Annotated in this window: 38 protein-coding genes and 1 riboswitch; of the genes, 26 read left to right on the top strand and 12 right to left on the bottom strand. The window is 60.1% G+C overall.

Going from position 1 to position 50245, the window contains the following annotated elements; translation table 11 throughout:
* Positions 1 to 97: 97 nt before the first annotated feature.
* From QMX93_RS12240 to aceE, 4 genes are all read right to left on the bottom strand, one after another.
* A complete protein-coding gene (locus QMX93_RS12240; RefSeq protein ID WP_282356147.1) occupies positions 98 to 2794 on the bottom strand; it encodes a GGDEF and EAL domain-containing protein in 2697 nt (898 codons plus the stop codon).
* A gap of 253 nt (positions 2795 to 3047) precedes the next feature.
* Positions 3048 to 4445 (bottom strand): alkaline phosphatase D family protein, encoded by a 1398-nt coding sequence (locus QMX93_RS12235; RefSeq protein WP_282356145.1) that lies wholly within the window; start codon positions 4443 to 4445, stop codon positions 3048 to 3050.
* Between the two features lie 266 nt (positions 4446 to 4711).
* On the bottom strand, positions 4712 to 6676 hold the full coding sequence (gene aceF, locus QMX93_RS12230; protein WP_282356142.1) for a dihydrolipoyllysine-residue acetyltransferase: 1965 nt from the start codon (positions 6674 to 6676) through the stop codon (positions 4712 to 4714).
* Positions 6677 to 6687: 11 nt separating this feature from the next.
* Positions 6688 to 9333: a pyruvate dehydrogenase (acetyl-transferring), homodimeric type gene (gene aceE / locus QMX93_RS12225; RefSeq protein WP_008081364.1), complete on the bottom strand. Its 2646-nt coding sequence runs from the start codon at positions 9331 to 9333 to the stop codon at positions 6688 to 6690.
* Positions 9334 to 9595: 262 nt separating this feature from the next.
* Here aceE and QMX93_RS12220 point away from each other — a divergent pair, with 262 nt between their 5' ends.
* The 15 genes from QMX93_RS12220 to QMX93_RS12150 all read left to right on the top strand — a co-directional run bounded on the left by QMX93_RS12220 (position 9596) and on the right by QMX93_RS12150 (position 27826).
* Positions 9596 to 9721, top strand: coding sequence for a hypothetical protein (locus QMX93_RS12220; RefSeq protein WP_276514720.1), 126 nt, complete (start codon positions 9596 to 9598; stop codon positions 9719 to 9721).
* Positions 9718 to 12657 (top strand): bifunctional [glutamate--ammonia ligase]-adenylyl-L-tyrosine phosphorylase/[glutamate--ammonia-ligase] adenylyltransferase, encoded by a 2940-nt coding sequence (gene glnE, locus QMX93_RS12215; protein ID WP_282356127.1) that lies wholly within the window; start codon positions 9718 to 9720, stop codon positions 12655 to 12657. The genes QMX93_RS12220 and glnE overlap by 4 nt, the downstream gene beginning before the upstream one ends.
* A gap of 733 nt (positions 12658 to 13390) precedes the next feature.
* Positions 13391 to 14425, top strand: coding sequence for a lipopolysaccharide heptosyltransferase II (gene waaF / locus QMX93_RS12210; protein WP_282356125.1), 1035 nt, complete (start codon positions 13391 to 13393; stop codon positions 14423 to 14425).
* Between the two features lies 1 nt (position 14426).
* A complete protein-coding gene (waaC, locus tag QMX93_RS12205; RefSeq protein WP_282356123.1) occupies positions 14427 to 15488 on the top strand; it encodes a lipopolysaccharide heptosyltransferase I in 1062 nt (353 codons plus the stop codon).
* Positions 15488 to 16609, top strand: coding sequence for a glycosyltransferase family 4 protein (locus tag QMX93_RS12200; protein WP_159811680.1), 1122 nt, complete (start codon positions 15488 to 15490; stop codon positions 16607 to 16609). The genes waaC and QMX93_RS12200 overlap by 1 nt, the downstream gene beginning before the upstream one ends.
* On the top strand, positions 16609 to 17415 hold the full coding sequence (rfaP, locus tag QMX93_RS12195; protein WP_282356120.1) for a lipopolysaccharide core heptose(I) kinase RfaP: 807 nt from the start codon (positions 16609 to 16611) through the stop codon (positions 17413 to 17415). The genes QMX93_RS12200 and rfaP overlap by 1 nt, the downstream gene beginning before the upstream one ends.
* Positions 17415 to 18149, top strand: a complete 735-nt coding sequence (locus QMX93_RS12190) for a lipopolysaccharide kinase InaA family protein (protein WP_282356118.1) — start codon at positions 17415 to 17417, stop codon at positions 18147 to 18149. The genes rfaP and QMX93_RS12190 overlap by 1 nt, the downstream gene beginning before the upstream one ends.
* Positions 18146 to 18898 carry a lipopolysaccharide kinase InaA family protein gene (locus QMX93_RS12185; protein WP_282356116.1) on the top strand — a complete coding sequence of 251 codons (753 nt, stop codon included), beginning with the start codon at positions 18146 to 18148 and terminating at the stop codon, positions 18896 to 18898. Before QMX93_RS12190 ends, QMX93_RS12185 begins: the two co-directional genes overlap by 4 nt.
* Positions 18898 to 20346: a lipopolysaccharide kinase InaA family protein gene (locus tag QMX93_RS12180; RefSeq protein ID WP_282356114.1), complete on the top strand. Its 1449-nt coding sequence runs from the start codon at positions 18898 to 18900 to the stop codon at positions 20344 to 20346. Before QMX93_RS12185 ends, QMX93_RS12180 begins: the two co-directional genes overlap by 1 nt.
* Positions 20347 to 20581: 235 nt before the next feature.
* Complete coding sequence (locus tag QMX93_RS12175) at positions 20582 to 22339, top strand: carbamoyltransferase (protein ID WP_008079282.1); 1758 nt, start codon at positions 20582 to 20584, stop codon at positions 22337 to 22339.
* Entirely contained in the window at positions 22323 to 23453 is a 1131-nt protein-coding gene (locus tag QMX93_RS12170; RefSeq protein WP_282356106.1) for a glycosyltransferase, read from the top strand. Before QMX93_RS12175 ends, QMX93_RS12170 begins: the two co-directional genes overlap by 17 nt.
* The gene (locus tag QMX93_RS12165; RefSeq protein ID WP_282356104.1) at positions 23453 to 24349 is read left to right on the top strand and encodes an antimicrobial resistance protein Mig-14; all 897 of its coding nucleotides are present in this window, start codon (positions 23453 to 23455) and stop codon (positions 24347 to 24349) included. Before QMX93_RS12170 ends, QMX93_RS12165 begins: the two co-directional genes overlap by 1 nt.
* Before the next feature lie 8 nt (positions 24350 to 24357).
* Positions 24358 to 25794 (top strand): PIG-L family deacetylase, encoded by a 1437-nt coding sequence (locus QMX93_RS12160; RefSeq protein ID WP_282356102.1) that lies wholly within the window; start codon positions 24358 to 24360, stop codon positions 25792 to 25794.
* Complete coding sequence (locus QMX93_RS12155; RefSeq protein ID WP_212549874.1) at positions 25791 to 26945, top strand: glycosyltransferase family 4 protein; 1155 nt, start codon at positions 25791 to 25793, stop codon at positions 26943 to 26945. Before QMX93_RS12160 ends, QMX93_RS12155 begins: the two co-directional genes overlap by 4 nt.
* Positions 26942 to 27826, top strand: a complete 885-nt coding sequence (locus QMX93_RS12150; protein ID WP_282356096.1) for a glycosyltransferase — start codon at positions 26942 to 26944, stop codon at positions 27824 to 27826. The genes QMX93_RS12155 and QMX93_RS12150 overlap by 4 nt, the downstream gene beginning before the upstream one ends.
* 18 nt (positions 27827 to 27844) lie before the next feature.
* Here QMX93_RS12150 and QMX93_RS12145 read toward each other — a convergent pair whose 3' ends face one another.
* Together QMX93_RS12145 and QMX93_RS12140 are read right to left on the bottom strand one after the other, a co-directional pair.
* The gene (locus QMX93_RS12145; protein ID WP_282356094.1) at positions 27845 to 29062 is read right to left on the bottom strand and encodes an acyltransferase; all 1218 of its coding nucleotides are present in this window, start codon (positions 29060 to 29062) and stop codon (positions 27845 to 27847) included.
* On the bottom strand, positions 29062 to 30924 hold the full coding sequence (locus tag QMX93_RS12140) for an O-antigen ligase family protein (RefSeq protein WP_282356092.1): 1863 nt from the start codon (positions 30922 to 30924) through the stop codon (positions 29062 to 29064). Before QMX93_RS12140 ends, QMX93_RS12145 begins: the two co-directional genes overlap by 1 nt.
* Positions 30925 to 31082: 158 nt before the next feature.
* On the opposite strand from QMX93_RS12140, the gene msbA reads away from it, so the two are divergent.
* The 4 genes from msbA (at position 31083) to hldE (ending at position 35974) form a co-directional block, all read left to right on the top strand.
* Positions 31083 to 32885, top strand: a complete 1803-nt coding sequence (gene msbA, locus QMX93_RS12135) for a lipid A export permease/ATP-binding protein MsbA (RefSeq protein ID WP_159811690.1) — start codon at positions 31083 to 31085, stop codon at positions 32883 to 32885.
* Between the two features lie 256 nt (positions 32886 to 33141).
* Positions 33142 to 33846: a sulfotransferase family 2 domain-containing protein gene (locus QMX93_RS12130; RefSeq protein ID WP_282356089.1), complete on the top strand. Its 705-nt coding sequence runs from the start codon at positions 33142 to 33144 to the stop codon at positions 33844 to 33846.
* A complete protein-coding gene (gene cysC / locus QMX93_RS12125; protein WP_212549870.1) occupies positions 33839 to 34450 on the top strand; it encodes an adenylyl-sulfate kinase in 612 nt (203 codons plus the stop codon). Before QMX93_RS12130 ends, cysC begins: the two co-directional genes overlap by 8 nt.
* 102 nt (positions 34451 to 34552) lie before the next feature.
* Positions 34553 to 35974: a bifunctional D-glycero-beta-D-manno-heptose-7-phosphate kinase/D-glycero-beta-D-manno-heptose 1-phosphate adenylyltransferase HldE gene (gene hldE / locus QMX93_RS12120; protein ID WP_282356079.1), complete on the top strand. Its 1422-nt coding sequence runs from the start codon at positions 34553 to 34555 to the stop codon at positions 35972 to 35974.
* A gap of 161 nt (positions 35975 to 36135) precedes the next feature.
* Here the strand turns inward: hldE and QMX93_RS12115 are convergent, their stop codons facing one another.
* The 4 genes from QMX93_RS12115 to QMX93_RS12100 all read right to left on the bottom strand — a co-directional run bounded on the left by QMX93_RS12115 (position 36136) and on the right by QMX93_RS12100 (position 39648).
* Positions 36136 to 37098, bottom strand: a complete 963-nt coding sequence (locus QMX93_RS12115; protein ID WP_282356077.1) for a metal ABC transporter ATPase — start codon at positions 37096 to 37098, stop codon at positions 36136 to 36138.
* Positions 37099 to 37129: 31 nt separating this feature from the next.
* Entirely contained in the window at positions 37130 to 37942 is an 813-nt protein-coding gene (locus QMX93_RS12110; RefSeq protein WP_212544885.1) for an aldo/keto reductase, read from the bottom strand.
* Entirely contained in the window at positions 37939 to 39114 is a 1176-nt protein-coding gene (locus QMX93_RS12105) for an FAD-dependent oxidoreductase (RefSeq protein ID WP_282356069.1), read from the bottom strand. Before QMX93_RS12105 ends, QMX93_RS12110 begins: the two co-directional genes overlap by 4 nt.
* 201 nt (positions 39115 to 39315) lie before the next feature.
* Positions 39316 to 39648, bottom strand: coding sequence for a multidrug efflux SMR transporter (locus tag QMX93_RS12100; RefSeq protein WP_053116736.1), 333 nt, complete (start codon positions 39646 to 39648; stop codon positions 39316 to 39318).
* Between the two features lie 111 nt (positions 39649 to 39759).
* Here QMX93_RS12100 and QMX93_RS12095 point away from each other — a divergent pair, with 111 nt between their 5' ends.
* Positions 39760 to 40656, top strand: a complete 897-nt coding sequence (locus QMX93_RS12095; RefSeq protein ID WP_053116737.1) for a LysR family transcriptional regulator — start codon at positions 39760 to 39762, stop codon at positions 40654 to 40656.
* A gap of 11 nt (positions 40657 to 40667) precedes the next feature.
* Positions 40668 to 41942 (top strand): lipid IV(A) 3-deoxy-D-manno-octulosonic acid transferase, encoded by a 1275-nt coding sequence (gene waaA / locus QMX93_RS12090; protein WP_282356064.1) that lies wholly within the window; start codon positions 40668 to 40670, stop codon positions 41940 to 41942.
* 98 nt (positions 41943 to 42040) lie between these two features.
* Here the strand turns inward: waaA and QMX93_RS12085 are convergent, their stop codons facing one another.
* Positions 42041 to 43474, bottom strand: coding sequence for a TolC family outer membrane protein (locus QMX93_RS12085; RefSeq protein ID WP_053116739.1), 1434 nt, complete (start codon positions 43472 to 43474; stop codon positions 42041 to 42043).
* A gap of 206 nt (positions 43475 to 43680) precedes the next feature.
* Positions 43681 to 43786: riboswitch (TPP riboswitch) on the top strand.
* Positions 43787 to 43932: 146 nt separating this feature from the next.
* Here QMX93_RS12085 and thiC point away from each other — a divergent pair.
* Together thiC and cytX are read left to right on the top strand one after the other, a co-directional pair.
* A complete protein-coding gene (gene thiC, locus QMX93_RS12080; protein WP_053116740.1) occupies positions 43933 to 45822 on the top strand; it encodes a phosphomethylpyrimidine synthase ThiC in 1890 nt (629 codons plus the stop codon).
* 147 nt (positions 45823 to 45969) lie between these two features.
* The gene (gene cytX / locus QMX93_RS12075) at positions 45970 to 47262 is read left to right on the top strand and encodes a putative hydroxymethylpyrimidine transporter CytX (protein WP_282356060.1); all 1293 of its coding nucleotides are present in this window, start codon (positions 45970 to 45972) and stop codon (positions 47260 to 47262) included.
* Here cytX and QMX93_RS12070 read toward each other — a convergent pair.
* Entirely contained in the window at positions 47231 to 47977 is a 747-nt protein-coding gene (locus tag QMX93_RS12070; protein WP_053116742.1) for an RsiV family protein, read from the bottom strand. The two genes, cytX and QMX93_RS12070, sit on opposite strands and share 32 nt — an antisense overlap.
* Before the next feature lie 227 nt (positions 47978 to 48204).
* Here QMX93_RS12070 and QMX93_RS12065 point away from each other — a divergent pair, with 227 nt between their 5' ends.
* The 3 genes from QMX93_RS12065 to cpdA all read left to right on the top strand — a co-directional run bounded on the left by QMX93_RS12065 (position 48205) and on the right by cpdA (position 50180).
* Complete coding sequence (locus QMX93_RS12065) at positions 48205 to 48822, top strand: NUDIX domain-containing protein (RefSeq protein ID WP_282356058.1); 618 nt, start codon at positions 48205 to 48207, stop codon at positions 48820 to 48822.
* Entirely contained in the window at positions 48813 to 49265 is a 453-nt protein-coding gene (locus tag QMX93_RS12060) for a DUF1249 domain-containing protein (protein ID WP_053116744.1), read from the top strand. The genes QMX93_RS12065 and QMX93_RS12060 overlap by 10 nt, the downstream gene beginning before the upstream one ends.
* A gap of 99 nt (positions 49266 to 49364) precedes the next feature.
* Complete coding sequence (gene cpdA, locus QMX93_RS12055) at positions 49365 to 50180, top strand: 3',5'-cyclic-AMP phosphodiesterase (protein ID WP_282356053.1); 816 nt, start codon at positions 49365 to 49367, stop codon at positions 50178 to 50180.
* Positions 50181 to 50245: the final 65 nt, after the last annotated feature.

The following is a 50245-nucleotide window of genomic DNA, read 5'->3' as shown; positions in this document are numbered from 1 at the left end:
GAGCCTGCTCGCGATGGTGGTGGGTCAGTCAGAAGGTTTGTTGCTGACACACCGCTATCGCGAGCAGGCTCACTCCTACAAGGGATTTGGGGTGTTTTTAGAGGCAAAGCGGGCCGCGCGGGTAGCGCTTGAGCGCCTGAATCAGCTCGCCGCCGGGGATTGGCCGGTCGAACAGGTAACCCTGGCCGACGTCGCAGCGATGGCGACGGAGGAATGCCAGTTGTTCGGCGGTCTCGATGCCTTCCGCCACGACCTTGAGTTTCAGGTTGTGCGCCATGGCGATCACCGCTGAGGTGATTTCCATGTCGTCCTGGTTGTCGGGGATTTCGTGGATAAAGCTGCGATCAATCTTGATGATGTCGATCGGGAATTTCTTCAAATAGCTCAGCGACGAATAACCGGTACCGAAGTCATCCATGGCCAAGGTCAGGCCCAGACGCTTGAGCTGATCGAGCTGCAAGTGCGTGTCTTCAGTGGCTTCCAGCAGCAAACCTTCGGTCAGTTCCAGTTCGAGTAGATGGGCCGGCAGCGCTTCTTCCTTGAGGATGTTGGCGATGGAGGCGACCAGATCCGGGTCGGAAAACTGTTTCGGCGAGAGGTTGATCGCCACTTGCAGATTGCCCATGCCGGCAGCGGTCAGCGCTTTGCTCATGCGGCAGGCCTGGCGCGCAATCCACTTGCCGATCGGAATGATCAGCCCGGTTTCTTCGGCAACGCTGATGAACTGGTCCGGGCGGATCATGCCGCGTTCCGGGTGGTTCCAGCGCAACAGTGCTTCCATGCCCAGCAAGCGACCGCTGCGCAGGCACAGCTTGGGCTGGTAGAACACGTCCAGCTCGTTCTGGGTGAGGGCGCGGCGCAGGTTGTTCTCGACGAACAGTTTGTAACTGGCCTCGGCATTCAACGCTTCGGTGAAGACTTGCACCTGGTGTTTGCCGTTGGCCTTGGCTTTATGCAGTGCCAGACCGGCGTTACGCATCAGCGTTTGCGGGTCGCGGCCGTGCAACGGCGCGCAGGCCAGACCGACCGAGCCGGTGACGCTGATCAACTGGTTGTCGACGAACATCGGTTTATCCAGCGTCGCCAACAATTGGTTGGCGATCTGCTGACCGGTCGCCAGATCGGTGTCGTCGAGCAGTACGGCAAATTCGTTACTGGCGAATCGCGCGAGGCTGCCACTCGGGCTGAGGCTGTTGCGCAGACGCCGGGCCAGACTGATCAGCAGTTTGTCGCCGGTCTGGTGGCCGAGGCTGTCGTTGATGCGCTTGAAGTTGTCGATGTCGACCAGCAACAGGCTGATCGGGGTATCGCTATCCCGGGCGAAGCGTTCGTCCAGATTGCGGATAAACGCCGGGCGGTTACCGAGGTTGGTCAGGTTGTCGGTGTAGGCCAGTCGCTCGATACGCTGTTGCGCGAGCTTGGTCTGGGTGATGTCTTCGTAAATGCCGATGTAGTGGGTCAGCTCACGGTTGTCGCCGTAGACCTTGGAGATCGACAACTGGCCCCAGTACGGTTCTAGGTTTTTCCGGCGGCTTTTGAATTTGCCCTGCCAACTGTTGCTCTTGGCTAGCGCCGAGGGCGCGTCGAACAACAGTTCGCTGAGGTTCTCCAGCGCCGGCAGCTCGGACAGTCGCTGGCCGTGGACTTCCTCGGTGGTGTACTGGGTGATCGCGGTGAAGCTCGGGTTGACGTACTCGACCACGCCGTCGCAATTGACCAGCAAAAACGCGTTGGCGCTTTGCTCGACCGCACGCTGGAACAGGTGCAGGGCGCTGGTGGCGGTGCGGCGGTTGTGGTTGTTGATGACTTGCGCGAACTGGTCGGCCAACTCGCCGGCGAAAGCGATTTCATCGGACTGCCAGGCGCGAGTGACGCCGGTCTGCTCCAGGCACAACACGCCGACGACCTGGCCATCGACACGAATGCTGGCGTCGAGCATCGCGTTGACGTCGCGCGGGCGCAGGGCTTCGGCCATTTCGCGGGTACGCGGGTCACGCATCGCGTTGTGCGCATCGATGGCGCGGCTGCTCTGCAACGCTTCCATGTAATCGGGGAAGGTGCTGACGTCGATCACGTCCGGCAGGATGTATTCCTGCGTCGTGCGGTGGTACGCCGAGATCGGCACCAGTTGCTGGCCTTCGAGGTTCCACAGGCTGGCGCAGTCGATTTCATAGATATCACAGGCGCAGCGGGTGATCAGTTCGGCGGCTTCCTGCAAGGAATTGTGCGTGCTGTAGCGCTGACGGGCGAGCAGCAAAATCAAATCCTGCTGGGCGCGGACACGCTCCAGATGCAGCAGTTGTTCCTGCTGCGCGCGCTGGTTCAGTTCGAGGGCGATTTGCAGGCGCGAGTTCTGGGTTTCGAGATCGACCGAGGGTTGCAGCGGCGCATCGTCGAAGACGTCATCGACCGCCAGCAGATAGCCGCGCAGCAGGTGACGGTTGTGTTGTTTGTAGGCTTCGCCCAGTTCAAGAATATTCAGCGCGCCGGCCGGGGTGTGCAGGGTGTAACGCACCAGATAATGCGGGCTGGCGGCGAGTTGTTGCTGGATCGCGTCGTGCAGTTGATAGCGCGCTTCCGGCTCCATCAGGCTGGCGTAAGGCGAGCCGACCAGAGCGCACAGCTCGACAGCAGGCTGGCCGAACTGGCGTTCGCAATTCGGATCGAGAAAGAGCATCGCCCAACTGGCTTCATTCAAGCGCTCGAAACGCAGCATGCCGAGCCGCGAGGGCACAGGCAACTGCGTCACTACCTCGGCCACCATACGGCTGGCGGCATCGGGTTGGCTCTTCATGAAGGGAACTCGCTTGGAAATATGCTGAACGCGCCGGGCTCTCGCCCTCTTAAACGTTGCCTGCGGCAAGGTTGCATCATTGCAGCACTGACTGACAAGAGTGATGAAGGCCAAGTGCTATAAGAATATGTCGGCTGGAGTGAACATTTCTCCAGCGTCTATTTGAAAACAGCAAAAGATCGCAGCCAGCGTACGCATTTGCAGGGAAATACGATCCCTGTAGGAGCTGCCGAAGGCTGCGATCTTTTAAGGTTTAGCGCAGATCTATCGCAATCGACTGCAATGGCTCCCCATCGCGATCATGGTAATTCACCACAATCCGCTCCGCCTCGACCACCATGTGCGCGAAGTTATCCTGACTGATCACCTCGCTGGTCAACTCATGCACATAATCCCCCGCCGCCGTGCGCACCAACGGCTGATCCAGAATGAACGTGGACGCCTTGGCATACGGCAGCAGTTTGCTGTTGCACAGCGGCGATGACACCACGGTGTGCACTTCGAAATCAGGATCTTCACTGTGCGTGAGGCGCGCAGTCATCGACCCGTGCACGTCGCCGGAAATAAAGATGACATTGCTGATCCGCCGGGTACGAATGGTTTCCAGCAAGCGCAGACGCTGCTCCGGAAAAGCTTTCCACGCATCTTCGCCAAGGCCTTTGCCGTCCGGGTAGAACATCACGCTGGTGACCACGAATTTGACCCGCGCCGTGCTGTTGATCAGCCAGTCCAGCAGCGCTTGCTCCTGTTCGACGTCGAGGATGCGTCGATCATCGGCCGACAAGTTGCGTCGGGTGCGGCTATCGGTGACAAACCATTCGAGATCGCCGTCGCTGAATTGATACCAATAATGCTGGACAGATGAATGATCAACTTGGCCGTTAGTTGCCAAAGAACAGGCCGGGCTATGGCTGGCTTGATACAGTTCATAGGCTTTTGTTGCGTTGTTATATAGCGCGTCGTCACCTGCTCCGGCATTCGCCGGCCAGTTGTCCTCGATTTCATGGTCATCGAGAATCATATACGTCGAAGTCTCCGACATTAAGCGCTTTATGTTGGGTTGCGAAAAAGCTGCGCGGTACTTTGCGAGAATATCTTTGTATTCGTGATCAGGCGCAATCAAGTTGAGGTCGTCGACATAGATCTGATCGCCGGTCATCAACATTGCACTGATGGGTGGTTGTATCCCCTCAATCAATTGACGGATTGAAGCAAAGATTCGGTCACCCAACTGCGGCAGCACCGCAACCCCTGCCGTCATGCGCAGGTAACGGCACGAACCAACGATGTAGGCGCGCGGCTGCAATGGTTTGCTGGAGCGGGTGCGAAAACGGTGAGTCTCGCGCGGCCATTGCAGCGGTAGCTCGGCGACGCTGTCGACGGTGTGTACCGGACTCATCGGGCTGAACCAGCCGGTTTGATATTCGTATTCGGTGTTTTCAAGTAAGTTGTGAAGTGCGATCACATTGGACATGTCGCGAGATTCGTCGAGTTTGGCAAAAATGCCTTTAGTCCATTGTTGCGTGTCGCTGGCCCGATAACGAATGCCGGCGAACACCTGAAGATCTTTTTGAAACTCGCCGCGAATAAATATCCGCGCCTGGTTTGTTGTAACGTGGCCAATGATCGGGCCGATAGTCGGTTTTAACATGTTCGAATCCATTCGAATGAGTGTCAGATAAAACTAAAAGGTATTTTGACTGTGCTGTGCCAAGACTAGTTGGCGTTTGGATAAAAAGATCGGCACTAAGTTGACTCGGGCTGTAGCCGATGTCAGCGCAATGTGTGGGAAAAGTATAAGAGACGAATTTCAGGCAAAAAAAAGCCCCGTCAAACTGACGGGGTTGAGGTACGAGCGTGTGGCGCTCGAAAACGTGAAACACAAGCGGCCCTCCATTGCTGGAGGGCCACTTGGGATTACAGCAGGATGGTGCGGATGTCCGCCAGCAGGCTGCCCAGACGCTGGGTGAAGCGTGCGGCAGCGGCGCCGTTGATCACACGGTGATCGTAGGACAACGACAGCGGCAGCATCAGTTTCGGCTGGAAGGCTTTGCCGTCCCAGACTGGCTGGATGGTTGCCTTGGAAACACCGAGGATCGCCACTTCCGGCGCGTTGACGATCGGCGTGAAGCCGGTGCCGCCAATGTGGCCGAGGCTGGAAATGGTGAAGCAGGCGCCTTGCATGTCGTCAGCGGTGAGCTTCTTGTCGCGGGCCTTGGCGGCCAGCGCAGCGGCTTCGGCTGCCAGTTGCAACAGGCTCTTCTGGTCGACGTTCTTGATGACCGGTACCAGCAGGCCATCCGGGGTGTCGACGGCGAAGCCGATGTTGATGTACTTCTTGCGGATGATCGCCTTGCCGCTTGGCGCCAGCGAACTGTTGAAGTCCGGCAGCTCCTTGAGCATGTGCGCGCACGACTTGAGCAGCAGCGGCAGGATGGTCAGCTTGACGCCGGCCTTCTCTGCAACGGCTTTCTGCGCCACGCGGAAGGCTTCCAGCTCGGTGATATCAGCCGAATCGAACTGAGTCACGTGCGGGATGTTCAGCCAGCTGCGGTGCAGGCTCGACGCGCCGATCTGCATCAGGCGAGTCATCGGCACTTCTTCGATTTCGCCGAAACGGCTGAAATCGACGACCGGAATCGGCGGGATGCCCGCGCCACCGGTTGCGCCAGCAGCAGCGGCCGGGGCTTCCTTGGCCTTCTGCATCATCGCTTTGACGTAAACCTGCACGTCTTCTTTCAAGATACGACCGTGCGGGCCGCTGGCGCCGACAGCGTTCAGCTCGACGCCGAACTCGCGAGCCAGTTGACGCACGGCTGGGCCGGCGTGAACTTTGGCGCCCGGCTTGGCCGGAGCGGCGGCTGGAGCGGCAGCAGGTGCAGGCGCAGCGGCAGCCGGAGCAGCAGGTGCCGGAGCGCTCGGAGCAGCAGCGGCGGCAGCTGGCGCCGGAGCAGCAGCCGGGGCCGCGCCTTTGACTTTCAGCTTCAGAATCAGGTCGCCGGTACCGACTTCGTCATCCAGCTTGATGGAAACGCTTTCCACCACGCCAGTGGCAGGCGATGGAATTTCCATGCTCGCCTTGTCGGATTCCAGGGTGATCAGCGACTGGTCGGCTTCAACGGTATCGCCAGCCTTGACCAACACTTCGATGATCTTGGCTTTGCCCGACGAACCGATGTCCGGAACGTGGATGTCCTGAACGCTGTCAGCAACCGGAGCTGCTGGCGCGGCTGCCGGAGCAGGCGCAGCGGCGGCGGCCGGTGCAGCAGCCTGAGCCGGAGCGGCCGCAGCAGGGGCCGCAGCACCCGCCACTTCCAGATCCAGAATCAGGTCACCAGTGCCGACTTCGTCGTTGAGCTTGACGCTGATGGCCTTGACCACGCCAGCGGCAGGCGACGGGATTTCCATGCTCGCCTTGTCGGATTCCAGCGTGATCAGCGATTGATCAGCTTCGACGGTGTCGCCGACCTTGACCTGAATCTCGATGATCTGTGCCTTGCCCGACGAACCGATGTCCGGCACGTGCACTTGCTGAACCGAAGCGGCAGCAGGGGCAGCGGCTGGCGCGGCAGCAGCAGGAGCGGCGGCCGGTTTTTCTTCAGCCTTTTTAGCCGGTGCAGCAGCCGGAGCAGGGGCCGCTTCAGCGGCGCCCTCGACTTCCAGCTCAAGCAGTTCGTCGCCTTCTTTCAGACGGTCGCGCAGCTTCACTTTCAGGCTTTTGATGACGCCGGCTTTCGGGGCCGGCACTTCCATGCTGGCCTTGTCCGATTCCAGGGTCAGGATGCTCTGGTCGGCTTCGATACGGTCGCCGACCTTCACAAACAGTTCAATTACTTCACCTTCACCGCTGCCGATGTCAGGTACGCGAATGAGTTCGCTCACAAAATGTCTCCTCAGCAGTCCAGTGGGTTGCGTTTTTCCGGGTCGATGCCGAACTTGGTGATGGCTTCAGCCACAACCTTAGGTTCGATATCACCACGGTCAGCCAGTGCTTCCAGGGCTGCCAACACCACGAAATGACGGTCAACTTCGAAGAAATGACGCAGTTTCTTGCGGCTGTCGCTGCGGCCGAAACCGTCGGTGCCGAGGACTTTGAATTCCTTCGACGGTACCCACTGACGGATCTGCTCGGCGAACAGTTTCATGTAGTCGGTAGAGGCGATTACCGGACCTTTACGGCCGTTCAGGCACTCTTCGACGTAGCTCAGCTTAGGCTTCTGGCCCGGCTTCAGACGGTTGCTGCGCTCGACAGCGAGGCCGTCGCGACGCAGTTCGTTGAAGCTGGTAACGCTCCAGACGTCAGCGCCAACGTTGAACTCTTCACGCAGAATCTTCGCCGCTTCACGGACTTCACGCAGGATGGTGCCGGAGCCCATCAGCTGGACGTGGTGCGCCGCATCGCGGGTGTCTTCTTCGAGCAGGTACATGCCTTTCTTGATGCCTTCTTCGGCACCGGCCGGCATGGCTGGCTGCTGGTACGACTCGTTCATCACGGTGATGTAATAGAAGATGTCCTGTTGCTCTTCGGTCATCTTCTTCATGCCGTCCTGAATGATCACCGCCAGCTCGTAGCCGTAGGTTGGATCGTAGGTGCGGCAGTTCGGGATGGTCGCGGCCAGCAGGTGGCTGTGACCGTCTTCGTGTTGCAGACCTTCACCGTTCAGGGTGGTACGGCCGGCGGTGCCGCCGATCAGGAAGCCACGGGTACGGCTGTCGCCAGCGGCCCAGGCCAGGTCACCAATACGCTGGAAGCCGAACATCGAGTAGAAGATGTAGAACGGCAGCATCGGCTGGTTGTGACTGGAGTACGAAGTACCGGCGGCGATGAACGAGCTCATGGCGCCTGCTTCGTTGATGCCTTCTTCAAGGATCTGACCTTTCTGGTCTTCCTTGTAGAACATCACCTGGTCTTTATCGACTGGCTCGTAGAGCTGGCCGACGGACGAGTAGATACCGAGCTGACGGAACATGCCTTCCATACCGAAAGTACGGGCTTCGTCCGGGATGATCGGAACGATGCGCGGGCCGATTTCCTTGTCCTTGACCAGTTGCGCGAGGATCCGCACGAAGGCCATGGTGGTGGAAATTTCACGGTCGCCGGAACCGTCAAGGATGGCCTTGAGGGTGTCCAGATCCGGCGTCGGCACGCTGAAGCTTTGTGCGCGGCGCTGTGGCACGAAACCGCCCAGTGCAGTGCGACGCTCGCTGAGGTAGCGGGCTTCGGCGCTGTTTGGCTCTGGCTTGAAGAACGGCAGGTTCTCCAACTCTTCGTCCTTGACCGGGATGTCGAAACGATCGCGGAACAACTTCAGGCTGTCGACGTCGACTTTCTTGGTGTTGTGCGCAGTGTTTTTCGCTTCGCCGGCACCGGTGCCATAACCTTTGATGGTCTTGGCGAGGATGACGGTTGGTTGTTCTTTGTGGTTGACCGCTTCGTGGTACGCCGCATAGACCTTGTACGGGTCGTGGCCGCCACGGTTGAGTTTCCAGATCTCGTCGTCGGACAGATCAGCAACCATCGCCTTGAGTTCTGGCGTGTTGAAGAAGTGCTCGCGAACGAACGCGCCGTCTTTGGCTTTGTAGTTCTGGTACTCGCCGTCGATGACTTCGTCCATGCGACGTTGCAGGATGCCGTCGACGTCTTTGGCCAGCAGTGGGTCCCAGAAACGGCCCCAGATGACTTTGGTCACGTTCCACTGAGCACCGCGGAACACGCCTTCGAGTTCCTGGATGATCTTGCCGTTGCCGCGAACCGGGCCGTCGAGGCGCTGCAGGTTGCAGTTGATGACGAAGATCAGGTTGTCCAGCTTCTCGCGGCCGGCCAGGGAGATGGCGCCCAGGGATTCCGGCTCGTCGCACTCGCCGTCGCCCAGGAAGCACCAGACTTTCTGTTTGCCCGGCTGGATGAAACCGCGGTGTTCCAGGTACTTCATGAAACGTGCCTGGTAGATCGCTTGAATCGGACCCAGACCCATCGATACGGTCGGGAACTGCCAGAAGTCAGGCATCAGCCAAGGGTGCGGGTAGGACGACAGGCCCTGACCGTCGACTTCCTGGCGGAAGTTGTTCATCTGGTCTTCGGTGATGCGGCCTTCCATGAACGCACGGGCGTAAACGCCTGGCGAGGTGTGGCCCTGGAAGTAGATCAGGTCGCCGCCGTGTTCGTCGGTCGGGGCCTGGAAGAAGTAGTTGAAGCCGATGTCATACAGGGTCGCACTGGAAGCGAAGCTGGAGATGTGACCACCGAGGTCGGAATCTTTCAGGTTCGTACGCATTACCATGGCCATCGCGTTCCAGCGTACCAACGAGCGAATGCGGCGTTCCATGAACAGGTCGCCAGGCATGCGTGCTTCGTGGGTTACCGGGATGGTGTTGCGGTAAGGCGTGGTGATGGCGTAAGGGAGCTGCGAACCGCTGCGGGTTGCCAGTTCACCCATACGGGTCATCAGATAGTGAGCACGGTCTTCGCCTTCTTTGTCGAGAACCGATTCCAGGGCGTCCAGCCATTCCTGGGTTTCGACGGGATCGAGGTCTTGCATGGCTTGCTCCAGGGCGGAAAGGCTTCCAGAATCGGTTGCCTGAGTTTGCGACTGGCCTTGTGGGCAGACGATTTAAAATTCTTGGATTGCCGACAGGTTGTTCCGGCGGCGTGTAGTTTTACTACAAATCTTTGAGCATTTCAGCCTTTCGGATGTATAGACGAGTAGTAAAACTACAGATGAAAGGCTTGTGGCCTCTGACTGCGTTGTGAGAATAATCGTTAAGGTTGGTCGATTACCATCCGTAAAAGGTGAAACTTTGATGCTGGATGCTAAAGAAGAAGAAATTTCAGCTATTTCTAACTTTTGTTCGACAGTCCTTCAGGTAGCGGGTTTTCACCATTCACTACAAGCGGCTGATTACACGCCGATCAAGGATAGACCATGACCCTGCCCGTGCTTGCCGAACTGCCTGCCATCCTCCTGCCGTTGGTCACTCGATCCGAACAGTCGTTCCGTACGGCCGTCGCCGAACTGGAAGACGATCACGGCTTCTCGACCTGGACGCCAGAACGCTGGGCGCAATTCGCCCGCGTCACCGCTGCCAGCGAGTTCGTCATTGAACAGAGCGTTCGTGACCCTTTGATGTTGCTCGCGCTGGTGCAGTCTGGCGAACTCGACCGGCCGTTCGCACCGGGTGAATTGTGTGCGCAGATTTCCGCTGCGGTGAACGCGGCACAGACCGAAGACGAACTCGGTCGCGCCCTGCGTCGTCAACGGGCGCGCCATCAAGTACGGATCATCTGGCGTGACCTTACCCGTCAGGCTGATCTGGTGCAGACCTGCCGCGATCTCTCGGACATGGCCGACGCCACCATCGATCAAGCCTATCAATGGTTGTACAGCCGCCATTGCGAACAATTCGGCACGCCGACCGGCCGCCGCAGCGGTGAGCCGCAGCCCATGGTCATCCTTGGCATGGGCAAGCTCGGCGCGGTCGAGCTGAACCTGTCTTCCGACATCGATTTGATTTTTGCCTACCCCGAGGGCGGCGAAACGGTGGGCGTGAAACGCTCGCTGGATAATCAGGAGTTTTTCATTCGTCTCGGCCAGCGCCTGATCAAGGCGCTGGATCCGATGACCGTCGACGGCTTTGTGTTTCGCGTCGACATGCGCCTGCGCCCGTACGGTTCGTCCGGCGCGCTGGTGCTGAGCTTCAATGCGCTGGAGCAGTATTACCAGGATCAGGGCCGCGACTGGGAACGCTACGCGATGATCAAGGCGCGGGTGGTGGCCGGCGATCAGGTCGCGGGCGCGCAGTTGCTCGACATGCTGCGGCCATTTGTCTATCGGCGTTACCTGGACTTCTCGGCGATCGAAGCGCTGCGCACCATGAAGCAGCTCATCCAGCAGGAAGTGCGGCGCAAGGGCATGGCCGACAATATCAAGCTCGGCTCCGGCGGGATTCGTGAGGTCGAGTTTATTGCTCAGGCCTTTCAGTTGATCCACGGTGGCCGCGACCTGAGTCTGCAACAGCGTCCTCTATTAAAGGTGTTGAGCACGCTGGAAGGGCAGGGTTATCTGCCGCCGGCGGTGATCAGCGAGTTGCGTGAAGGTTACGAATTTCTGCGTTACACCGAGCATGCGATTCAAGCGATTGCCGACCGTCAGACGCAGATGCTGCCGGACGGCGCGCAGGATCAGGCGCGCATTGCTTTCATGCTCGGCTTTACCGATTGGGACGCTTTCCACGAGAAGCTGATGTTCTGGCGCGGCCGCGTCGCCTGGCACTTTGCGCAGGTGATTGCCGATCCCGACGAGGAAGAAGGCACCGAAAGCGAAGTGGTGGTCGGCGGTGAATGGTTGCCGTTGTGGGAAGAGGAGCAGGACGAAGAGGCGGCTTGCCGACAGCTGGAAGAGGGCGGTTTCGCTGATGCCAGCAAAGCCCTGAAGGCACTGGCCGGTTTGCGCGGCAGCCCGCAATTGCGCGCGATGCAGCGATTGGGGCGTGAGCGCCTTGATGCGTTTATTCCGCGCCTGTTGGCGCAAGCGGTTGAGCATGCCAACCCCGATCTGGTGCTTGAGCGCGTATTGCCGCTGGTGGAAGCGGTCGCTCGGCGTTCGGCTTATCTGGTCTTGCTCACGGAAAACCCCGGTGCGCTGCGCCGCTTGCTGACGTTGTGCGCGGCGAGCCCGTGGATTGCTGAGCAGATCACTCGCTTCCCGCTGCTGATGGATGAATTGCTTAACGAAGGGCGTTTGTTCAAGCCGCCCCTGGCACCGGAATTGGCCGCCGAATTGCGCGAGCGGCTGACGCGAATCCCCGAAGACGACCTCGAACAACAAATGGAAGCCCTGCGTCATTTCAAATTGGCGCACCGCTTGCGCGTCGCCGCCTCGGAAATCGCCGGCAGCCTGCCGTTGATGAAGGTCAGCGATTACCTGACCTGGCTCGCTGAGGCGATTCTGGAGCAAGTGCTGGCCCTGGCCTGGCGCCAGACCGTGGCCAAACACGGCACGCCGCTGCGCACCGACGGCACCATGTGCGATCCCGGCTTCATCATTGTCGGTTACGGGAAAGTCGGCGGGCTGGAACTGGGGCATGGTTCCGATCTGGATCTGGTGTTTATCCACGACGGTGATCCACAGGCGGAAACCGACGGCGCCAAGCCGATTGATGGCGCGCAGTTCTTTACCCGACTGGGGCAGCGGATCATTCACTTGCTGACGGCGCAGACCAACTCTGGCCAGTTGTATGAAGTGGATATGCGTCTGCGGCCGTCCGGTGCGTCCGGGCTGTTGGTGAGTTCGCTCGGCGCGTTTGCTCGTTATCAAGAAAATGAAGCGTGGACGTGGGAGCATCAGGCCCTGGTGCGGGCGCGGGTACTGGTCGGCAGTCAGGATGTTGGCAAAGCGTTCGAGAAGGTTCGCGCGCAGGTGTTGGGCAAATCCCGTGATCTGGCGAAGTTGCAACAGGAAGTCAGCGAGATGCGCGCGAAGATGCGCGACAACCTCGGCACCAAGAGCACCGCGGCCGGCACCGCGGCGAATGCCTTCGACGCCACGGCGCCGTTCGACCTCAAGCAGGACGCCGGAGGTATCGTCGATATTGAATTTATGGTGCAATACGCGGCCCTGGCGTGGTCGCACAACCACCCGCCATTGCTGCGCTGGACCGATAACATCCGCATCACGGAAGAGCTGGAACACGAAGGGCTGATGCCTGCCGAAGATGCCAGCCTGTTGCGCGAGGCCTACAAAGCCTACCGCTCCGCCGCCCACCGGCAGGCCTTGCAGAAGGACCCGGGGGTGATTGCAGGCGACCAGTTTGTCGAAGAACGGCGACAGGTGTTGCGGATCTGGAAAGAGATGGGGCTAAGCTGAAACCGCCAATGAAGGCGACGAAATTCAAAAGGTGGGAGAGAGCCTGCTCGCGAAAGCGGAGTGTCAGGCAACATCGATGTTGAATGTGCCGGCCTCTTCGCGAGCAGGCTCACTCCTACAATAGATCTGCGCTGACATGCAGATGTTGGAGTGAGCGCAAAACCTGTGGGAGCGAGCCTGCTCGCGAAGGCGGATTGTCAGGCAACATCGATGTTGAATGTGCCGGCCCCTTCGCGAGCAAGCCCGCTCCCACAATAGATCTGCGGTAAATCGCAGATGTTGGAACGGATGCAAAACCCTGTGGGAGCGAGCCTGCTCGCGAAGGCGGAGTGTCAGGCAGCATCGATGTTGGATGTGCCGGCCCCTTCGCGAGCAAGCCCGCTCCCACAGTGATCTGCGCTGAAATGCAGATGTTGGAACGGACGCAAAACCCTGTAGGAGCGAGCCTGCTCGCAAAGGCGGATTGTCAGGCGACATCGATGTTGGATGTGCTGGCCTCTTCGCGAGCAGGCTCACTCCTACAATAGATTTGCGGTAAATCGCAGATGTTGGAACGGATGCAAAACCCTGTGGGAGCTGGCTTGCCAGCGATAGCGGAGTATCAGACGACAATAATGTTGAATGTGAAGACCCCATCGCGAGCAGGCTCGCTCCCACAGTAGATCTACAGTATTTGTAGAATTCTCGAGGCGGGGAGGCGTAATTGCCTCCCCGGTTCGTTTTTGGAAACCACATGAATATTCTGATCGTTGGGCCCAGTTGGGTCGGTGACATGGTGATGGCGCAGACACTGTTTCAGTGTCTCAAACAACGCCACCCGCAATGCGAAATCGACGTGCTGGCCCCCGAGTGGAGCCGGCCGATCCTTGAGCGCATGCCCGAAGTGCGCCAGGCCTTGAGCTTCCCGCTCGGCCACGGCGCGCTGGAATTGGCGACGCGTCGGCGCATCGGCAAATCCCTGCGCGGTCAGTACGATCAGGCGATCCTGCTGCCCAACTCGCTGAAATCGGCGCTGGTGCCGTTCTTCGCCGGCATCCCGAAACGCACCGGCTGGCGTGGCGAATTCCGTTACGGCTTGCTCAACGACGTGCGCACCCTCGACAAAGAACGCTATCCGCTGATGATCGAGCGTTTCATGGCTTTGGCCTATGAGCCGAACGTCGAGCTGCCGAAACCCTATCCACGCCCAAGCCTGCAAATCGACTCGGTCACCCGCGAAGCCGCGCTGGCCAAGTTCGGCCTGAGCCTTGATCGCCCGGTGTTGGCCCTGTGCCCCGGCGCCGAGTTCGGCGAGTCCAAACGCTGGCCGTCCGAGCATTACGCCAAAGTCGCCGAAGCGCGTATCCGCGAAGGCTGGCAAGTGTGGCTGTTCGGCTCGAAAAACGATCACGCGGTCGGCGAAGACATTCGCGCCCGATTGATCCCGGGCCTGCGCGAAGAATCGGTCAACCTCAGCGGCGGCACCTCGCTGGCCGAGGCCATTGACCTGATGTCCTGCGCCGATTCCGTGGTGTCCAACGACTCCGGCCTGATGCACGTCGCCGCCGCGCTGAACCGTCCATTGGTCGCGGTCTACGGCTCGACCTCGCCGGGCTTCACCCCGCCGTTGGCCGAGCACGTCGAAGTGGTGCGTCTGGGTCTCGATTGCAGCCCATGCTTCGACCGTACCTGCCGCTTCGGCCATTACAACTGCCTGCGCCAGCTGATGCCGGAAGCGGTCAACGATGCCTTGCAAAAATTGCAGGGCTCCGTGGTCGAGGTTCATTAAGTTGCGGGTACTGTTGATCAAGACTTCATCGCTGGGCGACGTGATTCATGCGTTGCCGGCGCTGACTGACGCCGCCAGGGCGATCCCCGGGATCAAATTCGACTGGATCGTTGAAGAAGGCTTCGCCGAGATTCCGACCTGGCACCCGGCCGTCGACAAAGTGATTCCGGTGGCGATCCGCCGCTGGCGCAAAAATATCTGGAAAACCATCACCAGCGGCGAGTGGAAACGCTTCAAACAAAGCGTGCGCGCGAACAAATATGACTTGGTGATCGACGCCCAAGGCTTGCTGAAAAGTGCCTGGCTGACCCGCTACGTCAAAGCGCCGGTGGCCGGACTCGACAAAGGTTCGGCCCGTGAGCCGATGGCCGCGCGTTTTTACGATCGCAAACTGGCCGTGGCCCGTGGGCAACATGCCGTCGAACGCGTGCGCCAACTGTTCGCCATTGCCCTCGGTTACGACCTGCCAAAAGGCTTGGGTGACTACGGCCTCAACGTCGAGCGTCTGGTCGAACTGCCACGCAAAAACGCCTTCGTAGTATTCCTGCACGGCACCACGTGGGACACCAAACACTGGCCGGAAAGCTATTGGCGCGAATTGACTGAGCGCGTCGGTTACCTCGGCGTCGGCATCAAACTGCCGTGGGGCAACCCGCAGGAAAAGGCCCGCGCCGAACGCATCGCCGCCGGTTTCAAACATGCCGAAGTGCTGCCGAAACTCAATCTGGCCGGCGTCGGCAAAGTCCTCGCCGGGGCGCAAGCCTGCGTGGCGGTGGACACCGGCCTCGGCCATTTGGCAGCGGCGCTGGACGTGCCGACCATTTCGCTGTTCGGCCCGACCAATCCGGGCCTGACCGGCGCCTACGGCAAATTGCAGATTCACTTGGCCAGCGACTTCCCGTGCGCGCCGTGCCTGCAAAAGAAATGTACCTATCAACCGACCGCGCAGGATGCCCGTCAGTTTGACCTGAAGCGTGAACAGCCTCTGTGCTTTACGCGTCTGAACCCCGAGCGTGTCGCCAGCCGACTGAGCACGTTGTTAATGGCTGAGGAGCTGCGCTGATGCAATTGGCATTCGTCCTGTACAAATATTTCCCGTTCGGTGGCTTGCAGCGCGACTTCATGCGCATCGCCCTCGAATGTCAGAAACGCGGTCATCAAATTCGCGTCTACACGCTGATCTGGGAAGGCGACGTGCCGCCCGGTTTTGAAGTGCTGGTGGCCCCGGTGAAAGCCTTCTTCAATCATCGTCGCAACGAAAAACTCAGTGCGTGGATGGCAGCGGATCTGGCCAAGCGCCCGGTTGATCGCCTGATCGGCTTCAACAAGATGCCCGGTCTGGACGTTTATTACGCCGCCGACGGCTGCTTCGAAGACAAGGCGCAGAACCTGCGCAATTCGCTGTACCGCCGCTGGGGCCGCTATCGCCACTTCGCCGAATACGAGCGCGCGGTGTTCGCCAAAGATGCGAAGACTGAAGTGCTGATGATTTCCGAAGTGCAGCAGCCGTTGTTCATCAAGCATTACGACACGCCGCTTGAGCGCTTCCACTTGCTGCCACCGGGCATCGCCCAGGATCGCCGCCGTCCAGCGGACGCTGACGAAATTCGCGCCGGTTTCCGCGCCGAATTCAATTTGAAGGATGACGAGCTGCTGCTGGTGCAGATCGGTTCCGGCTTCAAGACCAAGGGCGTTGATCGCAGCCTGAAAGCACTGGCCGCATTGCCCGCCGAACTGAAGAAGCGCACCCGGCTGTTTGTAATCGGCCAGGATGACCCCAAATTATTCCAGATGCAGAGCGCGACGTTGGGTCTGGGCGATAACGTCACGTTCCTCAAAGGGCGCAGCGATATCCCGCGTTTCCTGCTCGGCGCTGATCTGTTGATCCACCCGGCGTACAACGAAAACACCGGTACCGTATTGCTTGAAGCGCTGGTTGCCGGGTTGCCGGTGCTGGTCAGCGCGGTCTGCGGTTACGCCCATTACATCGCCGAGGCCGACGCCGGGCGAGTGCTGGACGAACCGTTCGATCAGGCGCAGTTGACGCAATACCTGACTGACATGTTGAAAGACGACGCTGCACGCGCGGCCTGGAGCCGCAATGGTCTGGCCTTCGCCGAGACGGCCGACCTCTACAGCATGCCGCAACACGCGGCCGATGTGATTCTGGCGGAGCACGCTTAATGAAGTTGATGCTGGCTGAACCGTTCAAAAGCCTTTGGGCCGGACGCGACCCGTTCGCCGAAGTCGAAGGCTTGCAGGGCGAGGTATACCGCGAGCTGGAAGCACGCCGGACACTGCGCACGGAAGTCGACGGCAACGGATTTTTTGTGAAGATCCACCGTGGCATCGGCTGGGGCGAAATCTTCAAAAATCTGCTGACTGCCAAGCTGCCGGTACTCGGCGCGGGTCAGGAGTGGAAGGCTATCCAGCGTTTGCAGGAAGTCGGCGTGCCGACCATGACCGCCGTTGCGTACGGCGAGAAGGGCAGCAACCCGGCGGATCAGCACTCGTTCATCGTCACTGAAGAACTGGCGCCGACCGTCAGTCTCGAAGACTTCAGCATCGACTGGATCAAGCAGCCGCCGGAGCCAACGCTCAAGCGCGCGCTGATCGCCGAAGTCGCGCGCATGACCGGCATGATGCACCGCGCCGGCGTCAACCATCGCGACTGCTACATCTGCCACTTCCTGCTGCACACCGATAAACCGGTGACGGCAGAAGATTTCAAACTCTCGGTGATTGACCTGCACCGTGCTCAGACCCGCGCGAAAATCACCCAGCGCTGGCGCAATAAGGATCTGGCCGCGCTGTACTTTTCCGCGCTGGACATCGGTCTGACTCGCCGCGACAAGCTGCGTTTCCTCAAGGATTATTTCCAGCAACCGCTGCGGCAGATTCTCGCCGAAGAAGCGCCGTTGCTGAGCTGGCTCGAAGGCAAGGCCAACAAGCTCTATGCGCGTAAACAGCGCTACGGGGATGCGCTCTGATGGCGGGCTGGATTCTGGAACCGCAATACAGTGAACTCGCCGAAGATTTTGGCAGCCTCGAAGCGGTGTTCGCCCTGCAAGGCGAACGGCTGACTCGCGATCCGCTGTCGGAAGTCGTCCGGGTCGAGCGCAACGGCGTCAACTATTACGTCAAACGCTACGTCGGCGCCGGTAAAGGCTTGCGCCGTTACCTCGGCAAGCCGCGCGTGAAGATGGAATGGCAGAACCTCAAGCGCTTCGCCAAGTGGGGCATTCCCACCGCCGAAGTGGTGGCCTGGGGTCTGGAGCGACGTGGCGCGGCGTACGACCGTGGCGCGATGATCACCCGCGAACTGCCGCGCACCGAGGATCTCTCGGCGCTGGCTGAGCGCAACGATCCGAAACTCAAGGATCGCGCCTGGGTCGATGGTGTCAGCCGGCAACTGGCCGCTTACACGCGGACCATGCACGATCACCGCTTCACCCATAACGATCTGAAGTGGCGCAACCTGCTGATCGACGATCAGGCGCAGTTGTTTTTGATCGACTGCCCGAACGGCGATTTCTGGCGCGGTTTCTGGCTCAAGTACCGCATCACCAAGGATCTGGCCTGCCTCGACAAGGTCGCCAAATATCACCTGTCGAACACCCAGCGCCTGCGCTTTTATCTGCAATACCGTGGGCGTGATCGCCTGAATGCCGCTGACAAGAAGCGCATTCGCCACGTGGTGAGATTTTTCGAGGGACGCGAATGACTGATTTTCTGGCCGCTGAAGACCGTGCGCTGCTTGAGCGCCATGGCCTCGGCACCTTCGACGCGCTCTGGGCCAAACAGCTTGAAGCGGTGGACGAGCCGAACACCGACGGTGGCGGCTGGAGCAGCGTGTTTCGCCTGGAGCTGGAGGGGCACGCCTACTACCTCAAGCGCCAGAGCAATTACCTGACGCGCACCTTGCACGCGCCGTTCGGTGAGCCGAGTTTTGCCCGCGAATTTCGCAATATCAGCCGTTACAACAAGCTCGGTATCCCGGCGCTGCAAGCGGCGTTCTTCGGCCAGCGCAAGGTCGACGGCGAAGTCCGCGCGATCCTGCTGACCCGCGCCCTCGATGGCTGGGATGATCTCGATTCGTTGTTGCAGCGCTGGTCGGAACTGACCGCCGCGCAGCAATCGGCGATCCTCAAGGCCTGTGGGCAACTGGCGCGGCTGCTGCACGGTCTGCGTCAGGTGCACGGCTGTTTTTACCCGAAACATATTTTTTTGCAGGCCGACGGCGATGAATATCGCGCGCAGTTGATCGATCTGGAGAAAACCCGGCCACTGCTGTGGGGCATGCGCGATCGGGTCAAGGATCTGGAACCGCTGGTGCGCCGCGCGCCGCAATGGAACGAGGCGCAACTGCGCGAGCTGCTTGCGGCCTATGTCGATCAGCCGGTCGACAGTTCGCTGGTCAACGCCTGGGTTACGCGGCTGACCGCGCGGCGCAGTCGCAAGGAGACTCGCTGATGCAGTTGTCCGACCTGAAAAACGCCGGGCGCACGCCGAGTCTGCCGTTGACGATTTCCCTGGCCGATGCCGCCGGGCCTGCCGATTTGCAGTTGCTGAGTCTGCTGCGGGTGCTGCCGGGGCAGCGTTATGTCGGTGCCGGTGTGTGGCGCGGTCGGCCAGTGCTGGCGAAATTGCTGGTCGGCAGCAAAGCGGCGCGGCATTTTCAGCGTGAACTCAATGGCGTGAAGCTGCTGGCGGCACAAGGCCTGACCACGCCGCTGCTGCTTGCCGATGGCTTGAAGGACGGCGAGGGCGGCTGGCTGCTGTTCGAATTCCTCGAAGACGCTGAAAGCCTTGGCGATGCCTGGCAACAGGTCGAGTCGTTGCCGGTGCTGGCGGATGAACAATCGGCGGTGTTGGGCGACGCACTCGGCGCGATTGCGCAGTTGCATAGCAAAGGCCTGTGGCAGGAAGACCTGCACCTCGACAATCTGCTGCGCCATGGCGGCCAGTTGTATCTGATCGACGGTGCCGGCATCTGCGCGGAAACCGCCGGTCAGCCGTTGTCGCGGCAGAAAGTGCTGGAAAATCTCGGGGTGTTTTTCGCCCAGTTGCCCAAGGCGCTGGAGCCGTTTACCGAAGAATTGCTGGTGTATTACCTGCTGAGCAACGGCGAACACGCGTTGCCGCTGGAAGCGTTGCAGAAGCAGATCGACAAAGTGCGCGCCTGGCGTCTGCGCGATTACCTGATCAAGGTCGGTCGCGAGTGCACGCTGTTTGCCGTGCAGCGCGGAGCATTCGCGCTACGTGCTATTCGTCGCGAAGAAGAGGCGGCGATGGTGCCGGTGCTGGAACAGGCCGATGCGCTGCTCGATCAGGGCCATTTGTACAAAACCGGCGGCGCGGCGAGCGTCGGCAAGGTTGAAGTGGCCGGGCGCAAACTGGTGATCAAGCGCTACAACATCAAGAATTTTGCTCATTGGCTCAAACGCTTCTGGCGCCCGAGCCGCGCCTGGCATTCATGGCGTGAAGGTAATCGTCTGGCGTTCCTCGGCATCGCCACGCCGAAGCCGCTGGCCGTGCTGGAAAAACGCTTTCTGTGGCTGCGCAGCCGCGCCTATCTGATCACCGAATACCTGCCAGGCCCGGACATCATCGAGCGCTTTGCGCCGTATGTTGAAAACGGCAACGCGCCGGAATCCGAGTTGCAGGCGCTGGATCAACTGTTCGCCCGCCTGATCGCCGAACGCATCAGTCATGGCGATTTCAAGGGCCATAACCTGTTCTGGCAGGACGATCGCTGGGCGCTGATCGATCTCGACTCAATGTGCCAACACCGCTCCCTCGGCAGCTTCGCCCCGGCCTACGCCCGCGACCGCGCACGGTTCATGCGCAACTGGCCCGAGAGCAGCGCGCTGTATCAAGTGATTGATCAGCGTTTGCCGAAAAGTATTGATCGAGTCTGAGGACTTAAAAGATCGCAGCCTTCGGCAGCTCCTACATTTGGAATGCGATTTCCTGTAGGAGCTGCCGAAGGCTGCGATCTTTTGATCCTCACCGCTGTTCGGCAAATAGCTCTGGGTCATTCCCGCCACGTTTACGCTATAATCCCGCCCTTTAGCTGTCTCTCGCCCGGTGCGAGGGCACTTCAATTTTCAAGGCGCCTTGCGCCTGCATGCAGACTAAAGAGGCTAGACCCCTGTGGCATTGACGATTCTTGGCCTGTCCGGCGCCCTTAGCCATGATCCTTCAGCAGCCTTGTACATCGACGGCAAGTTGGTGGCGGCGGCTGAGGAAGAGCGCTTCGTACGCGATAAGCATGCAAAGAACCGCATGCCCTACGAATCGGCGAAGTTCTGCCTTGAGCAGGCTGGCATCAAGCCGTCCGACGTTGACGTGGTAGCGATTCCGTTCGCACCGATCAGCCTGTTCGGTGAGGCGCGCTGGCACTACGCCAAGCGCTACTGGTATGCACCGGATCGCGCTCTTGACGCGATTCTGATGGGCAACCGCCGCTACAAGCGCTATCGCAACAAGATCGTCTGGTGCCTGGAGCAACTGGGTTTTGATCCGAAAAAGATCAAGATCGAGCCGGTCGAGCACCACCTGGCTCACGCCTCCAGCGCCTACCACTGCTCGGGTTTCCAAGAGAAAACCGCGATCCTCGGCATCGACGGCAAGGGTGAGTACGCCACGACCTTCTTCGGTTACGGCGAAAACGGCAAGATCCACAAGATCAAGGAATTCTTCGATCCGGACTCCCTCGGCGGCCTGTACGGCGCGATCACCGAGTTCCTCGGTTTCGAGATGCTCGACGGCGAGTTCAAGGTCATGGGCATGGCGCCGTACGGCGACGCCAGCAAATATGATTTCTCGCGTCTGGCCTCGTTCGAGAACGGCGAGCTGGTGATCAACACCGACTACGCCAACGTGATCGGCCTGCGTCGCTACAAAGAGAAGGGCAAAGGCTTCTACTTCTCGCCGAAGCTGATCGAATGGCTCGGCCCGAAACGCGAAGGCGACATCGCCGACGAGCCATACATTCACTACGCCGCGAGCATGCAAGCGCTGTTCGAAAAGATCTCGCTGCAGATGATCGACCACTACCTGGGCGACATCCTCAAGGAAACCGGCAAACTCGCGTTCGCCGGCGGCTGTGCGTTGAACGTCAAGCTCAACCAGAAAATCATCGCCCGCGATGACGTTAAAGAATTGTTCGTACAACCTGCGTCCGGCGATGCCGGCACCGCTGTTGGCGCCGCCGCTTACGTGTCGCACGCCCGTGGCGTACCGGTCGAGAAGATGGAACACGTCTACCTCGGCCCGTCGTACAGCAACGAAGACGTGATCGCCGCGTGCGCCCGTCACGAGAACAAGCCGACCTGGCGCAAGCTCGACAACATGCCGGAGCAGATCGCCAAGATCATGGTCGATGGCAACCCGGTGGCCTGGTTCCAGGGCCGCATGGAGTTCGGTCCGCGCGCACTCGGTGGTCGTTCGATCATCGGTTGCCCGAGCATTCCCGGCGTGGCAGACCGCATCAACCACCAGATCAAGTTCCGCGAGCGCTGGAGGCCTTTCTGCCCGTCGATGCTCGACACCGTTGCGCCACAGATGATCAAGATCGATCACCCGGCGCCGTTCATGACCTTCACTTTCGAAGTCGCGGATGAGTGGAAAACCCGTGTGCCGGAAGTCGTCCATGAAGACGGTACGTCCCGTGCCCAGGTGCTCAAGCGCGAATACAACCCGCGCTACTACGACATGATGAAAGCGCTGGAAGTCCTCACCGGCAACGGCGTGTCGCTGAACACCTCGCTCAACCGTCGTGGCGAACCGATGATCTGCTCGCCGACCGACGCGCTGAACATGTTCTTCGGCTCCGATCTGCAGTACCTGATCATGGAAGACATTCTGGTGGTCAAAGAGGGCGCAAACGCTTATGACTCGCTCGGCTGAACGCCATGTGTTGCAGTTCTGTCACGGCTATGACGGGCCGTTCCTCGACTGCGCACGGCAGTACGCCAGCCTGTTCGCGGGCACCGGTTATCGGGTGACCACGGTCTTTCTGACCGGGGCCGCTGATAGCGAGGTGGCCGCAGCGTGTGCCTCCGATGAAGTGTTGTTCATGGAATACAGCTCCAAGGCCATTCGTGGCCTGAAGCTGGGCGCCATCGGCGATCTGCGCAAGATCGCCGCTTCACGCAATTTCAGTTTCTGCATCGCCCATCGTTTCAAGCCGATCTACATCGCCTTGCTCGGCACGTCGCTGCCGGTGATTGGCGTGCATCACGCGTTTGGTGATTACCAACGCCGTACGCGCAAACTGTTCGCGCACATTTTCCGTAAACGTCTGAGCCTGCTCGGTGTGTCCGATGCGGTGCGCGACGACATGCGTCGTTGCCTGCCGAAGTGGCCGCAAGCGCGGATTCAGACGCTGTACAACCGTATCGATCTGCCTGCGCTGCAATTTGCTCAGGTGTCCGCCCGCGAAGCCCGCGAGACCTTGGGGCTGGCGGCGGATGCGTGGATTGTCGGCAACGTTGGTCGACTGCACCCGGACAAGGATCAGGCGACATTGCTGCGAGGTTTCGCCGCCGCGCTGCCGGGGTTGCCCGAGAACAGCCAACTGGTGATTCTCGGCAAGGGCCGTCTGGAACAGGATCTCAAAGAGCTGGCGCTAGAGCTGGGTATCGGCGATCGCGTGCTGTTCCTCGGTCAGGTGCCGGACGCACGCAATTACTTCCGCGCCTTCAATGTTTTCGCGCTGAGCTCCGATCACGAACCGTTCGGCATGGTGCTGCTGGAGGCCATGGCCGCCGGCGTGCCGTTGCTGGCCACCGCATGTGGCGGGGCGAAGGAAGTCGTCGAAGGCGTGGGCATTCTGTTCTCGCTGGGCGATGCCGAGCGTCTAGCCCAAGGCTTGCAACATTTGGCCGGTATGGATGATCAACAGCGCCATCAGTGCGCCGAGATGATGCTCGAACGTCTGCGTGAGCAATTCTCCGACCGTGCGGTGCGCGACACCTTCTGGCGTCTGCCGCAAGTTATCGATCTGGCACCGAGGGGCTGATGCTCAACCGATTCCAAGGCTGGCGCGAACGTGGCTGGTCGCCCGTTGACGCCTCGACCTATGCAACCACCTGGCAGCGCTTCGGCGGCAGTGTCGCCACGCATCCGCTGGTGGTTGAGCGTCTGGCCGATCTGGCCGGCATCCCGGTGCGCTATCTGGCCTGGGAGCAGCAAGGCGAAATCAAAGCGGCGATCCCGACCTGGGGCCGTGATCTCGCGCTGTCCAAGGACGTGCTCAAGCGCAACGGCAAAAAAGGCCTGTTCGACCTCGGCAACGCCGAGCTGATCCTGCCGGCCGCCGTCGATGCCCAAGCCCCGCTGCGCCATCGTGCACGCTACCTGTCGGCGCTCAACGAAAGTCGCTTCAGCGGCATGAAGTTGCAGAACGAGCAACTGGCCATGGCCCGCACCCCGGAAGAATTGTCGAAGAAGTTTCGCTACAACCAGCGCCGCGAATTGCGTCTGTTGGAAGAGGCGGGCGGCGTGGTGCGTCCTGTCAGCGACTTCTCCAGCGTTGAACTGGCGGCGATCTACTGCGATCTGTTTCAGCGCCGCTGGGGTTTCCCCGCTACCGGCGCGGCGCGCATGGCTGATGTGATCGAGCTGTTGCGTGAGTTGCTGATCGGTTCGGTGATCTTCCTCAACGAGGCGCCGATTGCCATTCAATTGGTGTACCGCGTCGAAGCGCCGGAGTGGATCAGCGTCGAATACATCAACGGCGGCGTCGACCCCGAAACCCGCGAATTCAGCCCCGGCAGCGTGTTGAGTTTCCTCAATACGCAAAGCGCCTGGGAACATGCGCGCGCGCTGAACAAGCCGCTGCGCTTTTCCTTCGGTCGCGCCGACCGTGAATACAAGGATCGCTGGTGCAATCCTGTGCCGGTGTTCACCGTATGAGCCCGCCCATGAGCCGCAAACAGCAACTGCTCAAGCGCCACCGGCGCAATAAACGTATCGGCCTGCTGATTGCGTTGATCGTATTGATTGCGATCGGTGTGCTGGTCGCCTGGTGGTTGCCGTTGCTGCTCGCGGTGATCGGCTGGATCGCCCATGAGGCGTGGTTCGCCGATCATTTGTTCTATTCGCCGAAAGACGATTACCAGTACAGCTTTCCACCGTTTACGCCACAGCCGAAAGTACATCTGAACGGCGAGCAATTGCGTCTGGATGACGGCGTGATGGTGATGGATGACGCCACGCTGATTCTCGCGGTGCAGGTAAAAAGCACGTGGCTGGGACGCTTCTTCGATCCGCGCATCGAACTGGTGGGCGGTACAAATCCTGACGCGCAAACCTTCGAGCGCTGCGTCAACGGTCTGCGCTATCTGAACCTCAGCGGTCAGGCGCAAGCCTTGTCGCAAGGTATGCTGCGTTTGCGCGGGCGCTTCTGTCGCGTCTCCGGTGAACCGGTTTTGTGGGCGTTGGAGCAAACCGATTACCGCCGTTCGCGGGTGATGGTGATCGCCCCTCACGCCGACGACGCCGAACTCGCGGCTTACGGATTGTACAGCCAGGCCGATGAAGCCTGGATCGTCACCCTGACCGCCGGCGAAATCGAAGCCGAGCATTATCAGCAGATGGGCCTGAACAAGGTCGAAGCCGCCCGGCTCAAGGGTCGATTGCGCGCCTGGGACAGCCTCGCCGTGCCGCGCTGGGCCGGTGTGCCGGCGGAAAACTGCGTGCAACTCGGTTACTTCTGTCTACAACTGGCAGCGATGCAGGCGGCGCCGAATCAAGCGATGGCTTCACGCGAAGCCGATCTGAGCGATACCCGCCTGTTCCGCCAGTTGAACCCGTTCAGCTTGCCGAGCGATGTCGATGGCGCGCCGACCTGGAACAATCTGCTGGCCGACCTGCGCGAAGTGCTGCTGCGCGCACGTCCGGACGTGATCGTCCTGCCGCATCCGACGCTTGATCCGCATCCTGATCATCTGTGCAGCCAGCAAGCCGTGCTGCAAGTGCTGAACACTCTGGACTGGCAGCCAACCCTGCTCGGGTACGCCAACCATTTGCACGACAATGATCGCTGGCCGATGGGCAATGCCGGTGAGGGCATCGCGCTGCCGCCGGCGTTCGATGGCGCCGCACCGATGCAGCCGCTGTGCCTGCCGCTAACCGTTGAGCAGCAACGCGACAAAGCCATGGCGCTGGGCATGATGCATGACTTGCAGCCACCAGCGCCGTTCAAGCGCCGCTTGCGCCGCGTGATCCAGCGTTTGCTGGCCGGTCGCGCGCCGTCGGTGTATGGCGAAAACGAATTTTTTCGAAAAGCGGTCAGACGCCAGGAATTGCTGTGGCTGCTGAAACCGGGTGAATCAGGCGTCAATCGGGGAGAGTTATGAGTCAACGGTCGAAGGTGCTGCAACTGCAGCCTGACTACAACGTCAAAGCCCATGATTTCGCTGACCTTGCCGAGCAGATCGTCAAGGCGTTGCCGTCGGATCGCTATGAAATCACCGCGGCGTTCCTGCGTGGCAAACCCGCACCCGGTGAGCCGGTCAGCCGCGCCGATCGCTCGGTGTATTTCGAGTTTTCCGACAAATCCCTGAAAGGCATGCGCCTGCGCGCGATGTGGGAACTGTACAAGTTCTGCCGCCGGGAAAAGTTCGACGTCGTCATCTGCAACCGCTTCAAACCGGTGAACATGATGCTCACCCTGAACCGTTGGTTGAAGGTGCCGCTGTGCATTGGCATCTCCCATGGTTTCGGCGAGTACGATCGCTTCTATCGTCGTCGTCAGACTCAACGACTGATCGACCGCCACTGGCGCTTCGTCGGTGTTTCGCCGGCGGTTAAACAGTACTTGCTGGACTGCGATTGCGGTTTCACCGACCAGAACACGTATGCCATCACCAACGCCATCGACATCGAACAGGCCGAAGGTTTGCAGCACAGCCGCGAAAAGGCGCGTGAGCTGCTCGGCATCGACCCGAATGTGCGCCTGATCGGCGCGTTGGGGCGGCTGGTTTCGGTCAAGGGTCACACCTATCTGTTGCAGGCTTTTGCCGCGCTGAAAGACAAATACCCGAACACGCAGTTGGCAATCATCGGTGCCGGGCGCTTGCAAGCACCGCTGGCTGCCGAGATCGAACAACTGGGTTTGAAGGGTCGCGCGCACTTGCTGGGTTTCAAGGAAAACGCGCTGCAATACGTGCGCGCATTTGATATCTGGACGATGCCGTCGCTGGCCGAAGGTTTGGGTCTGGCCTTGCTGGAAGGCATGAGCGGACATTTGCCGGTGATCGCCTCGAACGTGCCAGCGATGGTGCCGCTGATTGAAGGCGCTGGCGGTCTGGCGATTACGCCCAAGGATGTGCCGAGTATTGTCGCGGCGCTGGATCAGTACCTCGCGCTGTCCGACGACGAACTCAAGGCCAAGGGCGAGCAAGCCTACCGCTATCTGCAGGAACAACATGACATCGAGGTGTTCCGTCAGGAGTACCTGAACCTGATCGACTCTGGCCTGGAACAGGCGCGCAAGGAACAGCCATGAGCGAAGCGAACGCCCTCGTCACCGTGATTATCGCCTCGTACAACCACGGGCCGTACATCGAGGAAAGTATCCTCAGTGTGATCAATCAGACCTATAAGAACATCGAATTGCTGGTGGTCGATGACGGCTCGAAGGACGACAGCGTCGAGCGCATCAGTGCCTTGCAGGCACAGTACGGTTTCGATTTCCGTGTGCAGCAGAATCAGGGCCTGACCAATACGCTCAATGGCGCCATCGCGCGGGCCAAGGGTAGCTTGATCGTGCCATTCGGCTCCGACGACATCATGTACCCGGAGCGCATCGCGATTCAGGTGGCGTATATGGACGGCAAGCCAGAGGTCGGGATTTGCGCCGGCAACATCGAGTTGATGGACGCCGACGGCAACCTCTACCCGGAAAAGCGTCAGCGCCGTGATGTGCCGTTCCGTCGTCTGGATTTCGACGACATGTTCCTTGAGCGCAAGCCGTATCCACCAGCACCGACCCTGATGATCCGCCGCGAAGCGCTGGACAAGGTCGGTGGCTTCGACCCGACGATTCGCCTCGAAGACCTCTACATCGAACTGAAGGTGACCCGCGCCGGTTATTTCATCGATGGCTTGAACGTGGTGATGGCGCGCTATCGCAAGCACGCGACCAACTCGTATAAGAATCACCGCTTCATGATCGAAAGCATTCTGCGCATCTATGCGTTGTTCAGCGATCATCCGCTGTACGACGAAGTGCGCTACAAGGCGCTGAATTCGATGTTCCTGAAAACCGCCAACCGCAATCGCAAGCTGGCGTGGGAGCTGCTGAAGCAGATCCCGTTCAAGGCGTGGAACAAGAAGACCTGGCGCGGTCTTGGGCGGTTGCTGTTTTCGCCGCAGGAAAAGGGCTGAAACAGCGGTCGCCCGCGCTTAGCGGGCGACTTTCTCCGAGAGCTGCTTATCGCCTTTCTGCCGCGAGCGAATCCACAGCAGCACCTTCTTGCCGGCGGCCATGCCCGGCAACTCGATGTACAGAAAGCTCAGGCTGCTGATCAGAATCAGCAGGCAGGTGCAGATCGCGATCAGCGGCAGATAGACATCCGCCTCCCGCGCATCCAGATTCAGCAGCAGCGGCAGACGCTGCACCATCAGCCACAACACAAAACCGTGCAGCAGATAGGTGCTGTAGCTGATCTCGCCGAGCCAGCGGATGCTGCGTGGCTTGAGCGCACCGAACAGGCTGTTGCCCGACGCCACGATCACGAAAAACAATGACAGCAGGAACAGCGGCCCGGTCTTGAACGCACGGTTGAACGCGGTGAAGGCAATCACCAGCGCCAACACGGCAATCACGCCCGCCAGACGTGTGCGGCTCCAGGCCACCAGCGCAGGCTTGCGAATCCAGTACGCCGCGGCGATGCCACCGAGAAAACTGGCGAGGAAGTGTTTCTTTAGCGAGTGCTCCCAGCCGACCACTTGATACAGCGCGTAAATGCCGATCAGGCACAGCACCACTTGTATCCAGCTGCCGCGATAGATGAACACCATCCCGGCCAGTGGCAGCGCCAGATAGAAAAACACTTCATAGGCCAGCGTCCAGGTGACGTTGGAAATCAGCATGCCGGTTTGCGGGTATTGGTTGATGTCCGGACGGTCGAAGGTTAGCCACGCCAGAATCTGTTTGAACAGGGCGCTGCCAGGCTCTTTCAGTTCCCAGTTCTGCAAATGGAACACGGTGACGAAGACGATCAACATCAGCGGCAGGTACAGCGGATACAGGCGAAACACCCGCGAAATGCCGAAGGCCAGCCAATCGTGCTGGCGCCCTTGGGTCAACAGACGGTTCCAGAACAGAAACCCGGTGATCATGAAGAACAGCGCGACGCTGCCCTGGCCGATCATCGAATAGAAGTTACTCGGCGGAAAGCCGAACTCGCCGGTGCGCAGAAAGATCCAGGTAATGACGGCGTGGTGCACGAAAACACCAAACGCCAGATAGCCGCGCAGGCCATCGATGCTGGAATAGCGGCTTTCACCGGAATGCTGCAGATGGCGGGCGATTTTCGGCACGACGCGCAGCAATAGCGCGGCGGATACGATGGCCAGCGCATAGGCAGCCAGCGCAATCAGCGGGTTGGTCTCGATCATCAATGAACTCGAGCCGGAGTATTGCCGGCCAGCACTTGCCTGTGCAGATTATCCACCGCAGATTGCGACGCCATAACGGCGTAGCCCTGGAGTAATGCTTCGAAGTGTTCTTCGAACAACCAGCGTTTGTCGACGGTATAGCGCTGCATATGGCGCAAATTTCGCTGGCGCAGGGCCAGACTGAGCGGGCTAGGGTAAACGCGCAGGTCGGCCAGATCAATCAAGCCGAATTCGCCGTCCTCCAGCACCAATACGTTGCCCAAGTGCAGCGAACGGAAATACACGCCTTTCTCATGCATTTGCGCCATGAACTTGCCAAAACGCTCGACCAGCGCCTGACGAACGGCAGGTGCGGTAATACTCTGCAATACCTGACGCAGCGTATGGCCGGGCAGGGGGGCGTAGTGCACGGCGCTGCTGCCATCGTCGAGGCGATAAAGATTGAGCACTTGCGGGGTGGGAATGCCCATAAGGCGCAACTGCTCGCTGTTGACGGCAAAGCGCTCTGAATAGGGATTGAAGCTGCCCGAGGTGTACCAGCGCCGACGGCGGAACAGCTTGAGGAAGCTGCCATCGGTCAGGCGCAGGACTTTCGGGCCGAGGCCGTCTTCTTCGATGACCTGAGCGTCAAGGCTCATCTGCTGCAGGTCAGTCGCAGAGAGTTTTTGCACCGGCAGGGTCAGCAGTCGCCGCGCACGTTGATTGATGCTCAGTGCCGCGATCAGTGCCAACGGGATCCACAGCAGGAACCAGTGTTCCTTGGGGCGGGAAATGATCCCGCCGCCTTCGGTAAGCCCGGCGCCTATGCCAAAGATCAGCAGTGTCGAGGCGACAATCAACAGCGGTTGTACGCGCTGACGCCAACTGCTCAACAAGCTCCAGAGGATAAAAAACAACCAAGGCAACAGGCCAAAAATACCAACGTAATAGAGCACGCCGAGCACGAAACTGTGCGGCTCCTGGAAGTTGACGCCGATGCCGGGATCGACGGAAAGCGTGGCGCTGTAGCCATGACCGATCCAGGGATGCTCGGCAATCATGCGTAGAACCAGTTGCCAGATTTCAAGCCGATACGAATCGCCGCGTTCGAGGATCATTTGCGCAAACAGGACGTAGACGGTCACGCCGCTAAGCGCCAGGCCGGCCAACAAACCGAGCGAACGGCGGTTCCAGCAGATGAAACACAGCCACAGTGCAGCCATGGTCAATGCCACCAACGGCGTTCTGGAGCCGGTGCCAATGACCGCCATGAACATGATTGCCATTGCCGGCACACTCAGCCACATCATCTGGCGGCGTTTGCAGGTCATGGTCACGCTGAGCCAGTAGGCAGCAAAAAAACCGAACAGGTGCGAACTGAGCAGCGGATTGTCGAACGCGCCGCCGCCGATCAGGCGCAGGCCCGGTGCATAAATATGCGCGAACTGGAACAGGAACCAGGTGGTAGCGATCAGTGCCACCAGCGCCGCACCGAACAGCAAAGGTTGCAGAATCTCGCTGCGATATCGCACCAGCAGGTAGCTGCCGGCAAACAACAGAACCGTATGCAGTGGAGGCTTGAACATCCCCGCGAGGCCTTCCTCGCGCGGCCCCCAACTGAGGCTGAGCAACGCCCAAGCGACAAATATCAGCAGTGCAACGAAAATCGGTTCGCGCAGCAACTCCTTGAGTTCGCGCGGGCGCAGGCACAAAGCGATCAATGTCGGAATGCTGAACAAGCCGTAAAACAGCTTGTGATGCAGACTTCGGCCCGGCAAAAAAAACAGCGCGCACAAGAGCAGGAAATAGCCGACGGGAAGGATCCACAGGCTAATGAAGTCGAAGACTCGATTGGACGTACTGCTGAAGCCGCGAAGTTGCATGCTGTGAGATTAATCCTGAAGAAGTTGATCGACCATTCGGATGATGGCTATTTGCTGCTGAAAACGGTGCCTAACAATAACAGCCTTTCGCCGATTGCCAGAACCCCGAAGAAGCTGTGTTAAAGTCGGCGTCCTTATTTATCGACTCTTCGCGTGATATGACCGACTCCAGTCCTGCCGCAAGCCCCTCGAGCTTGAAAATCTACTTCCGCCTGCTCGGCTATGTTCGGCCGTACATCAGTCTGTTTCTGATCAGCATCGTCGGTTTTCTGATTTTCGCTTCGACCCAGCCGATGCTTGGTTACATTCTCAAGTATTTCGTCGACGGTCTGTCGAACCCGGAAGCCGTGCTGTTCCCGACCGTGCCTTACCTGCGTGACCTGCAACTGCTGCAGGCCGTACCGTTGCTGATCATCCTGATCGCTGCGTGGCAGGGTCTGGGATCTTATCTGGGCAACTATTTTCTGGCCAAGGTTTCCTTAGGCCTGGTGCATGACTTGCGCGTGCAGTTGTTCAACAACCTGCTGGTGCTGCCGAACCGCTACTTCGACAAGCATAACTCCGGTCATCTGATTTCCCGCATCACCTTTAACGTGACCATGGTCACGGGGGCGGCAACGGATGCGATCAAGGTCGTAATCCGTGAAGGCATGACGGTGATCTTCCTGTTCGCCTCCCTGCTGTTCATGAACTGGAAGCTGACGCTGGTGATGGTCGCGATCCTGCCGCTGATCGCCGTGATGGTGCGCACCGCGAGCAAGAAATTCCGCAAACAGAGCAAGAAAATCCAGCTGGCCATGGGCGACGTCACTCACGTGGCGTCGGAAACCATTCAGGGTTATCGCGTGGTGCGCAGCTTCGGCGGCGAAGTCTACGAAGAGAAGCGCTTCCTCAAGGCCAGCCAGAGCAACACCGACAAACAGCTGCGCATGACCCGCACCGGTGCGATCTACACGCCGATGCTGCAACTGGTGATCTACAGCGCCATGGCCGTGCTGATGTTCCTCGTGCTGTACCTGCGCGGTGACGCTTCGGCCGGTGACATGGTCGCCTACATCACCCTGGCCGGCCTGCTGCCGAAACCGATTCGCCAATTGTCCGAAGTCAGCTCGACCATCCAGAAAGGTGTGGCCGGTGCGGAAAGCATCTTCGAGCAGCTGGATGTTGCGCCTGAAGTCGACACCGGCACGGTTGAGCGCGATGCGGTCACTGGTCGTCTGGACGTACGCAACCTGAGCTTCACCTACCCGGACACCGAGCGTCAGGTGCTCGACAACATCAGCTTCAGCGTTGAGCCGGGGCAGATGGTTGCGCTGGTCGGCCGTTCCGGCAGCGGCAAGTCGACGCTGGCCAACCTGATTCCGCGCTTCTATCACCACGACAAGGGCGAAATCCTCATCGACGGTGTGGAAGTCGAAAACTACAAACTGCTCAACCTGCGTCGTCATATCGCTCAGGTGACTCAGCACGTAACCCTGTTCAGCGACACCGTGGCCAACAACATCGCCTATGGCGATCTGGCCGGCGCGCCGCGTGAAGACATCGAGAAAGCCGCGCGTGATGCCTACGCGATGGACTTCATCGCGCAACTGCCTGAAGGCCTCGACACTCAGGTTGGCGAGAACGGTGTGCTGCTTTCCGGTGGTCAGCGTCAGCGTCTGGCGATTGCCCGTGCGTTGCTCAAGAACGCGCCGCTGTTGATTCTCGACGAGGCCACCTCGGCCCTCGACACTGAATCGGAACGGCACATTCAGGCCGCTCTCGATCAAGTGATGAAAGGCCGCACCACGCTGGTGATTGCTCACCGTCTGTCGACCATCGAGAAGGCTGACCTGATTCTGGTCATGGATCAGGGCCGCATTGTTGAACGCGGCACCCACGATGAATTGCTGGCGCAGAACGGTTACTACGCGCGTCTGAACGCCATGGGCCTCGATGCCCCGGCTGAAGACATCGCCTGATAATGTTCACGCTGCCCGGTAGGAGCTGCCGCAGGCTGCGATCTTTTGATCTGTTTTCATAGAAGCAAGATCAAAAGATCGCAGCCTTCGGCAGCTCCTACAGGGAAAGTGCATTGCAGTTGTGGGCCGTTGTTTGTATCCAGACCTTTACCCTTCTTGACCAAACCGGCATAAAACCGGGCACCGCGCTTGTTAAGGTTCCTCAACGAACTCTTACATCTATCGAGGGGGACATCCCCGTCGCGCGGGTACTCTCATGTTGCAACGCTATCTGTGGAAACTGCTGCCGAAACCGCAGCGGGCCTTCCTGCTGGGGCGCTTGTCGGTGGTTGATCGGCAGGTCGTGAACAAGTCGATGTCGGCCAGTCTCGCGTTTCCAAAGGCTTTCCAGCAGCACTCCTGTTTATTCATTCATGTGCCCAAGTGCGCCGGCAGCAGTGTCTGCGAAGCGATATTCGACGGCTGGCGCCCGGGGCATCTGCCGTTGTACTGGTATCAGGAGCAGTTTCCGCAACAATTCGCCACGGCCTGGAAGTTTGCCTTCGTGCGCGACCCGCTGGAGCGTGCCTATTCGGCTTTCGCGTTTCTGCGCGGTAATGAACTGAGTGGCCGCGATCAGGCCGCGCAGCAACTGGTCAGGCAGTACCGGGATTTTGACGATTTTGTCTTGCGCTGGCTGCATCCCGAGAACATTCCCCGGCAATTGCACTTTGCGGCGCAAACCGATTTTCTCACCGACTCGCTGGGGCATCTGGCGCTGGATTTCATCGGCTATCAGGAACATCTGCAGCGCGACTTTCAGTTGGTTTGCGAGCAATTGGGTCTGGCCAGTCAGTTGCCCCACGTCAACAGCTCCCGGCAACGTCAGCCAATGCCCGCACGTGAATTTTGCACCACGCGCACCCGGCGACTGGTGAGACGGATTTATCAGCGTGACTACGAGTTACTCGGTTATGAATGAATCCCTGTCGCTGCCGTCGCCAGCGCCGGCCATTCGCCCTTATGGTCTGGCGCTGTCGCATCAGGCCCGCGCCATGATCAAGGGGCAGCGTCCGCGTTGCCTGTGGCTGACCGGGTTTTCCGGTGCCGGCAAGTCAACACTGGCCAACGCGCTGGAGTTGTATCTGCATCAGTTTGGCCTGCACACGTTTTTGCTCGATGGCGACAATGTGCGCAGTGGCCTGTGTCGCGATCTGGGCATGGGCGATGGCTGTCGTCGCGAGAACATTCGGCGCATGGCGGAGGTGGCGCGGCTGATGGTCGATGCCGGGCTGATCGTGATCGTCGCGGCCATCTCGCCGTTCCGCGCCGAGCGCGAGGCGGCACGCCGACTGTTTGCCCCGGAGGATTTTATCGAGGTGCATGTCAGTACCTCGTTGCAGGTCTGTGCGCGGCGCGATCCGAAAGGGTTGTATCAAGCGGTTCGCGAGGGGCGGATCAGCAACTTCACCGGCGTCGACAGTCCCTACGAGCCCCCGCTGAGTGCGGAATGCCGAATCGACACTGAAGCCCTTGAACTGCCCGAAGCCTGTCAGCAGTTGGCGGCGTTGCTGCTCAAAAAATGAGCAGAAAACCCACCTGTTTCATCCTGTTGCAGCCTGCGCGCAAGCCGGCGCCAACCCTGTGTTAATATCGCGCCCCTGTTCATTTTGTATGTGGGTTGCTCCATGAAGTTGTCCATGCCGCGATTCGATCAAGCCCCTGTCTTGGTGGTCGGCGATGTCATGCTCGACCGTTACTGGCATGGTGGTACCTCACGGATTTCCCCTGAGGCGCCGGTGCCGGTCGTTAAAGTCGAGCAAATCGAAGACCGTCCGGGCGGCGCTGCCAACGTTGCCTTGAACATTGCCGCGCTGGGTGCGCCGGCGTCGCTGGTCGGTGTGACCGGCGATGACGAAGCCGCCGACAGCCTGAGCAACAGTCTCAAGGGTGCGGGCGTTCGTGCCCTGTTCCAGCGCATCGCGCATCAGCCGACCATCGTCAAACTGCGGGTCATGAGCCGGCACCAGCAACTGCTGCGTATCGACTTTGAAGAACCGTTTGCCACTGATGCATTGGCCTTGGCCTCGCAGGTCGAAGACTTGCTCGAAGGCATCAAGGTGCTGGTGCTGTCGGACTACGGCAAAGGCGCGTTGAAAAACCATCAGGTGCTGATCCAGGCCGCGCGTGCCAAAGGCATTCCGGTGCTGGCCGATCCGAAGGGCAAGGATTTCTCGATCTACCGTGGCGCCAGCCTGATCACGCCGAACCTCAGCGAATTCGAAACCATCGTCGGCGGTTGCGCCGATGAGCACGAGCTGGTGAGCAAGGGCGCGACCCTGATGCACGACCTCGAGCTCGGCGCGCTGCTGGTGACCCGCGGCGAACACGGCATGACCCTGTTGCGCCCGGATCATCCGGCGCTGCACTTGCCGGCACGTGCCCGCGAAGTGTTCGACGTCACCGGTGCCGGCGATACCGTTATTTCGACGTTGGCGGCAGCGATCGCGGCGGGCGAAGAACTGCCTCACGCGGTGGCCCTGGCCAACCTGGCCGCCGGCATCGTCGTTGGCAAATTGGGTACGGCGGCGATCAGCGCCCCGGAACTGCGTCGCGCGATTCAGCGTGAAGAAGGTTCGGAGCGTGGCGTGCTGGGTCTGGAGCAACTGCTGCTGGCGGTTGACGATGCTCGCGCGCACAACGAGCGCATCGTCTTCACCAATGGCTGCTTCGACATTCTCCATGCCGGCCACGTGACCTATCTGGAACAGGCGCGCGCCCAAGGTGATCGCCTGATCGTGGCGATCAACGATGACGCCTCTGTCAGCCGTCTGAAAGGCCCGGGCCGTCCGATCAATAGCGTCGACCGTCGTATGGCGGTTCTTGCCGGTCTGGGCGCGGTGGACTGGGTGATCAGCTTCCCTGAAGGCACGCCGGAAAACCTGCTGCGCGAGGTCAAGCCGGATGTGTTGGTCAAGGGCGGCGATTACGGCATCGACCAAGTGGTTGGCGCGGATATCGTGACTGCGTATGGCGGGACGGTGAAAGTGCTGGGGCTGGTGGAAAACAGCTCGACCACGGCGATTGTGGAAAAAATTCGCAAGTCCTGATGAAGGGCAATTGTGGCGAGGGGATTTATCCCCGTTCGGCTGCGTAGCAGTCGTGAAACCAGTCACCGCGATTAATCTCAATCACCGCGGTCACAGGTTTTGGGGCGGCTTCGCCACCCAACGGGGATAAATCCCCTCGCCACAAGGTTATGGTGAAACCTTCAAATCGCTTTGCGCGGTACGATTTTCTTCAGCAATTGCTTGGCTTTGCCGCGTAATCGCGCGAGGCCAGTCGTCTTCTCCGGTGGCGTCAGACCTTGTTGACGCAACCAGTCCTTCCAACGAATCCGCTCATCGCGCACCAGCCAGCCCTCCTGGCGGGCGAAGCTTTCCGCCAGATACAAACCACGGGTGCTCGCCGGATACAGTTGATCCTTTTTCAGGGTGTACAACTCCGGCAACGGCTGACCGTCCTGCAACGGCATCAGGTACAAATCGGGCCGCTTGCGATCCAGCCGCGCCACCAGTTGATCGCCTTCCAGTCGCTCGTCGACATGAAACAGGCTCAAGGATTTGGCTTCCTTGGGCACGTCCAGGCGCAGGTCGTAAATCAATTGCAGCGACGCCGTCGGCAAATGCACATAAGCCCGTGGCCGTTCCTGCAATTGCAGATTGGCGCAGCGCACCGGTCGCGCTGAACCCGACAGCGGCGACAAACGAAACGGCAACGCTTCACGATAATGCAGGGCGGACGAGTAGGGCGCCGGCAGCCACGTATCGTTGAATCGGCCGCCGAGCCAGCCTTCCGGGGTTTCCAGCAAACACTCTTCAGCAATTTCCTGAATCGCCGTGTGCAGCGGAATGTTCAGTTCGTGCGCCGGCACATAACCGGAAATCAGTTTCAGCACCACGTCGCCGCGATCCTGCCGCCGTTGACGCACCAGTACCCAGTAATCGCGATTCTGCCAATGCAGGGTCAGGCGCACCGACACACCGAGGTTGGCCAGTTCCAGCGAAAACCGCTCGGCGTCCGCCACGCTCACCGGTTTGCGCCGTTGCAGGGTCTGGGAAAAATTCAGCGGCATGCCGACGCTCTGATAGGTCAGGCCTTCAGGCGTGGCTTCGACGAACAGTGGCAGGGTTTTGAAGTTGCTCGGGTTCTTTCTGATGAGCGTGCGCGGCATGTCGGCTCCTGCTTAATGCCGCGGGGCGGCGTCAGTGACCACGAAGGACTTGGGCTACGGTCGCAACGTTGTGGGCGAGGTGCAGCGGATTGATCGTTCCGACAATAGCACTGGCTACGCCTGGCTGGGCAAACAACAACTCGAAGCTGGCGCGCACTGGGTCGACTCCCGGGCTCAGGCAAACGTGACCGCTGGCCAGCGCCTTTTTCACCAGAATGGCTTTGCCGTGGGCAGCAGCATAGTCAATGACTGCTTTCTCGCTCTGTTCGTTCAGATTGTAGGTGACCATCGCGCAGTCCCCTTGCTCCAACGCTTTCAAGCCGCCCTCGACAGTTTTGCCGGAGAAGCCGAAGCCGCGAATCTTGCCTTCGGCCTTGAGCGCGGCGAGGGTTGCGTAAACTTCTTCGTGCTCAAGGATCGCCATGTCGTTGCCGTCGGAATGCACCAGAACCAGATCGATAAAATCGGTTTCAAGACGTTGCAGACTGCGTTCAACCGACATGCGTGTATGCGCAGCGCTGAAGTCGTGGTGCGACAGGCCATCGGCAAATTCTTCACCGACCTTGCTGACAATCACCCAGTCCTGACGCTGATCACGCAGCAGCGGGCCGAGGCGTTCTTCGCTGCGACCATAAGCCGGGGCGGTGTCGATCAGGTTGATGCCCAGTTCGCGCGCCTGGCGCAGCAACATCCGCGCTTCGTCATCGCCGGGGATCTGAAAACCGTTGGGGTATTTCACGCCTTGGTCGCGGCCGAGTTTGACCGTGCCCAGACCCAGCGGCGAAACCGTCAGGCCGGTGCTGCCCAGCGGGCGGTGGAAGTCGTGCAGGCTCGGAAGGCTCATGGCAGCAGTTGCTCCCAGGCAGGAAGGCCCATCGGTGGTTTCGGCAGGGCCGGCAATGGTTCGCTGGCGTGGGGCTGAATGCCGTCGCGCTCAAGCGCAGCGATCACGCGATCAGCGAAGTCCGGCGCCAGCGCCAGTTTGGTCGGCCAGCCGACCAGCAGACGACCTTGTTCGGCGAGGAAGGCGTTGTCCGGGCGGGTCAGCCCGGTTTGCAATGGCTCGGCACGGTCAACGCGCAGGGTCGTCCATTGCGTGGTGCTGAGGTCGATCCACGGCAGCAACTGTGCAATTTCTTTTTGTGCAGTGGCGATCTGCTCGGCGGGTTCGCGGTGCACGCCTTCGCTTTCGGCGATGTCGCCGCCCATGTACCAGACCCACTGACCGTCAGCGGCAGGATGGGTGGTCACGGTGATGCGCGGTTTGGTGCCGCCGCCCAGGCAGTGCGCGTACAGCGGCTTCAGGCCCGGGCCTTTGGCGATGATCATGTGCAGCGGTCGACGTTGCATGGCCGGTTGGCTCAGGCCGAGGTCTTCAAGCAATTGCGCAGTACCGGCGCCGGCGCTGAGCACGATGCGTTGCGCACGAATCTCGCGGCCATCGACTTTCAGGCCAACCAGCACGCCCGCTTCCAGCAGCGGTTCGATGGTTTGCCCGGCGAGCAGACCGTCGCCGGCCAGATCGGCGAGACGCTGAACCAGACTCGGCACGTCCACCACCAGTTCGGCGAGGCGGTAGACCTTGCCCTTGAAGCGTTTGTCTTGCAGGGCCGGCGGCAGTTGCTCGCCCTTGACCTGATCAACGCGGCCACGCACGGCTTTACTGGCGAAGAAACTGGTGAGGTTGCCGGCGAGGGTGCCGGGCGACCACAGATAGTGAGCTTCGGACAGCAGGCGCACGCCGGACAGATCCAGCTCGCCGTCTCCTGCCAGCGCTTCACGCCAGCGGCGCGGCATGTCGGCGATGGCTTCCGAAGCGCCGGTCAGCGCACCGTGCAGCGCGTATTTGGCGCCGCCATGGATGATGCCTTGGGACTTCACAGTCTGCCCGCCACCGAGGCTGGCGCTTTCCACCAGCACGGTCGAAAAACCCTGACGGCGCAGACGCGCATTCAGCCAGAGGCCGGCGACACCAGCGCCGACAATCAGAACGTCGGTGGAAATAACGGATGGCATGCAACGACCTCAGGTGTTCAAGACGAGGGCGCAGTATACAGACTCGGCAAAGCGCGGGATTTGTCGATGATCAATGCGACGAATGCAAAACCTGTAGGAGCCAAGCTTGCTCGCGAAAGCGGTGTGTCTGGGATGAATTTTTTGCCTGACACGACGCCTTCGCGAGCAAGCTCTGCTCCTACAGGGATAGGTGTTTGCCGATTAGTGGCCGGCGGTTTTCGAGAACAGCTGGATGACGACGACGCCCAGCACGATCAGCGCCATCCCGAGCATCGCCGGCACATCCAGTTTCTGCCCATAAATAAATAGCGCCGCGACGCTGACCATCACAATCCCCATCCCCGCCCACACCGCGTAGGCCACGCCGACTGGCACCGTGCGCACCACCAGCGTCAGCATCCAGAACGCGATGCCGTAACCGACGATGACCAACACCAGCGGCAGCGGCGTGCTGAAGCCTTTGACGGCTTTCATCGACACGGTGGCGATCACTTCGGCGCAAATGGCAATGGCCAGGTAGGCGTAGGCGTTCATGGTTCAAATCCTCAAGGTGAAACGTTGCTTTACTGAGCCGGCATTTTAGAGGTTCACCAGATGGGGTAAAGTCATTACCTATCTGTTCTGAAGATGGGTTGGTGAGTCAGCATGCAGTGGAATCTGGATCAACTTCGGGTGTTTGTCAGCGTCGCCGAGCAGCGCTCGTTTTCAGCCGTGGCGCGGCAGCAGCGCAAGGCGCAGTCGGCGATCAGCAGCGCCATCGCCATGCTCGAAGACGACCTCGGTGTCAGCCTGTTCGAGCGTAGCAGCGGTCGCCAGCCGACCCTCACCGAAGCGGGGGAGGCGTTGCTCGAAGAGGCGCGGGAAGTGCTGCGCCAGTGCGAGCGCCTCAACGGTCGGGCGATGGCGATGATGCGCGGTCAGGAAGCTCAGTTGCGCGTGGCGCAAGATGAAGCGATGCCTTATCAGGCGCTGGTAGAAAGTTTCGGCGCACTGGCCGAGCAATTCCCCAGCCTCGAAGTGCAACTGACCAGCGCCGCCCAAGGTGAAGTCGCGCGCAAACTGGAAGAGCGTCGCGCTGACCTCGGCCTGCTGTTCTATCACGACGAGATCCCCGAAGCGCTGGAGCGTCGAGTCCTTGGCAGCGTGGAAATGGTCACTGTCTGCGGGATCAATCATCCGTTGGCGACGCAGAGCTACGTCACATGTCAGCAGATGGCGCAGCATCGGCAACTGTTGATGTCGACGCAAACCAGTGTCTACCCCGGCAACGAACCGGCTAGCCCGCAGGTGTGGCGCGCCGACAGCTACTACGTGATGGCCGAATGGCTGGTGCGCGATCTCGGCTGGGCGTGGCTGCCACGCCACGTCGTGCAGTACTCGGCCTATCAAGGTTTGATGGTCGAACTCGACAGCGAATGGACACCGCCGGCGCTGGTGGTGGAACTGGTCTGGCGCCGTGACGAGCCGCTCGGCCCGGCGGCGCGTTGGCTGGCGGAGCGTTTTGCCGTGCACTTGCGGGCGATCGGCGACAAAAGTCGATAAACTCCGCCGCCATGAATAGAACTCTCTACACCGCGCTGTTTTACCTGGGGCTGCCATTGGTGGCGATTCGGCTGTGGCTGCGGGCGCGCAAGGCGCCGGCGTATGCCAAGCGGATTGGCGAACGTTTTTCCTACGGGATGCCAACGCTGCAACCCGGTGGTATCTGGGTGCACGCGGTGTCGGTGGGCGAGAGCATCGCTGCGGCGCCGATGATCCGCGCTCTGCTGCAACGTTATCCACAGCTGCCGATCACCGTGACCTGCATGACCCCGACCGGTTCGGAACGGATTCAGGCGCTGTTCGCCAACGAGCCGCGCATCCAGCATTGCTACCTGCCGTATGACTTGCCGTGTGCGGCGGCGCGCTTTCTTGATCGCGTGCAACCGAAACTCGCGGTGATCATGGAAACCGAGTTGTGGCCCAACCACATTCATCAGTGCGCCAAGCGCGGGATTCCGGTGGCGCTGGCCAACGGACGCTTGTCCGAGCGTTCGGCGCGCGGTTATGGGCGGTTCCGCAAACTGACGGCGCCGATGCTCGCCGAGATGAGTTTTTTCGCCATTCAGACTGAGGCAGAAGCGCAGCGCTTCCGTGATCTGGGTGCGCGTCCGGAAACGGTCGAGGTGACGGGCTCGATCAAATTCGACCTGACCATCGACCCCGCACTGCTGCAACGCGCCGCTGAACTGCGCGGGCAATGGCAGGCGCAAGAGCGTCCGGTGTGGATCGCCGCCAGCACCCACGAAGGCGAGGACGAAGTGGTGCTTGATGCCCATCGTCGTTTGCTGGCCAATCACCCGGACGCGTTGCTGATTCTGGTGCCGCGCCATCCTGAGCGTTTCAACTCGGTGTTTGAGCTATGTCAGCGTGAAGGTTTCTCCACGGTGCGACGTTCGACCGGGGCCAATGTCGATGCGCAGACTTCTGTACTGCTCGGCGACACCATGGGCGAGTTGCTGTTTCTGTATGCCTTGGCCGACAGTGCGTTTGTCGGTGGCAGTCTGGTGGCGAACGGCGGGCATAATCTGCTGGAACCGGCCGCGCTGGCGAAACCGGTGCTGAGCGGCCCGCACCTGTTCAACTTCCTCGACATCGCCGCGCAGTTGCGTGAAGCCGGGGCGTTGGCAGAAGTGGAGGATGCCGAAGGGCTGGCGGTGGAAGTGCGGCGCTTGTTCGAGTTGCCGCGTGATGCGCAACGCATGGCCGACGCCGGGCTGGCGGTGATGCGCCGCAATCAAGGCGCGTTGCAGCGGTTGCTGGATGGCTTGGCGCGGCTGATCAAATAAAGCAAAAAGATCGTCCGATCGCGGCCCGAGCCTTCGGCAGCTCCTACAGGGAAATGCATTCCAATGTAGGAGCTGCCGAAGGCTGCGATCTTTTGCTTTTAAGGCCGGGCCTTGAGTTGCTCTTCCGCAGCCTTGGCCAGATCCGGCGGCAGGAAATCCTTGTCCGGGTTGTAGTCGGCTTTCAGATAACGGCGCAGATCTTCCAGGTCGCCGGGATTCAACGTCCCCGCCGCCTGTTTCAAGCGCAGGTTGTCGAGGATGTAGTCATACCGCGTGTTGTTGTAGTTGCGCACCGAGGTGTACAGCTGACGCTGCGCATCGAGCACGTCAACGATGTTGCGCGTACCGACCTGATAACCGATTTCCGTGGCTTCCACCGCGCTCTGGTTGGAGATGATCGATTGCTTGCGCGCCTGTACCTGCTCGACGTCGGTGTTCACCGCGCGGTGCAGGTTGCGGGTGTTTTCGACGATCTGCCGACGCAGCGATTCGCGCTGTTGTTCGCTCTGATCCAGCTGCGCATACGACTGACGCACTTGCGAACTGGTCAGCCCGCCGCTGTAAATCGGCACGCTCAGTTGCAGGCCGACGGTGGTCTGTTCAACGTTGCCACCGTAAGGCGCACCGAACGAGTTCGGGTTGGCGAAACCGAGGGCGTCGTTGTCACCTTTTTCGTATTTGGCCACAGCATCGAGGGTCGGCAAGTGACCGGCCTTGCGCTGCTTCAATGTCTCTTCCGCAGAGCTGACGGCGTAGTTACTGGCCAGCAGATTCAAGTTCTGGCGTGCCGCCGTATCGACCCACGATTTAGCATCGTTCGGCGCCGGCGGCAGGATCGGCAGCGAGTGAACGATGCCCTGAATCGAGTTGTACTGACGGTTGGTCAGGGTGATCAGCGCTTCAAACGCATCATCGACCTGACGCTGCGCAACGATGCGGTTGGCCCGTGCGGTGTCGTAACTGGCTTGCGATTGCAGGACGTCGGTCTTGTCCGACAGGCCGACATCGAAACGCTCGTTGGACTGGTCGAGCTGGCGCTTGAACGCGGCTTCTTCAGCCTTGGTCGAGGCCAGATTGTCCTGACTGCGCAGCACGTTGAAATAGCTTTCCGCCGATTGCAGGATCAGGTTCTGCTCGGTCGCCGACAGTTGCAGTGCGGCTTGCTCGTTGACGTCCTTCGCGGCCTGATACTGGAACCAGCGATCGGCGCGGAACAGCGGCTGGGCGAGGGTCGCCTGATACGAATGCGCGCTGCGGTTGGCGATGGCTGAAGGCTGATCAATCGAGGTGCGCACGTTGGCGGTTTCGGCGCCGCCGGACAGGTTCGGCAGCAAACCTGCGCGGGCCTGTGGCACCACTTCTTTCTGTGCGCCGTACTGGGCGCGGGCGGCGGCCAGATCGGCGTTGTTGTCGACCGCTTCCTGGTAAACGCTGACCAGATCGGTTTTGGTCGACAAGGGCGCTTCTGCTGCCCAGGCCATTGCGTTGGACGCACAAGACACGGCAATAGCCAGTGAGAGTTTGCGCAGCATGAGGCGATCCCTAGCATTAATATTATGGAAATAATGTGCGCGCCAAGGCTACGGCGCGGCCCCTGTAGCGTCAAGGCGCGGCAGGGCAAAGCGAGTGTAGTTGCGCAATCGGTTCACAACAATCGGCCAAGCCCCTGTATTTGCGCCATTCATCATGGTGTTTGCCGCGGTGTTGGCGTTCTTTGCCAGTTGTGTCTAGACTGGCCGGGTTCTTGTCGGGGTGCCTTGCTATGAGGCTGAGATCGAATAATTTCGGATCCCGTTGAACCTGATCAGGTTAGCGCCTGCGTAGGGAACAAGATTTCTCGTCACCCGGCGAGTCCTCTTGTGCTTCGTCCGGGAAATTGTTCGACAATCGAACGCTCGACGACGATGCACAGCACCAGTCCTGGTGCGTCCGTGCCTTTCAGGTTCTGCTCCGACAATCCACTGCCTGGATGCTGTCTGGAGAGCCCGTGATGACTACAAAATCAAAAAACGCGATCAACCTGAGTGACTCGGCCAAGGTCGACGAGCAATCGGTCAAGCCGTTCACCCGTTCGCAAAAAGTCTACGTTCAGGGCTCCCGCCCGGACATCCGCGTGCCGATGCGCGAAATCAGCCTCGACGTGACGCCGACCGATTTCGGCGGCGAAATCAACGCGCCGGTCACCGTTTACGACACCTCAGGCCCGTACACCGATCCGAACGTAGTGATCGATGTGCGCAAAGGTCTGGGCGATGTGCGTTCGGCGTGGATCGATGATCGTGGCGACACCGAGCGCCTGCCAGGCCTGAGTTCGAACTTTGGCCAACAACGTCTGGCCGATGCCGAGCTGACTAAACTGCGTTTCGCCCACGTCAACAACCCGCGCCGCGCCAAGGCCGGGGCCAACGTCAGCCAGATGCATTACGCCCGTAAAGGCATCATCACCGCCGAGATGGAATACGTCGCCATCCGCGAAAACATGAAACTGCAAGAGGCCCGCGCTGCCGGCCTGTTGACGCAACAACACGCCGGCCACAGCTTCGGCGCGAGCATCCCGAAAGAAATCACTGCTGAATTCGTCCGCGAAGAAATCGCCCGTGGCCGCGCAATCATTCCGGCCAACATCAACCACGTCGAACTGGAACCGATGATCATCGGCCGTAACTTCCTGGTGAAGATCAACGGCAACATCGGCAACAGCGCGCTGGGTTCTTCGATCGAAGAAGAAGTGGCGAAACTGACCTGGGGCATTCGCTGGGGTTCGGACACCGTGATGGACTTGTCCACCGGTAAACACATTCACGAAACCCGCGAGTGGATCATCCGCAACTCGCCAGTGCCGATCGGCACCGTGCCGATTTATCAGGCGCTGGAAAAAGTCAATGGCGTCGCCGAAGACCTGACCTGGGAGCTGTTCCGCGACACGCTGATCGAGCAGGCCGAGCAGGGCGTCGACTATTTCACCATCCACGCCGGCGTGCTGCTGCGTTACGTGCCGCTGACCGCCAAACGCGTAACCGGCATCGTTTCCCGTGGCGGTTCGATCATGGCCAAGTGGTGCCTGGCGCACCATAAAGAGAACTTCCTCTACACCCACTTCGACGAAATCTGCGAAATCATGAAGGCCTACGACGTCAGCTTCTCGCTGGGCGATGGCCTGCGTCCGGGCTCGATTGCCGACGCCAACGACGAAGCGCAGTTCGGCGAACTGGAGACCCTCGGCGAGCTGACCAAGATCGCCTGGAAGCATGATGTGCAATGCATGATCGAAGGCCCGGGCCACGTGCCGATGCAGTTGATCAAAGAGAACATGGACAAGCAGCTGGAGTGCTGCGACGAGGCGCCGTTCTACACCCTCGGCCCGCTGACCACCGACATCGCGCCGGGCTATGACCACATCACCTCCGGCATCGGTGCGGCGATGATCGGCTGGTTCGGTTGCGCGATGCTTTGCTACGTGACGCCGAAGGAACACTTGGGCCTGCCGAACAAGGATGACGTGAAGACCGGGATCATCACTTACAAGATCGCGGCGCATGCGGCGGACTTGGCCAAAGGGCATCCGGGCGCACAGATTCGCGACAACGCCTTGAGCAAGGCGCGTTTCGAATTCCGTTGGGAAGACCAGTTCAACCTCGGCCTCGATCCGGACACCGCGCGTTCGTATCACGATGAAACCCTGCCGAAGGATTCGGCGAAGGTCGCGCACTTCTGTTCGATGTGCGGGCCGAAATTCTGCTCGATGAAGATCACTCAGGAAGTCCGCGAATACGCGGCCAACCAGCGGATCGAAGCGGTCGACGTGGACGTCGCCCAAGGCCTGGCGGAACAGGCCGAGCGGTTCAAGAAGGAAGGCAGTCAGCTGTACAAGAAGGTTTGACCCCGTACTGATCGTTCCCACGCTCCGCGTGGGAATGCAGCCCGTGACGCTCCGCGTCACTGGACGCGGAGCGTCCCTAGAGGCATTCCCACGCAGAGCGTGGGAACGATCACAACACAACAAAAATGTCCCTCTGAGATAACACCCTTGAGCATTCAACCCAGCACTTATTCTCCCGACCTCGCCGTACCCGCCGACAAGCGTGTATTCGGCGGTCGTGATCTGTTTTCCCTGTGGTTCTCCCTCGGCATCGGCCTGATGGTTTTGCAGACCGGCGCATTACTCGCGCCAGGTCTGGGCCTGTCCGGTTCGCTGTTGGCGATTTTCCTCGGCACGCTGGTCGGCGTGCTGCTGCTGGCCGCCGTCGGCGTGATCGGCAGTGACACCGGCCTGTCGTCGATGGCTGCCCTCAAACTCAGCCTCGGCAGCAAGGGCGCGAGCCTGCCGGCGCTGCTCAATTTGCTGCAACTGATCGGTTGGGGCTCGTTTGAAATCATCGTCATGCGCGACGCCGCCAGCCTGCTCGGTACCCGCGCGTTCAGCGAAGGTTCGCTGTGGTCGAACCCGGTGTTGTGGACGCTGTTTTTCGGCGCTCTCGCGACGTTGCTGGCAGTCAGTGGCCCGCTGACCTTCGTGCGGCAGATCCTGCGCAAGTGGGGCATCTGGTTGTTGCTCGCCGCGTGCATCTGGCTGACCTGGAACCTGTTTGCCAAAGCCGATCTGGTCGATCTTTGGTCGCGCGCCGGTGACGGTTCGATGCCATTCGCCGTGGGCTTCGACATTGCCATCGCGATGCCGCTGTCGTGGCTGCCGCTGATCGCCGATTACTCGCGTTTCGGCAAGCGTGCGAAGAATGTGTTCGGTGGCACTGCGGTCGGTTTCTTCATCGGCAATTTCTGGCTGATGAGCCTTGGCGTCGCCTACACCCTGGCCTTCGCGCCAAGCGGTGAAGTCAACGCGCTGCTGTTGGCATTGGCTGGCGCCGGTCTGGGCATTCCGCTGTTGCTGATTCTGTTGGACGAGTCGGAAAACGCTTTCGCTGATATTCACTCGGCAGCGGTGTCCAGCGGGATTCTGTTGCGCCTGAAAGTCGAGCATCTGGCCTTGGCCATCGGCGTGATCTGCACGCTGATCGCCCTGCTGGCGCCGTTGGCGCAGTACCAGAATTTTCTGCTGCTGATCGGTTCGGTGTTTGCGCCGCTGTTCGGCGTGGTGCTGGTGGATCACTTCATTCTGCGCAAGCGCAGCGCTCAGGTCGCATCAGCCGCATTGCGCTGGCCGGCGTTGTTGGCGTGGCTGGGTGGCGTGAGCACCTATCACTTGCTGGCGAATCTGTATCCGGATGTCGGCGCAACCCTGCCGGCGCTGGTGCTGGCAGGGCTGTTGCAGCTAGTGCTGGGTCGGGCCTTCAGTTACGGCCGGGAAACAGCTCAGGCTTGAGAATGCCGTTCAGACGCGGATAAGGAATCTTCAGTTCGACGTGGCCCAGTGCGTAAGGCGCAATGGTGGTCACGTCGTACTTGAGGATCACGCCGCCATAGGTCAGCGCCACGTTCTGGGTTTTCACGAACGGCCAGTTCTTCACGAACTCCGCTTCCTGATCGAGCTTGGTGCTGATCAACCAGCTGTTGTGCGCAACCTGCGCCGCTTTCCAGAATGCGTCTTCCTGACCCGGCAGCAACATGTCGGACAGGTTCAGCACCTTGTGCTGCTGGCGCGAATAGTTGATGAAACCGCGACCCGGATTGCCATGCGCGCCGCCGGTGTCGAGGTAGCTCGACAACTCGATGATCACCAAGCCGTCATGCTGCTCACGTACTTTCGCTTGCAGGTAGCTGCTGTTGCGCGGGCCGGCACTGGCCAGAAACTGATCGCGATAAGCCGCCAGGGTCGGCGCTACCGGGGCATTTTTCTCGGTGCGGGTCATTTGCAGCAGACGTTTTTCGATGATGCCGTCCAGTGCAGGTTCGGCCGGGAAGCGCAGGGTGTCGATGTTCACCAGCGGACAATCCGGGTTGGAACAGCCAGGTTTCAACTGTTCGGATGCGTCGCGAGTGGTCTCTAGCGGCGTGCGGTAGTTGGGCTGGAACAGGCTCGCGCAGGCGCCCAGAGTCAGGGCGATGGCGGCCACGGAGGCAATTTTGAAAAGCGACATAGGCGTCCTTTCGAAAACAAGGGAAGGCAAAAAGTTACCGCTTCGACTCTCAACGAGGCAGTCAGTTCGCCACTAAGCTAATTAGAGTGGGTTTCGCCTCCACCGTCCATCCCGCTGACGGTAAAGGGGCTGCATCAAACCGTTCGGGCGCGTTAGGATGGCGCGAAGTCGAGGTTGCCAATCAAGCAGCGCAGCCTCGTAATGGAATTGCAGTAAAGAGGATGCTCATGACTGATTTTGCCAACGCCATTCCGACCGCCGTCGATATCGTGCGGCGCGAAAAATGCTACGAGGGCTTTTACAAGCTCGACCGCGTGCACCTGCGCCATGAATTGTTCGCCGGTGGCATGAGCCGCGAAATCAACCGTGAAATCTTCGTGCGTCACGATGCTGTGTGCATGCTGCCTTACGATCCGCAGCGCGACGAAGTGGTGCTGATCGAGCAGTTTCGCATCGGCGCCATGGGCAAGACCGACAACCCGTGGCTGGTCGAGCTGGTCGCTGGTCTGATCGACAAGGATGAACAACCGGAAGAAGTTGCTCACCGCGAGGCGCTGGAGGAAGCTGGGCTGGACATCAAGGCCCTGTGGCCGATGACCAAATATTTCCCGTCGCCGGGCGGCAGCAACGAGTTCGTGCATTTGTACTTGGGGCGTTGCAGTACCGAAGGCGCAGGCGGCCTGCATGGCCTGGAAGAAGAGGCAGAAGATATCCGCGTCACGGTCTGGGCCTTTGAAGATGCCTTGCAGGCCGTCCGTGACGGACGCATTGCCAATGCGGCGAGCATTATCGCCTTGCAGTGGCTGGCGCTGAACCGCGCCGAAGTGAGGGGGCTATGGTTGTAAACAAGTTGCGCGATCGTTATCGAGTCGACCTCGCGGGGCTGCAAGCCGCCTGCGAGGCCAACTACGCGCGCCTGATGCGGCTGGTGCCGGACATGCGCAACGACCCGGAAGCGCGGCGCATCGCCGTGACTCAGGGCGAGCAGATGCTCGGCGTGCTGGCCCTCGAAGTGCTGCAAACCTGCCCGTACACCACCACTTTGCAAGTGCGTCAGGAGCACAGCCTGCCATGGCTGCCGGTGCCGCAACTGGAAGTGCAGGTCTATCACGACGCGCGCATGGCCGAAGTGGTCAGCGCCGAACATGCACGACGCTTTCGCGGCATCTATCCTTACCCGAACGCCGCGATGCATCAGCCGGATGAAAAGGCTCAGCTCAATCTGTTCCTGGGGGAATGGCTGAGTCATTGCCTGGCGCTGGGGCATGAGTATGAAGTCGTACGCTAGTTGTGAACTGCGTCCGGTTCGCCGCTTTCCTCTTTTACTGATCCCCCAGCATAATTGCGGCACTTGATCGATTCCGTGCTTTTGCCTTGGGAGAACGCCTTGCCGAGCGTATCCACGTTGACCCCCGCCGATTCGGCGCTGCTGGTGCAGTTGTCCGACAGCCATCTGTTCGCCGAGGCGGACGGTTCGCTGCTGGGCATGAACACCCGCGAGAGCCTGCAAAAGGTCATCGAACTGGTACTGGAGCAACAGCCGCAGATCGACCTGATTCTGGCCACCGGGGATATTTCCCAGGACGGCACGCTGGAGTCGTATCAACAGTTTCGCCAGATGAGCGCGCAGATCGATGCACCGGCGCGCTGGATTCCTGGTAATCACGATGAGCCGCAAATCATGGCGGTTGCCGCCGTGCAAAGCGCATTGCTGGAACCGATTGTGGATATCGGCAACTGGCGGGTGACGATGCTGGATTCGGCGGTGCCGGGTTCGGTTCCGGGGTATTTGCAGGACGATCAATTGCAGCTGCTGGCCCGTTCGCTGAGCGAAGCGCCGGAGCGGCATCATCTGGTGTGCTTTCACCATCATCCGGTGTCGATTGGCTGCGCGTGGATGGAGCCAATTGGTTTGCGCAATCCGGAGGCGTTTTTCGAGGTGCTGGATCGTTTTCCACAGGCCCGCGCGGTGTTGTGGGGGCATGTGCATCAGGAGATCGATCGCGAGCGTAATGGTGTGCGGTTGATGGCTTCGCCGTCGACGTGCATTCAGTTTGAGCCGGGCAGTGAGGATTTCAAGGTGGGGGAGCAGGCGCCGGGGTATCGCTGGTTACGGCTGTTGCCGGATGGGCGGCTGGAAACTGGCGTGGAACGCGTCACCGGTTTTGCTTTTATCGTTGATTACGGTTCTGAAGGTTACTGAGCCCCATCGGGCCTCTTCGCGAGCAAGCCCGCTCCCACAGGGGAATGCATTCCCCTGTGGGAGCG

The sequence above is a fragment of the Pseudomonas sp. PS01303 genome, from assembly GCF_029959385.1.
Lineage (GTDB): Bacteria > Pseudomonadota > Gammaproteobacteria > Pseudomonadales > Pseudomonadaceae > Aquipseudomonas > Aquipseudomonas rustica.
This window is presented reverse-complemented; position numbering and strand designations above follow the sequence as displayed.

What these genes read in the sequence shown, in the direction of transcription:
- QMX93_RS12160 (WP_282356102.1), top strand. Translation starts at nt 24,358, where the DNA reads ATGAGCCGCAAACAGCAACTGCTCAAGCGCCACCGGCGCAATAAACGT.
- QMX93_RS12115 (WP_282356077.1), bottom strand. Translation starts at nt 37,098, where the DNA reads ATGCCGCGCACGCTCATCAGAAAGAACCCGAGCAACTTCAAAACCCTG.
- QMX93_RS12185 (WP_282356116.1), top strand. Translation starts at nt 18,146, where the DNA reads ATGACTGATTTTCTGGCCGCTGAAGACCGTGCGCTGCTTGAGCGCCAT.
- QMX93_RS12145 (WP_282356094.1), bottom strand. Translation starts at nt 29,062, where the DNA reads ATGATCGAGACCAACCCGCTGATTGCGCTGGCTGCCTATGCGCTGGCC.
- QMX93_RS12065 (WP_282356058.1), top strand. Translation starts at nt 48,205, where the DNA reads ATGACTGATTTTGCCAACGCCATTCCGACCGCCGTCGATATCGTGCGG.
- QMX93_RS12100 (WP_053116736.1), bottom strand. Translation starts at nt 39,648, where the DNA reads ATGAACGCCTACGCCTACCTGGCCATTGCCATTTGCGCCGAAGTGATC.
- QMX93_RS12150 (WP_282356096.1), top strand. Translation starts at nt 26,942, where the DNA reads ATGAGCGAAGCGAACGCCCTCGTCACCGTGATTATCGCCTCGTACAAC.
- QMX93_RS12170 (WP_282356106.1), top strand. Translation starts at nt 22,323, where the DNA reads ATGACTCGCTCGGCTGAACGCCATGTGTTGCAGTTCTGTCACGGCTAT.
- aceE (WP_008081364.1), bottom strand. Translation starts at nt 9,333, where the DNA reads ATGCAAGACCTCGATCCCGTCGAAACCCAGGAATGGCTGGACGCCCTG.
- QMX93_RS12110 (WP_212544885.1), bottom strand. Translation starts at nt 37,942, where the DNA reads ATGAGCCTTCCGAGCCTGCACGACTTCCACCGCCCGCTGGGCAGCACC.
- QMX93_RS12070 (WP_053116742.1), bottom strand. Translation starts at nt 47,977, where the DNA reads ATGTCGCTTTTCAAAATTGCCTCCGTGGCCGCCATCGCCCTGACTCTG.
- QMX93_RS12190 (WP_282356118.1), top strand. Translation starts at nt 17,415, where the DNA reads ATGGCGGGCTGGATTCTGGAACCGCAATACAGTGAACTCGCCGAAGAT.
- thiC (WP_053116740.1), top strand. Translation starts at nt 43,933, where the DNA reads ATGACTACAAAATCAAAAAACGCGATCAACCTGAGTGACTCGGCCAAG.
- QMX93_RS12105 (WP_282356069.1), bottom strand. Translation starts at nt 39,114, where the DNA reads ATGCCATCCGTTATTTCCACCGACGTTCTGATTGTCGGCGCTGGTGTC.
- waaA (WP_282356064.1), top strand. Translation starts at nt 40,668, where the DNA reads ATGAATAGAACTCTCTACACCGCGCTGTTTTACCTGGGGCTGCCATTG.
- QMX93_RS12095 (WP_053116737.1), top strand. Translation starts at nt 39,760, where the DNA reads ATGCAGTGGAATCTGGATCAACTTCGGGTGTTTGTCAGCGTCGCCGAG.
- QMX93_RS12060 (WP_053116744.1), top strand. Translation starts at nt 48,813, where the DNA reads ATGGTTGTAAACAAGTTGCGCGATCGTTATCGAGTCGACCTCGCGGGG.
- glnE (WP_282356127.1), top strand. Translation starts at nt 9,718, where the DNA reads ATGACCCTGCCCGTGCTTGCCGAACTGCCTGCCATCCTCCTGCCGTTG.
- rfaP (WP_282356120.1), top strand. Translation starts at nt 16,609, where the DNA reads ATGAAGTTGATGCTGGCTGAACCGTTCAAAAGCCTTTGGGCCGGACGC.
- QMX93_RS12180 (WP_282356114.1), top strand. Translation starts at nt 18,898, where the DNA reads ATGCAGTTGTCCGACCTGAAAAACGCCGGGCGCACGCCGAGTCTGCCG.
- waaF (WP_282356125.1), top strand. Translation starts at nt 13,391, where the DNA reads ATGAATATTCTGATCGTTGGGCCCAGTTGGGTCGGTGACATGGTGATG.
- hldE (WP_282356079.1), top strand. Translation starts at nt 34,553, where the DNA reads ATGAAGTTGTCCATGCCGCGATTCGATCAAGCCCCTGTCTTGGTGGTC.
- QMX93_RS12240 (WP_282356147.1), bottom strand. Translation starts at nt 2,794, where the DNA reads ATGAAGAGCCAACCCGATGCCGCCAGCCGTATGGTGGCCGAGGTAGTG.
- cysC (WP_212549870.1), top strand. Translation starts at nt 33,839, where the DNA reads ATGAATGAATCCCTGTCGCTGCCGTCGCCAGCGCCGGCCATTCGCCCT.
- QMX93_RS12220 (WP_276514720.1), top strand. Translation starts at nt 9,596, where the DNA reads ATGCTGGATGCTAAAGAAGAAGAAATTTCAGCTATTTCTAACTTTTGT.
- QMX93_RS12165 (WP_282356104.1), top strand. Translation starts at nt 23,453, where the DNA reads ATGCTCAACCGATTCCAAGGCTGGCGCGAACGTGGCTGGTCGCCCGTT.
- QMX93_RS12235 (WP_282356145.1), bottom strand. Translation starts at nt 4,445, where the DNA reads ATGTTAAAACCGACTATCGGCCCGATCATTGGCCACGTTACAACAAAC.
- QMX93_RS12130 (WP_282356089.1), top strand. Translation starts at nt 33,142, where the DNA reads ATGTTGCAACGCTATCTGTGGAAACTGCTGCCGAAACCGCAGCGGGCC.
- msbA (WP_159811690.1), top strand. Translation starts at nt 31,083, where the DNA reads ATGACCGACTCCAGTCCTGCCGCAAGCCCCTCGAGCTTGAAAATCTAC.
- QMX93_RS12200 (WP_159811680.1), top strand. Translation starts at nt 15,488, where the DNA reads ATGCAATTGGCATTCGTCCTGTACAAATATTTCCCGTTCGGTGGCTTG.
- QMX93_RS12140 (WP_282356092.1), bottom strand. Translation starts at nt 30,924, where the DNA reads ATGCAACTTCGCGGCTTCAGCAGTACGTCCAATCGAGTCTTCGACTTC.
- QMX93_RS12155 (WP_212549874.1), top strand. Translation starts at nt 25,791, where the DNA reads ATGAGTCAACGGTCGAAGGTGCTGCAACTGCAGCCTGACTACAACGTC.
- QMX93_RS12085 (WP_053116739.1), bottom strand. Translation starts at nt 43,474, where the DNA reads ATGCTGCGCAAACTCTCACTGGCTATTGCCGTGTCTTGTGCGTCCAAC.